Raw genomic sequence first — 49,688 nt, 5'->3', positions numbered from 1 at the left:
TGCGTCTACTACCCCCCCCGGAAATCGCGATCCGGCAAACACGTGGGCCCGCCGGAGATACCCGGGGGGCCCACTCGTGGAAGGCGCTGACGCTCAGCTGGCGTATGCGCGCAGCCTGTCGGCGTTATCGCCCTGACGGAGCTTGGCCATCACGTCACGCTCGATCTGGCGGACCCGCTCACGGGACAGCCCGAACAGCTTGCCGATCTGGTCGAGCGTCCGCGGCTGGCCGTCGTCGAGGCCGAAGCGCAGTTGGATGACTTGCTTCTCCCGCTCGTCGAGGGTGGCCAGCACGCGCCGGATGTCGGTGTGCAGCAGTTCGGAGATCACCGCGTTCTCCGCCGACATCGCCTCGGAGTCTTCGATGAAGTCGCCCAGCGGAGCTTCCTCGTCCGCGCCCACCGGCATGTCGAGGCTGACCGGATCGCGGCTGTGGGCGAGCAGATCGGTGATCTTCTCCACCGGGATGCCCGACTCCTCGGCCAGTTCCTCATCGGTGGCCTCGCGGCCGAGGTTCTGGTGCATCTCCCGCTTGATCCGGGACAGCTTGTTGACCTGCTCGACAAGGTGGACAGGTAACCGGATGGTGCGGCTCTGGTCGGCCATGCCACGGGTGATCGCCTGACGGATCCACCAGGTCGCATAGGTGGAGAACTTGAAGCCCTTGGTGTAGTCGAACTTCTCCATCGCGCGGATCAGTCCCAGGTTGCCCTCCTGGATCAGATCCAGCAGTGGCATGCCGCGACCGGTGTAGCGCTTGGCCAGCGATACGACCAGGCGCAGGTTCGCCTCGAGCAGATGGCGCCGGGCAGCCTGGCCGTCGCGCACGATGACCGCGAGGTCCCGCTTGCGGGCCTCGCCGAGTCGCTTGCGGGTGTCCAGCAGGTGCTGGGCGTACAAGCCGGCCTCGATGCGCTTGGCGAGTTCAACCTCGTCCTCTGCGCTCAGCAGAGCGGTCTTACCGATCCCGTTCAGATACACGCGCACGAGGTCGGCAGCGGGACTCTGGCTGTCCAGATCGCTGTCAACCGCTTTGGTGGTGACGTTTGCCATGATGGCCTCCTGATCGGCTCCGACTGTCACAAGGTTCAACGACGGACGCGACAGGAGAGTTCCCGCGCTCCGCCGAACTCACACGTTCTGACGTGCACGAATGCCGAGCGTTTGTGAGAATCTATTAAGAAACCGGGCCGATGGGGCCTAGTTGAACCGTTCCTCGCCCTGATAGTCGGCGCGTGATTGCGGGGTCTCGGTGAAGGCGGCCTCCAGCGCGGGCGGCTGGCGATGCGGGAACAGCGCGGTCTGTCGGGGTGCGTCGGGGTAGCGGCGCGGTTCTTCGGCGCGGCGCGGCGGACGATCGTTGGCGATCAGCACGGCCATCCAGGGCAGTGGGATCGAGACGGCCAGGATCGCCAGGGAGAGCAGGCCGTTGTGCCAGATGCCGTAGGCGATGGCGGCGCCGAGGAATGCGGGGATCCGCCAGATCATCAGCTTCAGGTATTTCCGGACCCGGCGACGATGCTGTTCGTCATAGGAATAGGCGGCACGGGTGATGAGTACGGGACGGCCATCGTCGTCGAATCCCAGATCGTGCACCATGCCTTCACTTTTCCACACCGGGTCCGTTTCCAACGAGCCGGATTTCTTACATCCCGCTTACCGCTGCGGCGACTTTGCGGGCACAATGGCGACATGGACACTCAGACCATCGAGCGCCCCGACACCGACGAACGCGTCGACGACGGCAACGACAGCGACCGGCCCAAGGTCTTCCACTATGTGAAGAAGGACAAGATCGCCGAGAGTGCCGTCATGGGCAGCCACGTGGTGGCGCTGTGCGGCGAGGTGTTCCCGGTCACCCGCGCCGCCAAGCCCGGATCCCCGGTCTGCCCGGATTGCAAGCGCATCTACGAGAGTCTCAAGAAGGGCTGACGCGGGCCGGTTGGCGGTCGGGGGTTCCCGCGGCGTCGTCGCCGGCCGCGGCAGCGGCTGCTCGATCGGCCTCGTCGGTGATACCGGGATTGCGCCGGTTGCGCCACCGGGTCCGCCAGCGGTGCCAGTGCGGTTCGGGTGCAGGCCATTCGTCTTCGATTGCGGCGTTGAGTTCAGCCCCCATCATGATGGCGAAACCGAAGAAGAACGCGAACAGCAGGAACGCGATCGGGGTCGCCAACGCTCCGTAGGTGTATCCGGTGCGGGTGATGTACTGCAGGTAGACGCGGAGACCGCCGGTTGCGACCACGAATACCGCTGTCGCCAGGATCGCACCGACCACCAGGCGATGGGTCGGCAGCGGCTTCGGCAGCGACACCCGGTAGAGGACGGTGAAGGTAACCACCAGCGCCAAGAACAGCATCGGGTAGTACCCGAACTGCAGTATGTTCTGCCAACTCTCCGGGACGTACTCGCCGATCTTGCGTGGACCGAGTGCGAGCAGGGGAGCGGCCACCGTCACGAACACCAGCATCACCAGGTAGAGACCGAGGGCGAAGAAACGCTGCCGGACCGGATGGCGCAGAGCGGTCTGATCGTGGGCCTCGACCACGGAATCCACCAGCGCTGATATTGCCGAGGAACCTGCCCACAGGCTGATGACGAAACCCAACGAGACGACTTCGCCGCGGGCGCCCTGTGCGATGTCTCGGACCGTCGGCTCGATCAGTTCGGCGACGATGTTCTTGGAGAAGAAGGTGTTCGAGGTGCTGATCAACTGGCGCTGGATGGTCGGCAGGGTATCGGGGCCGAACAGCGGAGCGACGTAGGCGAGGCTGCCGAGCATCCCGAGCAGCAGGGGTGGCAGCGACAGCGCCGACCAGAAGCCGACTTGAGCAGACTCCGAGAAGATCGAATCATCCCAGCTTTTGGACAACGTCCGCTTGAAGATTCGCCACGCGTGGTGGCGGGTGGGCTTGGCCGGCTGGTCGCTCATCGCAGACCAGCATTCCCGATCACGGCCGCAGCAGGTGGCAACGTGGCCGTATCGGACCGTAGTTGGACCGATTAAGCGTCGGCAGCGCTGACTTCCAGCACGGCGGCCAGCTCGACGAGCTTGGCCTGGTGCTCATTGGCGTGGTGCTGGCAGAACAACAGTTCGGCACCTGAGGGCAGTTTGGCCCGGACCTGCGCCGCCGCACCGCAGCGGTCGCAGCGATCAGCCCTGGTCAACTCCGGACTGGTGATCGTTGCGTTCATGGCTCCTCCGTAGGTCCCGGTCTTCTGAGCGCTCTGGGCGGCAGCGTCAAGGTGTCACTGTCGTGTCTCTACTGTCTCAGACGTTCTGGCTGACGGGCTTGTTCCCGCGCCGAGCCGATTTGTCGTGTCTCACGCTCCCTTTTCCGCCTTATTCGTGCAGTGTGGCGGGGTGCATCCGAATCCGCAAATGCTGGTGCATCTGTGTGTCCGACAGCACTGGGAGACATTCCGCTCACAGGGTGAGATCCGGCCTGAACCTGATGTGGGTTTCATCCACCTGTCCACCCAGGCGCAGGTCCACCTCCCGGCCGGCCGGATCTTCGCCGGCCGTACCGACCTGGTGCTGCTCTATCTGGACCCGGACCGGCTCGGCTCGCCGCTGCGCTGGGAGCCGGGGGTACCGGGTGACCCGGAGGCGATGCTGTTCCCGCACCTGTACGGACCGCTTCCGGTCGATGCCGTCGTTGATGTCCGGGACTACCGCGAGGGTCCCGACGGGACGTTCCCGCCCCTTATCCACAACTAGCGACTATCCACAACTAGCGATCGAGGCGAATTCACGATCCGGTGGCCGCTGTTAGGTTTCGGCCGGGAACACCGTTCGTTGTCCATCCCCCGAGAACCGACGGGTTTCCGGTGACGGTGTCCGGGCGCGGCTGCCACGCGGGGTCCCCCCATTCCGCGATCGCCGTGCCCGGCCACCTCACCGCCACCTACAGTGCCCGGGTGGCCAAGCCTCCGAAACTGACGGTGCGTGACGTCGCCGACGTTCCGTTGCGGGAGGTCTCCGGCCTGACCCTGCACGGTGAAGATCTGCTCGCGGTCGGGGACCACGATCCGGTGGTGTTCAGCGCACCGTTGGGTCAGTGGCCGCCGCGGTGGCGGGGGATCGACCTGGCCGGCCTCAGCTTGCCCGACGGCGGTACCCAATTCGAGGCGGTGGCCTCCGCCGGCGAGCACATGGTCCTGGTGCTCCAGGAGCAACCGGCCAGGGTGCTGCACTTGGACCTGTCGGCACCGCGACTGCTCGGCCAGTTCGACCTCGACGTTCCGGATGGGCATCCGCTGCGGCAGTCCTGGCTCGGGGACCGCTCATCGCGCGGTGAGTCGCTGATTCTCACCGATCGCGGCCATCTGATCGTGATGAAGGAAAAGAACCCTGCGGCGATCCTGGAGTTCGGCCCGGCCGGGGATGCGCCGGTCGGTTGGAGACGGGGCGGTCGCCCGGTGGCGCCGGTGTCCGGCGACGCGTCGATGACAGTGTTGGCGACCTGGTGGCCGGGCGAGGGGTTGGCCACCTGGCTGCCCGATATCAGCGACGCCACCGTCGGCCCGGACGGGCGGCTCTACCTGATCTCGGATCAGGGGAATTCGATTGCGCGCCTTCCGGATTCGCTTGATGCCGCGGGCGGCACCGTTGAGGCGGACGCAATCTGGCGGATCGCCGGCAGCCCGGAGAACGCCGAGGGATTGGTGATCCTCGAGGACGGCACCCCGCTGGTCGGGCTGGATACCAAGTCGCCCAGACGCAACCTGCTGCGCCTGGAACCGCTACCGCTCGATTAGTCGAGGTAGTCGCGGAGTACCTGGGATCGGCTCGGGTGGCGCAGCTTCGACATGGTCTTGGATTCGATCTGGCGGATGCGTTCGCGGGTGACTCCGTACACCTGGCCGATCTCGTCAAGGGTGCGCGGTTGGCCGTCGGTCAGGCCGAACCGCAAACGCACCACGCCGGCTTCGCGCTCCGAGAGCGTCTCCAGCACCGACTGCAGCTGATCCTGCAGCAGGGTGAAGCTCACTGCGTCGACGGCGACCACGGCCTCGGAGTCCTCGATGAAGTCACCGAGCTGGCTGTCGCCCTCGTCGCCGATGGTCTGATCGAGTGAGATCGGTTCGCGGGCGTACTGCTGGATCTCCAGCACCTTCTCCGGCGTGATGTCCATTTCCTTGGCCAGCTCCTCCGGAGTGGCCTCGCGGCCCAGATCCTGGAGCAGCTCGCGCTGGATGCGGCCGAGCTTGTTGATCACCTCGACCATGTGCACCGGGATGCGGATGGTCCGCGCCTGGTCCGCCATCGCGCGGGTGATGGCCTGCCGGATCCACCATGTCGCGTATGTGGAGAACTTGTAACCCTTGGTGTAGTCGAACTTCTCCACTGCGCGAATCAGGCCGAGATTGCCCTCCTGGATGAGGTCCAGGAAGGCCATTCCGCGACCGGTGTAGCGCTTGGCAAGTGAGACCACCAGACGCAGGTTCGCTTCCAGCAGATGGTTTTTCGCGCGATCGCCGTCGCGGCAGATCCACGTCATATCGCGGCGCTGCTGGACCGGCAGCTTCGCGCCGCCCTCGGTCAGTTCGGTCATCTTCTGGGTGGCGTAAAGCCCGGCCTCGATGCGCTTGGCCAGTTCAACCTCTTCCTCTGCGTTGAGGAGGGCGACCTTGCCGATCTGCTTGAGGTAGGCCCGTACCGAGTCGGCGGAGGCGGTGAGCTCGGCGTCCTTGCGGGCCTGCCGGAGTGCCTCGGACTCCTCCTCATCCCAGACGAAGTCGCCGGAAGCCTTGTCCTTGTCGGTCGGCTCGGGCAGCTCCTCGTCTTCGGCGGTTTCGGTGGCCGGGGCGCTCGCCACCGCCGCCACCTCCTCGGCGACCTCCTCGAGGTCAGCGAGGTCGATCACCTCACCGTCCAGCTCCGGCTCGACGGTCAGATCGGTGTCGAGTTCGTCGATGACTACGTCGTCGTCCTTGACGGCGGTGGCCGCCGCTGCGGTGGCCTTCTTGGCCCGTCCGCGCGCCGCTTTCGCCGGCTCAGGCGCTGTCGCCTTCGCCGCAGACGCCTTGGTTGCCTTCGCCGGTGCTGCCTTCGCCGGAGCCGGCTTGGCGGCCGCCTTCGTGGGTGCGGCCTTGGCCGGTGCAACCTTTGCGGCCTTGGCAGCCTTGGCGGGTGCTGCCTTGGCGGGTTTGGCGGCTGTCTTCGGGGCTGCGGCCTTGGCCGGTGCCGCCTTGGTCGCTTTCGCCGGTGCCGCCTTGGCGGGCTTGGTGGGTGCTGGTTTTGCGGCCTTGGTTGCCTTCACAGGCGCTGCCTTCGCGGCGCCTTTAGTGGCTTTGGCGGGTGCGGATTTGGCAGCGGCCTTGGCCGGAGCTGCCTTCGCGGCCTTGGCGGGAGCTGCTTTTGCGGCAGCCTTGACGGGGGCTGCCTTGACTGTCCGCTTAGTCGGCGCCGACCGATTGGCGGCCTTGGCCACGGCCTTCTTCGCGGCCTTCTTCGCGGGGGTCTGGGTGGCGGTGCGCTTCACCGGCTTCTCGGTTGCCGGGCTGGCTTTGGTCGCTGCCACGTACGCCCTTTCGGTCATGCAGGCTCTCGGCGTGGGCGCGGACGTGCCTCGCCGAGAGCGTTAGCTATGGGAAATGTCAGCGTGATCTGCAGAGATACTCACCGCTGTCATTTGCGGCCGCCGCGGTCCATTGTAACGACTCGTTGGAGGTCCGCTGAGCACTGCGGCCCGCCTCAGTGCTCTGACTGTGCTTCGGCGGCCGCCATCGCGGCGCCGACGATGCCTGCCGTGTTGAGCAATTCGGCCGCCACGACGGGGGTTCGGTTGGTCAGCAGTGGGATCCATTTCTCGGCTTTCCTGCTGATTCCGCCGCCTGCGATGAACAGGTCTGGCCAGATCGCGTTCTCCACGGCGACCAGTACCTTGGTGACCTCTTTGGCCCACCGCTGGTAGGACCAATCCTTGCGCTCCTTGACCGATGATGCCGCGCGGTGCTCGGCCTCTTTTCCGCCGACCTCGATATGGCCGAACTCGGTGTTGGGCAACAACATTCCGTTGTGGATCACCGCCGAACCGATCCCGGTTCCGAAGGTCAGCAGGACGACGACGCCCTTGCGATTGCGCCCGGCTCCGTAGTGCTGTTCGGCGAGGCCGGCGGCGTCGGCGTCGTTGAGGACGGTCACCGGGCGGCCGTCCAGGGCCCGGCTGTACTGCTCGGCCGCGTTGGTGCCGATCCAGGACCGGTCGACGTTCGCCGCGGTGTGCACCACACCGTCGACCACCACGCCGGGGTAGGTGACGCCCAGGGGCCCGGAGAAGTTGAAGTGCCGGACCACCTCGGCAACCGTCGCGGTCACCGCCTCCGGTGTGGCCGGCTGGGGTGTCTCGAGCCGGAATCGCTCACCGACGATCTGGCCGGTGGCCAGGTCGATGACGGCGCCCTTGACCCCGCTGCCGCCGACGTCGACCCCGAGGGCCTGGCCGGTGAAGGTGTTTCCGGTCATTGCTGGTCTCCCTGGGCTGCTGGCGGGACGGCTCCGACGAAACCCGACACTAGTGGGTGCGCGGTCCGGTGAGGTGCCGATTGTGTTGCGATGGCGCGGTGAACCACAACCCGCCCACCGAACTTCGCGACGTGGCCGAACGAGTCGCCGCCGAGGCCGCCGACTATGTGCGGCGCAGGCGCCCGGATCTCTTCGGGACCGGCGATGCCGACTCGCGGCACGCCTCGCCGAACACGATGACCGTTCGCGCCAAAAGTGGCCCCACCGACCCCGTCACGATCGCCGACACCGAGACCGAGCAACTCGTCCGGGACCGGCTCGCCGAGCTGCGGCCGGGCGAACTGATACTCGGCGAGGAGGGTGGCGGCGAAGACGCCGCACCCGGCTCTGTGCGCTGGGTGGTCGACCCCATCGACGGCACGGTGAACTTCGTCTACGGCATTCCGGCCTATGCCGTCTCAGTGGCCGCCCAGGTCGACGGGGTATCGGTGGCAGGGGCCGTCGCGGATGTGTGCAGCGGCGAGGTGTATTCCGCGTCGGTCGGTGGGGGAGCCCGTGTCCGGGCCGGTGACCGGCGCCGCGCGCTGCGCTGCAGTGCGGCGACGGAGCTCTCGATGACCCTGCTGGGCACTGGATTCGGGTATGACCCGCGTCGGCGCGCCGCGCAGGCCGCGTTGGCCGCGAGGGTGATCGCGGAGGTGCGCGACATCCGCCGGATCGGTTCGGCGGCGCTGGATTTGTGCTCGGTGGCCGCCGGTCGCCTCGATGCCCACTATGAACACGGCCTCAATGTCTGGGACTGGGCGGCGGGGGCGTTGATCGCCGCGGAGGCCGGGGCGGTGGTCGTATTGCCCGCCGAGGTGGCCGGAGCGGGTCTGCTGGTGGCTGCGGCGCCCGGTGTCGCCGCCGCGCTGATCGCAGCCTTGGAGAAACACGGAGGGCTGGACCCGCTGCCCTGAGCGGCCGGGCTCAGCAGGTGCCGTTGTGAATCTTGGCCACCAGGGCCGAGTCGGCCGGCTCATTGGCGCCGGGCCGCAGGCCGGACAGCACCGCGGCGATATCGTCGCTGTTGGCCAGTGAGTTGAAGTCGGTGCCGATCACCAGGTCCACCGAGTCGTCTTTGCGGTCGTCCTGATACAGCTCCACGCACGGCGCCACCAGCCAGGTCGCTGCGGCTCCCGACTTACCGCTCTGGCCGAATCTGATCTGGCCCTGGCAGGACAGCCGTGCACCCGCGTAGATCGGGTCATTGGCGGCGGTCGGAGCGGCGAAGCCCAGGTCGCGCAGCGCCCCGGCGACCTCCCCGGCCTGACCGCCCTGACCGCTGGCGTTGAGCACCCGGACCTTGGTGTCGGCCAGCTTCGCCGGGGCGACATCGACCAGGGTCGAACCGGACACCCGTTCGCCCAGCCGCGGTGCTGAGGAATCGGCGGGTGTCGGCGGTGCCGGGCAGGCGGCAGCTTCGCGGACGTCGACCGGACGGGTCAGCACCAGGGCCCACACCAAAAGCGTCAGTGCGAACAGCGCCGCCACCGCGATGATCCCGGGCCGGTAGTTGCGCCGACGGAACGGCTGCCCGTCTTTGTCGTAGGATGACCCTGCGGTGATGTGAGCGACCACGAGAGCACTGTAGTGGCCGCGCCGCGAGGCTGATAGAACACGTCGATCAGCCGGATTCAACGAATGTGATGAAAATCATACTCAAACTCGCCGATTCCCGGGCAGGAATGGTTTTGCGCAGGCGTTCCACGCTGGTACAAAGCTGTGCGCAGGTTTGACGCTCACGGGTACGACGAAAGGGAGTGACGATGGCTACTGACTACGACGCCCCACGGCGGACCGAGACCGACGAGGTGGCCGAGGACTCCCTTGAGGAGCTCACCGCGCGCCGAAATGAGGCGCAGTCCGCCGTCGTCGACGTCGACGAGTCCGAGTCTGCCGAATCCTTCGAACTGCCCGGTGCCGACTTGTCCGGCGAGGAGCTCTCGGTCCGGGTCATCCCGAAGCAGGCCGACGAGTTCACCTGCTCCAGCTGCTTCCTGGTGCATCACCGCAGCCGCCTCGCCAGCGAGAAGAACGGCGAGATGATCTGCACCGACTGTGCCGCGTAGGGCCGCCGCTCAACGGCTCAGGAACGCAGCGCTGACAGCACCCGGTCTGGGTGCCGGGAGCTGACCAGCCAGTACGGCGTCGGATCGTCCGGATCGTTGAGCACCACCAGCACCATGGGGCCCACCCAGGTGCGGTGTAAAACGAAGGCGGCGGGATCGAGCTGCCGGCCCATTGCAGCGGACTTCGCCGACTTGGGGACCTCGGCTGAGCGCTCGATCACCGAGGCGGGCAGGTGTGCCGGCCCGGCCCACAGCTCGATATCGGTTCCGTCACTGACCACCCGCAACTCCGTGCGGCTGAGGCTCACCAGCACAACCACCGCGATGACACCGAGCACCGCGTACGGAACCCAGACCGGTGGCTGCAGAACGCTCATGTTGACTTCCGCGGCGAGCAGCGCCGCGAATCCCAGGCCGACCGGCCACCACCACCACGGCACCCACAACCTCTCGCGGTACCGCAGGGTTTGCGAGGTCACACGCGAGTCGGACACTCGGCCAAGGGTAGTCTTTCCCCCCGTGCCCACCAGTCTTGCGGTGGTTCGTCTGGACCGCGATCTCCCGATGCCCAGCCGTGCCCATGACGGCGATGCCGGTGTTGATCTCTACAGCGCCGAGGATGTCGAACTGGCACCCGGAGAACGCAGCCTGGTTCCCACCGGTATCGCCGTAGCCATCCCGCACGGCATGGTGGGCCTGATCCACCCGCGTTCAGGTCTGGCTGCGCGCGTGGGTCTTTCGATCGTCAATAGCCCGGGCACGGTTGACGCCGGCTATCGCGGTGAGATCAAGGTGTCACTGATCAACCTGGATCCGGCGGCGCCGATCACCATCCGGCGCGGTGACCGTATCGCCCAGTTACTGGTTCAGCAGATCGAGTTGCCGGAACTGGTCGAGGTGACCTCGTTTGAGGATGCCGGACTCGATGACACAACCCGTGGCCAAGGTGGCCACGGTTCCTCCGGCGGACATGCGAGTTTGTGATGGCATTCGGCAGACGTAAGCGCGATCAGGATCAGGACGAGGCCGCCGCGAAGGCTGCCGGGAACGTCGCTGGGAACGTCGACGTGGCGGTCGACGAGAGCGCTGAGGTGACGGTCGCCGAGGTGGCCGTGCGGATCGCCGGGGACGGGGCCGGTGACGACGATCGCGGACCCTTCGAAATCGAGGACTTCGACAACCCCGAGGACGCCGCACTGGCGCGTCTGGACCTCGGATCTGTGCTCATCCCGATGCCGCCGGGCGGCCAGGTCCAGGTCGAGATGCAGCCCAACGGCCTGCCGAACGCGATCTGGGTGGTCACTCCGAACGGACGCTTCACCATTGCCGCCTATGCGGCCCCGAAGTCGCCAGGCCTGTGGCGTGAGGTGGCCGGCGAACTGGCCGAGGCGCTGCGCAACGACAACGCGTCGGTGACCATCGAGGACGGTCCATGGGGTCGCGAGGTGGTCGGTACCGGCACCGGCGTGGTCCGCTTCATCGGTGTCGACGGTTACCGGTGGATGATTCGCTGCGTTGCCAACGGTACCGCCGAGTCGATTGACGCGGTGGCCGCGGAGGCGCGGGAAGCCTTGGCGGACACCGTGGTTCGTCGTGGTGAGACTCCGCTCCCGGTGCGTACCCCGCTGCAGGTGCAGCTGCCCGAAGAGATGGCCGCCCAGTTGCGGGCGGCCGCCGCTCAGCAGGCCGCGATGGCCGCCCAGCAGGCGATGATGCACCAGCAGCAGATTCAGCAGCAGATGCTCGCGCAGCAGGAGGCGGCGCGCCGGGCAGCCGAGGACGCGGCCATGCAGCAGTCCGGCGGCGTCGAAAGCTGAAAGCTCAGCACTCCCGGAGCGTGGCCAGGCAGGCCGTGCCGAGGGATTGCGGGTCCGGACCGAATTGCTCGAGGGTCACCGTGCCCAGCGCCGCCCGCGGAGCAGTCTGGGCCCAGTGCCGGGCCACCGCCAGCGGGTGGACCGCATCATCGGGCGCGCCCACCACCGCCATCGGGACCGACAGCCGCCGCAGGGCCGCGGTGTCCGGCGCCGGGTATCCGGCGGCCGCCTCCATCGCCCCGGGCAGCCCCGGCCATTGCCGCCGCCAGGAGCGTGCCAGCTCGTCGGCCAGCCAGACCGGGCTTGATGCCCGCATCGCAGCCGTCACCGCGTCCAGGCCGTCGTTACGCAGCATCGTGGCGGTGTGCCGGGCGGAGCACGCGGCCGGAGCGTCCCCTGGCGCCCCCGTCCAGGGCGGGAGAACGGCCAGCACCGCGATGGTCCGGTCGGGGTGCGCCAGAGCCCAGGAGGCCGCCACGGCGGCCCCCAGCGACACGCCGCCGACCGCGATCGGGCCGCCGGCGGCGGCTGACTCCAGCGCGGCGAGATATCCCCCCAGCAGGTCGTCGGGGTTGGGTCGTACGGCCACCAGGGTTGCACCTGCCCGCTCCAGTGGGCCCGCGAACACTCTGCGCAGGTAATCGTCATCGGAGCCGGTCCCGGGCAGCAGGACCGTCAGCACCCCGCGCATGTCGACCGCCATGCCACGATCGTGCCCGGTGCACAATGGGGGTGGCAGCCTGGGTAGGCCTCGTGGCGCCGGGGCAGCGCAAGGTCTACGGTTGCGGTGGCAACGAGAACGAGCATGCAGGAGAGACCATGGCTGCGGCCGAAGGTTTTGTACGTCGCCTTACCCGTCGTATGGCGGAGACCCCCCAGCGGCGTGACGTCGCAGAACCCATCGGTGACGCCGACACCTCCGGCGCCCAGCGCGCGGTCGATTGCCAGCGCGGTCAGGAAGTCACCATGGTCGGCGAGTTGCGCACCGTCGAGGCAAATGCCAAGGGCTGCGCCGGCGGCGTGCGGGCAGAGTTGTTCGACGGCACCGACACCGTGACACTGGTCTGGCTGGGTCAGCGGCGGATCCCCGGCATCGACTGCGGTCGGACCCTGCGCGTGCACGGCCGGCTGGGCATGCTGGAGAACGGCAGCAAGGCGATTTACAACCCGCACTACGAAATTCAGCGTTGACCCCGGCTGAAACCGCGGGGCCCGACGACGCAGTCGACACCACAGCGAAGGCCGACACCACAGCGAAGCGCACGCCCGGTCAGGCGCTGCTGGACCAGATGGGTGGCCTCAGCGGCCTGATCTATTCGGCACTCCCGGTTGCGGTCCTGGTTCCGGTTTCCACCGCCTTCGGGCTACTTCCCGCGATCGGCGCGGCAGTCGGCGTCGCGCTGGCGATTTTGATCTGGCGGTTGATCCGGCGCGATTCCGTGCAGCCGGCGCTGGCCGGATTCTTCGGGGTCGGTGTCAGCGCGCTGATCGCCTGGCTCGTCGGCGCGTCGAAGGGCTACTTCCTGCTGGGGATCTGGACCTCACTGATCTGGGCGGCGGTATTCGCGCTGTCCGTGCTGATCCGCCGGCCGATCGTCGGCTATATCTGGAGTTGGGTCAACGGCCATGACCGAGCCTGGCGCAAAACCCGCCGGGCAGTACTGGCATTCGATCTGGCGACGCTGACCTGGGTCGCAGTCTTCGCGGCCCGGTTTCTGGTGCAGCACCACCTCTACGACGCCGATAAGACCGGTTGGCTGGGAGTCACCCGCATCGCGATGGGCTGGCCGCTGACGGCGATAGCAGCGATTGCCACCTACCTGGCGATCCGGGCGGCGCAGCGAGCGATCCACGCCGCGCACGCCGGCAGCCATCCGCAGACCTGAGGCGGTTACTCGCCCGTTCCACCAAGCAGGGTGCGCAGTTCGCCCTCGACGTCCGGTGAGGTGACGAACAGCAGTTCGTCACCGCCTTCGAGTGGTTCGTCGGCATCGGGCACGATGACCCGCTGACCGCGCAGGATGGTGACCAGCGCGGCATCTCGGGGCAGGGTCAGCTTGCGCACCGGACGGCCGCCCCAGGGAGTGTCCTCGGGCAGCGTGATCTCGACGAGATTGGCATTACCTTTGCGAAACTCCATGAGCCGCACCAGATCTCCGACAGCGAAGGCCTCCTCCACCAGTGAGGCAAGCATCCGCGGGGTCGACACGGCGACGTCCACGCCCCAGGCGTTGTCGAACAGCCACTCGTTGCGCGGATCGTTGACCCGGGCCACCACGCGCGGTGCGGCGAACTCGGTTTTGGCGAGCAGCGAGAGCACAACGTTTGCTTTGTCGTCGCCGGTCGCGGCGATCACCACGTCGTATTCCTCGAGGTGCATCGACTCCAGCAGGCTCAGCTCGCAGGCATCGCCGAGCAGCCATTCCACCGCAGGGATCGCTTCCGGGTCGATGTGCTTGGAGTTGCGATCGATGAGGGTGACGGCATGGCCGTTCTCGACCAGTTCGCGGGCGATCGAGCGGCCCACCGCACCTGCTCCGGCGATGGCGACCTTCATTCCCCGACTCCTTCCGCCGGCGGCCGTGCGGCGATGGCCAGGGCCTCGGCGGCGTGTCCGGAGACCGCGGCGAGGTAGATCTGGTCGCCGGCCTGAATGACGGTCTTCGGTTCGGGCAGCAGTCCGGTGCCGAAGCGGATCAGGAAGGCGATCCGGGCGCCCGTTGTCTCCTCCAGGGTGGTCGCGAGGTGGCCGACCCAGGCCTCGTGCAACTCGGCTTCGCAGACCGCGACGGTGCCGGTGGGGTCACGCCACTTTGTGGTCTCCGTCTCATGGGTCAGGGTGTGGAGCAGACGGTCGGTGGTCCACGGGACGGTCGCGACCGTGGGGATGCCGAGCCGCTCGTAGACCGCCGCACGTTTGGCGTCGTAGATACGGGCCACCACCCGTTGCACGCCGAACATCTCCCGGGCCACCCGTGCCGAGATGATGTTCGAATTGTCGCCGGAGGAGACCGCGGCGAAGGCGTCAGCACGCTCGATTCCGGCCCGCAGCAGCACTTCCCGATCGAAACCCATGCCCAGGATCTTCTCGCCGGAGAACTCCGGGGAGAGCCGGTTGAACGCGGTCGGATCACGATCGATGATCGCCACCTCGTGCCCGATTCGGCTCAGCGCGTCACCCAGCGAGGCGCCGACGCGGCCGCACCCCATCACCACAACCCGCACCCCAGGTTCCTTTCGGCTGAGTATCGGTCACGTGCCCGTCGGCCCGCCGGAGGGCCGCCACGGCAAGGGGAACGCTACCGGCTCCGCGATGAAGGCCTACCCTTGGCTCTCGTGTCCAAGCTTTCCAGCGGTCTGCGCCGGGTGTTGATCGGGCAGCCGTTCCGCAGCGACAAGCTGGCCCACACCCTGCTACCCAAGCGCATCGCCCTGCCGGTGTTCGCCTCCGACGCCATGTCGTCGGTGGCGTATGCCCCTGAGGAGATTTTCCTGGTCCTGTCGGTGGCGGGACTCTCGGCCTATGCGATGGCGCCCTGGATCGGTGTGGCGGTGGCCCTGGTCATGCTGGTCGTGGTCGCCTCCTACCGGCAGAACGTGCATGCCTACCCCTCCGGTGGCGGTGATTACGAGGTGGTCACCACCAACCTGGGTCCCACCGCCGGGCTGACAGTGGCCAGTGCGCTGCTGGTCGACTATGTGCTCACGGTTGCGGTGTCGATGGCCTCGGCGATGTCCAATATCGGCTCGGCGGTGCCGTTCATCGCCCAGCACAAGGTGATCTTCGCGGTAACCGCGATCGTGTTGCTCACGGCGATGAACCTGCGTGGCATCCGGGAGTCCGGCACTGCGTTCGCCATCCCCACCTATGCGTTCATCGGCGGCATGTTCTTGATGCTGATCTGGGGTTTCTTTCAGATCTACGTGCTGGGTCACGACCTGAAAGCGGAGTCGGCCGGCTTCGAACTGCATTCCGAACACGGCGACGTCATGGGGTTCGCGCTGATCTTCCTGGTGGCCAGGGCATTCTCATCCGGGTGTGCGGCACTGACCGGCGTCGAGGCCATCAGCAACGGGGTGCCGGCCTTCCGCAAGCCGAAGTCCCGCAACGCTGCGACCACGCTGGCGCTCCTCGGCGGACTTGCCATCACCATGTTCCTGGGCATGATCGTCCTGGCGATCGAAACCGGGGCCAAACTCGCCGAGAGTCCCGAGCAGTTGATCGGTGCGCCGCCCGGCTACCACCAGAAGACGCTCGTCGCGCAATTGGCCGCCAGCGTCTTCCACGACTTCCCGCTCGGGCTTTACCTGATCACCGGCGTCACCGCGTTAATCCTGGTGCTGGCCGCCAACACGGCGTTCAACGGGTTCCCGGTACTCGGCTCGATCCTGGCCCAGGACCGTTTCCTGCCCCGCCAGTTGCACACCCGCGGCGACCGGCTGGCCTTTTCCAACGGCATCCTGTTCCTGGCGTTCGCGGCGATCGCCTTCATCGTTGCCTTCAACGCCGAGGTGACCCAACTGATCCAGCTCTACATCGTCGGAGTGTTCGTATCGTTCACCCTCAGCCAGATCGGCATGGTGCGGCATTGGAACCGCCATCTGCGCACCGAGGATGACCCTCAGGAACGCCGTCGGATGATGCGCTCCCGGTTGATCAACATCATCGGATTGCTCTCCACCGGAGCGGTGCTGATCGTGGTGCTGGTCACCAAGTTCATGGCGGGGGCCTGGATCGCGATCGTGGCGATGACGGCACTCTTCCTTCTGATGAAGGGCATCAACCGGCACTACGCGGCCGTGTCGCGTGAGCTCACCCCGAATGAGGAGGAAGCCGGCTCGGTCGTACTGCCCAGTCGCAACCACGCCGTGGTGCTGGTCTCCAACATGCAACTGCCCACTCTGCGAGCGCTGGCATACGCCCGGGCGACCAAGCCCGACAAGCTGGAGGCGCTCACGGTCAACGTTGATGACGCCGAGACTCGCAAGCTGGTGCACCAGTGGGAGGACAGCGACATCACGGTTCCGCTGAAGACGCTGGCGTCTCCGTACCGGGAAGTGACCGGACCGGTGGTCGACTACATCAAGCGGATCACCAAGGAATCGGCCCGGACCGTGGTCACCGTGTTCATCCCGGAGTACGTCGTGGGCCACTGGTGGGAGAGTCTGCTGCACAACCAGAGCGCGCTGCGGCTCAAGGCGCGGCTGCTGTTCATCCCCAACGTGATGATGACCTCGGTTCCGTGGCAATTGAATTCATCGGAGCGTGTCAGGCAGCCTGAAGGACAGAGCGCCGCCGGTGACGTGCGCCGGGGCTTCACGGAGTGACGGCGGCGGCGCAGACAGAGCTGGTACTGACCACCGGCCCCGCGGCCAACGGCGGTAGTTGCGTGGCCCGCCACGACGGCCGCGTGGTGTTCGTCCGCTATGCCCTGCCGGGGGAGCAGGTGCGGGTCCGGGTCACCTCCGAGAAGGGGTCATACTGGCATGCCGAGGCGATCGAGATCCTCGAGGCCTCGCCGGATCGGGTGCAGCCGCTGTGCCCGATCGCCGGTCCGGATGCTGCGGGATGCTGTGACCTTGCCTTCGCCGATCCGGCTGCCGTCCGGGCGCTCAAGGGCGGCGTCGTCGCCAATCAGCTTGCGCGCCTAGGGGATTACCTCTGGGAGGGTGCTGCCGAGCCGATCGGAACGGGCGGCGCAATGGGCTGGCGAACCCGGGTCCGGCTGGCTGTCGGTCCCGACGGCAGTGCGGGCTTCCACCGCTTTCACAGCACCGAGGTCATCACCGATCTGCGATGCGGGCAACTACCGGAAGGGATGCTGGCCGGCCTCGGCGGGCCGCGCTGGCGACCCGGCGATGAGATCCACGTGGTGCTCGACGACGACGGCAACCGCCATGTGGCCGCCACCACCAAGGGGGAGCGTGGCATGACGGTGGCCGAGGGTGGCCGCGAGTGCATACAGCGGGTCGGCGGGCGGCAGTGGCATTTACCCGTGACCGCGTTCTGGCAGTCCCACCGGGACGCACCGCAGGTCTACAGCGATCTGATCGCTCAGTGGGCCGCAGGTATCGACGGGCTGCGCGCCTGGGACCTCTACGGCGGGGCCGGACTGTTCGCCGCAACATTGGCCGACGCGGTCGGTGAGCGGGGACTGGTGCTGACCGTGGACACCTCACGTCCGGCGACCGATGCGGCACGGGCGGCACTGGCCGACCTGAGCCAGGTACATGTCGTGACCGAGTCGGCACGACGTTTCCTGGCCTCGCACAACGATGGCGCCGATATCGCGGTGCTGGACCCGCCGCGAGCCGGCGCGGGTAAGGACGTCATCGAGATCCTGGCGAAGACGGGTGTGCCCCGGGTGATCCACATCGGTTGCGAGGCAGCGGCCTTCGCCCGCGATATCGGGCTGTATCAGCGCAACGGATACCGCGTCGATCACCTGCGAGTGTTCGACGCCTTCCCGCTGACCCACCACGTGGAGTGCGTCGCCCTGCTGAGCCGATAGATTTCTCACCATGCCCGCTCGGTTGTTCACCCGTGGCTCATGGTCGGAGACCCGCCGTGTCATCGACATCCTGCACAAGGAGACCGTCGGCGGCGCGATCCTGCTGGCCGCCGCAACGATCGCACTCGTGTGGGCCAACTCGCCGTGGTCGGAGTCCTATCACGCACTGACCCGTTTCCGGGTCGGCACCGATGATCTGGGCCTGCATCTGAACCTGTCGCTGGCCGGCTGGGCCGCCGACGGGCTGCTGGCGATCTTCTTCTTCGTCGTCGGCCTGGAGCTCAAGCGCGAGTTCGTCGCCGGGGACCTTCGTGAGCCGTCCCGGGCCGCGCTGCCGATCGCCGCCGCCATCGGCGGAATGGTCGCACCGGCGCTGATCTTCGTCGCCTTCGCCGCCGGCACCGGTGAGGGGGCCCTCAGCGGCTGGGCCATCCCGACGGCGACCGACATCGCATTCGCGGTCGCGGTGCTCGCCGTCATCTCCACCCATCTGCCGACCGCATTACGCACCTTTCTGCTGACCCTGGCGGTGGTCGACGATCTGCTGGCCATCACCGTCATCGCGGTCTTCTACACCGACCGCATCAACCTCGGCGCGCTGCTGCTGGCGCTGATCCCGCTGACGCTGTTCGCCGTCCTGGTTCAACGTCGGGTCCGGACATGGTGGCTGCTGATCCCGCTGGCAGCACTGACGTGGGCGTTCGTCCACGAGTCCGGAATTCACGCCACTGTCGCCGGCGTGCTGCTGGGATTCACCGTCCCGGTGCTGCGCAGTGACAGAGATACCGGGGATCACGCCGGCGACACCGACGGGCCGGGTCTGGCCGAGCGTTTCGAGCACCAGATGCGGCCGATTTCGTCGGGATTCGCGATCCCGGTCTTCGCCTTCTTCGCCGCCGGTGTGACCATCGGGGGCTATGACGGTTTGGTGACAGCGCTCCGCGATCCCATCGCGCTGGGGGTCGTCGGCGGGCTCGTGATCGGCAAGACCCTCGGGATTTTCGGCACCACTCGGGCGCTGGCCGCGTTCACTCACGCCAGCCTGGATTCCTCGCTGCGATGGATCGACGTGTTCGGCGTCGCGATCCTGGCCGGCATCGGATTCACGGTATCGCTGCTGATAGGAGAGCTGGCCTATGCCGGGGACCTGCCCCGCCAGGGGGTGGTCAAGGTGGCCGTGCTCACCGGTTCGCTGCTGGCGGCGTTGCTGGCCGCGGTGGTGCTGCGGATCCGCAACCGTCACTACCGGGCGGTGTTCGAGCTGGAGACCGCCGATCCGGACCAGGACGGGGTGCCTGATGTCTATCTCGCCGGGCGGGACCCCGCCGGTCCGGATGCGTAGACTGATCGGATGCTCGAACAGGTCCGCGGCCCCGCTGATCTGCAACGCCTATCCCAAGCTCAGCTGACCGAACTGGCCGACGAGATCCGTCAGTTCCTCATCCACAAGGTCGCTGCCACGGGAGGTCACCTGGGGCCAAACCTCGGTGTGGTGGAACTCACCCTGGCGCTGCACCGCGTATTCGACTCACCGCACGACCCGATCATCTTCGACACCGGCCATCAGGCGTACGTGCACAAGATGCTGACCGGGCGCAGCGCAGACTTCGACACCCTGCGAATGAAGGGCGGCCTCTCGGGGTATCCGTCCCGGGCCGAGAGTGACCATGACTGGGTCGAATCGAGTCACGCTTCAGCCGCGCTGTCCTATGCCGACGGCCTGTCCAAGGCGTTCGAGTTGTCCGGACAACGCAACCGGCATGTGGTGGCCGTCGTCGGCGACGGGGCGCTGACCGGCGGCATGTGCTGGGAGGCGCTCAACAACATCGCATCGGCGAAGCGACCGGTGGTCATCGTCGTCAATGACAACGGCCGCAGCTACGCGCCCACCATCGGCGGGCTGGCCGAACATCTGGCCGGGCTTCGGCTGCAACCCGCCTATGAGCGGATGCTGGAACGCGGCCGCAATGCGGTGCGGGCCATCCCGGTCATCGGCGAGGTCTGCTTCCAAGCCATGCACAGCGTGAAGGTCGGCATCAAGGACGCGGTGTCCCCGCAGGCGATGTTCACCGATCTGGGGCTGAAGTACGTCGGCCCGATCGACGGCCATGACGAGCACGCCGTGGAGAATGCGTTGCGGCACGCCCGCGGCTATAACCGACCGGTGATCGTGCACGTGGTCACCCAGAAGGGGATGGGTTACCCGCCGGCCGAGAACGACGAGGCCGAGCAGATGCACTCCACCGGAGTCATCGACCCCAAGACCGGCTTGGCCACCAGGGTCGCCGCGCCGGGCTGGACCTCGGTGTTCTCCGACTCGCTGATCGCCTACGCCGGGGCACGGCGCGACATCGTGGCCATCACCGCGGCCATGCCGGGTCCGACCGGGTTGGCGGAGTTCGGTGAGCAATTCCCCGACCGGCTCTTCGACGTCGGCATCGCCGAGCAGCATGCGATGACATCGGCGGCCGGCTTGGCGATGGGCGGCATGCATCCGGTGGTAGCGATCTACTCGACGTTCCTCAACCGGGCTTTCGACCAGATCATGATGGATGTGGCGCTGCACAGGTTGCCGGTCACCATGGTGCTCGACCGGGCCGGCGTGACGGGCAATGACGGCGCAAGCCATAACGGCATCTGGGATCTATCGATCCTGAATGTGGTGCCCGGCATCCGGGTGGCCGCGCCGCGGGACGGTGCCCGACTGCGCGAGGAACTCGGCGAGGCCCTCGAGGTCCACGACGGCCCGACCGCGATCCGCTTCCCGAAAGGCGAAGTGGGCCAGGATATTCCGGCCCTGGAGCGGATCTCCGGAGTCGATATCCTGGCCCGTCCGGCCGACGGCCTCGGCGACGATGTACTGCTGGTCGCGGTGGGGGCGTTTGCGCCGATGGCGCTGAAGGTCGCGCAGCGATTGCGCGTGCAGGGCATCGGGGTGACGGTTGCCGATCCGCGCTGGGTACTTCCGGTACCGGCCGCATTGGCGCCGCTCGCCAGTGCCCACAAGCTCGTTGTCACCTGCGAGGACAACGGCCTGGCCGGCGGTGTGGGATCGGCGGTCTCAGCTGCCCTCCGCGCGATGGAGATCGACGTGCCGTGCCGCGATCTGGGCGTGCCGCAGCGATTCCTGGAACATGCGTCCCGTGGCGAGGTCCTCGAAGAGGTCGGGCTGACCGAGCAGAACATCGCCCGTCAGGTGACCGGTTGGGTCGCCGCACTGGGCGCTGCCGACGATTCAGTGACCGAACGCGTCGACTAGTCCTAATTGTCTGCCGGGCCGGTGGCCAGCGTTCGGGCCAGCACCGGCACCACCAGTTCGCGCTGCCAGTTGCGCGCGCCCCAGGTCTGCAGCACGGCGTCCACCGCATCGGGGTCCTGAACCGCCGAGTCCAGCCAGTCCCAGCACAGCCGACGCACCGACTCCGGTGACACCAGGTTCTCGGTCGGTACTCCCACCTGTCCGGACAACTCCGTCAGCGCGGATCTGACCGCTTCCAGACGGGCCGCCGCCTCCGGCTTGCGCTTGCTCCACCGCACCGGTGGAGGCGGTCCGCTGTTGGGTTCGTTGGCCTCCAGCGGTTCGGTGCTCGAGCGCGCGGCCTCCAGTGCGTCGAGCCACACCCGGGCGGACTTGCGTTGTTTCTGGCCGCCGAACACCGGCAGCGCGATCAGTTCCTCGGCGGTTTTCGGGTCGGTCATGGCGGCGGCGATGATCGCCGCGTCGGGCAAGATCCTGCCCGGCGCGATATCGCGACGGCGGGCGATCTGGTCACGCGCGGTCCACAGCTCGCGCACCGCCGCAAGGGCAGGACCGGTGCGGACCTTGTGAATCCCGGAGGTCCGGCGCCAGCGATCGCGCCGGGTGGGGGAGCTCTCGGCGCAGCGCAGGTAGTCGAATTCCTCAGCGGCCCAACTGTTTTTGCCCTGTTCGACCAGGATGTCGCCGATCGCGGAGCGCAACTCGATGAGCACTTCCACGTCCAGTGCCGCGTAATTCAGCCAGTCCGCCGGCAGCGGTCGCTTGGACCAATCGGCTGCGCCGTGGCCTTTGGCCAGGCCCAGGCCCAGCAGTCGCTGCACCATGGCCGCCAGGTTTACCCGCTCGAACCCGGCCAGCCGGCCGGCAAGTTCGGTGTCGTAGAGGGCCGGAGGGCGTAGCCCCACCTCGGCCAGGCAGGGGAGGTCCTGGTCCGCGGCGTGCAGGATCCATTCGTCGGAGGCCAGCACGTCGGCCAGTGGTTTGAGGGTGTCGATGGGGCTGCCGCCGTGGTTGACCGGGTCGATCAGGACCGTTCCGGCCCCGCTGCGCCGGATCTGGATCAGGTAGGCGCGGTTGGAGTAGCGGAATCCGGAGGCGCGTTCGGCGTCGACGGCGAACGGCCCGGTGCCCGAGGCCAGCGTGGCGGCGGCGTCGGCGATCTCATCGGCACTGACCGACAACGGCGGCACACCCTCGGCCGGGCACAGTAGCGGTACGGCCTCGGGGCCCGCGGGATCGTCCGGAGTGTCGGTCGACATCAGGCGCGTGAGCGCGAGCTCAGGTCGGTGACTCCCGACGGAGGCAATCCGGCCGCATGCTCGAGGACCTCACAGAACGCCTGCACATGGGTGCCGAGATCCAACGTGGTGGCGGTCCAGGACGCCCGCATCTCCAACTGGTGCGCTCGCGGCGGCCCGGAGATGTCCCCGTACCGCACCGAGGTGGTGGCGGTTACGGTTCCGCCCAGAGCGGTCACCTGATCACCGCGGGAGTCCAGCGCCTCGACCAGCCAGCTCCAGGCGACTTCGGGCAGCAGCGGGTCGACGGCCTCGCTCGGGTCCAGGTCGGCCTGGATGAAGGCGACCAAGCGCATGGTGCCGTCCCAGGCGTCGGCGCCCTCGGGATCGTGCAGCAGGATCAGCCGGCCGAACGCATCGCCATCGGAGTTCTCCGGGAGCGGCACAGCTTCCTCGCGCTTGACTTCGGCACCGAGCGCGTAGCTGTACGGCGCAAGTCGCTGAGGTGGACGAATCGGCCCGAGTTCGATCTCCGGCCGCACCCGGGCGGCATTCATTGCGGCCACGGCTTCGCTGAACTGCGCCGGTTCCGCACTAGTCACGACGGTTGACGCTAGCCGCATCCTGCAGGCCGTGCAGGCAGGCGCGCCGTGCCCCCGGCACGGCCGTGGCAGCATGGGCCGGTGAGCAATCGTCGCCAGCTTCTCCAGTCGCCGTATCTGGCGGCCGCCAGCGGCCGCACGCCCAGCCGGAGCCCGGTCTGGTTCATGCGGCAGGCCGGCCGGTCGTTGCCGGAGTACCGCGCGTTGCGTGCCCAGAACACCATGATGGAGGCTTGTTTCGACGCCGAGCTGATTTGCGAGATCACCCTGCAGCCGGTCCGCCGGCACGGAGTCGACGCGGCGATCCTGTTCTCCGACATCGTGGTCCCGCTGCGCGGGGCCGGCGTCGACCTCGACATCGTCCCCGACGTCGGGCCGGTGATCGCCCATCCGGTGCGCACCGCCGCCGATGTGCGGGTTCTGCAGGGCCTGCAGTTACAGCGAGTCAGCGCGGTGGCCGATGCCGTCGGACTGCTCGTCTCAGAGCTGGGCGAGGTGCCGCTGATCGGATTCGCCGGAGCGCCGTTCACCCTGGCGTCGTATCTGGTGGAAGGCGGCCCGAGCAAGCTGCACGAGCGGACCAAGGCGATGATGCTGGCCGAGCCGTCGACCTGGCACGCGTTGATGACCGCGCTGACCGACCTCACCATCGACTTCCTGCGGCTGCAACTCGATGCCGGAGTGGATGCTGTGCAACTGTTCGATTCGTGGGCGGGGACGCTGTCGCTGGCCGACTACCGGACCTACGTGCTGCCGCACAGCGCACGGGTTTTCGCTGCCGTCGCCGGCTATGGCGTGCCGATGACGCACTTCGGTGTGGGCACCTCCGAACTACTGGGCGCGATGTCGGAGGCCGGCCCCACGGTGGTGGGGGTGGACTGGCGGACGTCACTGGCAGACGCCGCTACCCGGGTCGATCCGGGAAAGACGTTGCAGGGCAATCTCGATCCGGTGGTGCTGCTGGCTGGGTGGCCGGTTGTCGAGACGGCCGCCCGGAGGGTGATTGAGGACGGCCGGCGGGCCATCGCCGCGGGTGCCGGCGGGCATGTCTTCAACCTGGGCCACGGTGTGCTGCCCGCTACCGATCCGGACCTGCTGACTGAGCTTGTGGAGCTGGTGCATTCGTTGTGAATCGCGTGTATTGCGTTGTCGGCGGCGGCATTTCGGGTCTTGTCGCCGCTTACCGCATCCGTGCGCTGGCCGGACCGTCGGCCACCATCCGGGTTTTCGACCCGGCTGATCGGCTCGGCGGCGTGTTGCGCACCGAGACGCTGGCCGGCCAGGTGATGGACATCGGCGCCGAGGCCTTCATCGCCCGCCGCCCCGAGGTGCCCGCCCTGCTGGCGGAACTGGGTCTGGCCGACCGCCTGATCAGTCCCACCGGGGTGCGGACCACCGTCTACAGCCAGGGTCGGTTGCACCCGCTGCCCACCGGCACCGTCAACGGCATTCCCGGATCGGCGCAGGCGATGACAGGTCTGGTCGATCGCGCCACCGTCGACCGGATCGCCGCCGAACCGGACCGGCCGCTGCACTGGGAATCGGGCGGCGATCCCGCCGTCGGCGCCGTGGTCGCCGACCGGTTCGGTGAGCAGGTGGTGACCCGCTCTCTGGATCCCCTGCTCTCCGGGGTCTACGCCGGTTCGGCGGCCACCATCGGTATCCGCTCGGCGGTGCCCACCGTCGCAGCGGCACTGGACGCGGGGGCGTCGTCACTGACCGAGGCGGTGCGACGGGTCTCGCCGGGCAGCGGTATCGGCCCGGTGTTCGGCGCGATCGGGGGCGGTTATCGGGTCCTGCTCGACGAACTCGTCGCGCGGGCCCGGCTGGACTGGGTGCAGGCCGCCGTCACCGGGATCGTTGCCGATGGTGACGGCTGGACGCTGGCCGACGCCGCTGGCGCGCAGTGTCATGCCGACGCGGTGGTCGTCGCGGTTGCCGCCCCGCAGCTGCCCGGCCTGCTCCGGGAGATCGCGCCGGGCAGTGCCGCCGCGGCCGCCCGGGTGCCTATCGCCTCGGCGGCGATTCTGGCGCTGGCCCTGCCGGCCGGCACCCCGTTCCCGCCCCAATCGGGGGTGCTGGTGGCCACCGGAGAGGCACTGCACTGCAAGGCCATCACGCTGTCGACCCGCAAGTGGGGTGGCCAGTCCGCGGGGAAGGGGCAGCCCGAGCTGCTGCGGATGTCCTTCGGCAGGTTCGGCGACACCATTGCCCGCAGTGTCGGCGACGAGGACCTACTGGCCTGGGCGCTGGAGGATCTGAACACGGTGTTCGGTATCCGCGCCGAACCCGTTGACATGCTGGTGCACCGGTGGATCGACGCCCTGCCGCAGTACGGGCCGGGTCACGGGGCGCTGGCCGCGGACGTGCGCGCGGATCTGCCGCCGGGTGTGGCCATCGCCGGTAACTACCTCGACGGTGTCGGGGTGCCGGCATGTGTGGCCGCCGCAGACCGGGCCGCCGCCGCGGTCGTGGCACGATAGTTCCATGGCGAAGCTGAATTACGACGAGATCAACGCCACCGTGCGCTATGTGATGTTCTCGGTGTTCGCCGCGCGTCCCGGAGCGCTCGGCTACGACGAGGGGTCCCGCGCCGCGGTGATCGACGAGACCGCCACCTTCCTCAAACAGCAGGAGGAGAACGGCGTCGTCGTCCGCGGTATCTACGACATCGCCGGCACGCGCGCTGATTCCGATTTCATGATCTGGACCCACGCCGAAACCCTCGAGCAGTTGCAGCAGACCTACAGCGATTTCCGGCGCACCACGGCCCTGGGCCGGGCGACCGCGCCGTTCTGGAGCAGCGTGGCACTGCATCGCCCGGCCGAGTTCAACAAGAGTCACGTCCCGGCGTTCCTGGCGGGGGAGGACCCGGGCGCCTATGTCTGCGTCTACCCGTTCGTTCGTTCGCTGGAGTGGTACCTGCTGCCCGATGACGAGCGCCGCAAGATGCTGGCCGACCACGGGATGGCCGCCCGCAGCTACAAGGACGTGCGGGCCAACACCGTGCCCGCCTTCGCGCTCGGTGACTACGAGTGGATCCTGGCCTTCGAAGCGCCGGAACTGCATCGGATCGTCGATCTCATGCGCGACCTGCGTGCCACCGAGGCCCGCCTTCATGTGCGCGAGGAGATCCCGTTCTTCACCGGCCCGCGAGTCGGTGTCGAGGAGTTGGTCAGTCGGCTGCCGTGAACTTCAACGAGATCGAGTTGATGCAGTAGCGCTGATCGGTTGGGGTCGGGTAGCCCTCACCGGAGAATACGTGGCCGAGGTGGCTGTGGCAGTTCGCGCAGATGACCTCGACCCGGCGCATGCCCATCGAGGTGTCGGTGCGCAGGATCACCGCATCGGAGTCGGCTGGATCGAAGAACGACGGCCACCCGCAGTGTGACTCGAATTTCTCTGTGCTGCGGAACAATTCGGATCCGCAGGCCCGGCACTGATAGGAGCCTTCGGTCTTGGTGTCGGTGTACTCGCCGGTGAACGGCCGCTCGGTGCCGGCCTCTCGGAGAACGTGGTACTCGGCCTTGTCGAGCCGCTGGCGCCACTCGGCGTCGCTGAGTTGCAGTTTCGGGGCGGGTTCGGAACTCATGAGCCCACGCTAGCGCGACCCGGCGGAGTCGTCATCCACGGCGGATCGATGCCCTGATCCAACCGACCGGCGGCACGCGCGTCCAGATAGCGGTAGTACAGCACGCAGAACACCACGACCAGCATCAGCGACCATCCGTAGGTGATCTTCATGTACTCCAGAAAGCGCCCTGTGGTGGGCCAACGCCACATCAGCCAGCGGTCCAGGGTCAGGAACCCGTAGGTCGCAAGCCAGGCCGGCCAGTTGCGCAGTACCGAGTTCGGCAGCACCACCGTCATCAGGAACGGGAACAGCATCATCGAGTAGTAGCCCTGTGCGAGTGAGAGGACCAACCACGACGTGATCAGCAGGACGCCCGAGGAGGTCAGCATCCAGAAGAACGTGTCGCGATCGCGGTAGTAGCGGTACAGCAGCCACAGGCTGCCGGCAGCCAAAACGATGAAGCCAAGTCGCAGAACGGTGATGAGCCACATCGGCAGCCCGTAGTACACCCCGTTGCCCAGTACCGAGGAGTTGAAGTAGTCGCGGGTGGAAAAGATGTAGGGCAGTGTCCGCTTCACGAAGTTCATCCGGTCCGCGACCAGCACAAAGCCCACGGCGTTGAATGCCACCGGCACCGCGATGGCGGCCGCCAGCGCGCGCCACTGCCGGTTCAGCAGCGGCAGCAGCAGCAACACTCCCAGCACGGGTTTGACGACCAACGAAAGCCCGATTGCGATGCCCGCCAACCACTGTCGGCTCGTCCCGTCCTGGCCCTCGGAAGGAAGCAACCACCGAAAGAACAACACCTCGGCGAGCAGGACACAGCCGTTGACATTGGTGAACACCAGGGTGTTGGTGACCGACTCGGTGACGAACATCGCCGCCAGCAGGGCCGGTAGTGCGACCGAACTGAGTGGGAACCTGAACAGCCGCACCAGCAGACAGGCGGCGAGGATCATCGCGACGGTGTTCAGGAGGATGAACCAGTTGCGGGCGGCGAACTCACTGTCGATGTACCCGAACGGCGCCATCAGCAGGGTGCCGCCGGGCGGATACAGGTAGTGCGGGTCCACCTGGTCGAAGTGCTCGTTATAGATGTCGACACCGGCCCGGAAGTTGCGCGCCGCCCGGTATACCGGTGCCCAGTCGTCGGTGATGTAGCCGTTGGAGGTCAGAACATAGCTGCGGTGGATGATCGACATGATCGCGATGGGCCACAGGGCCGAACGCAGGATCGCCTGCGCACCGGGTGGGCTTGAGCGCGGACGAAAGGCGTTGCGCACCCGGGAAACAACGGAGTCAACGGCTACCACGTCCGCACCGTACTACGGTCCGCGGCGTCAGCCGGTCAGGCTGGCCCTGCTGCCTGACCCGGTCAGGCGGGGCAGAAGGTGTCGGTTGGCGGCAGAGTGCCGGTGTTGAGGTATCCGAGCAGCGGAGGCAGGGCGCACGCGGTGTAGATGCTGGCGCCGTGACCGATGCCCTGCCACATCACCCGTTTACTGGTCGCCCCGGCGTTGATGATCATGGCGGCGGTGGCGGCCACTCCTCCGGGACCGGCGATCGGGTCGTTCTGCACGCCCAGCAGGAGGGTGTTCACCTTGAGGTTTTTGGGATCCTTGGGTGCGGAGCCGCTGGGCCAGCTCAGACACTTGGCCAGGTTGAGTGCCGCGACGGAGCCGAACTGCGGGTACTGCTTGCCCCAGGCGACGACGAGTTCGCGGACCCGGTCCGGGGTGGGCCGGCTCAGGGAGTCGCTGCAGCGGTTGACGAACTGTCCGTCGCTGTCGCGCATCGCCTCGGCGGCGTTGATCAGGTTGGTGAGCTGGTTGACATCGCCGCCGCGGGCCGCAGCCAGGGTGTTGGCCAGCTTGACGGTGGTGCCGATGCGGTCACCGCTGGGATAGCCCAGCGCGGTGGTGATGGCTGTCGCCAGCGCGGCAACCGAGGCCCCGCCCGGGCCCCTGCCGGCGCGGGCGGCGGCCAGCAGAGTGTCGACGGCCCCCTTCGGATCGGGTCCGAGCGCACAGTTGATCGCCACGCACTGACCCGCAAAGGCATCCAGGGCGGACTGCTGTCCCTTGGCCTGATCATCTGCGGCGGTTTCGGCGGCAACCCCGGGCGCGATGGGAGAGTCGAGCACCAGCCGCGCCACCTTATCCGGATGCGACCCTGCATAGGCCATGGCGACCTGAGCGCCGTTACCGATACCCATAAGCGCCAGGGCCGGCACATCCCAGGTGCTGCGCAGCCGGTCGAGATCCTCTGCGGCGCGGGCATTGTCGTAGGCGGAATCGCCCGGTGAGAGGGCGTCGGTGCACCCGGTTGTCGCCGTCGTGGTGACCGCGCCGAGGCTGGCAACCGGGTCATCGCCGGGCTGGAACTGGGCCTGTTCGCGCATCTGCTGACGGTCAACCGCGTCACGGCAGTCGATCGGGCTGGACATCCCCATCCCGCGCCGGTCCACCGCCACAATTGGACGGCTCTTGAGGACGTCGGCACCGGATCGGGACAGCCAGACCGGAAGTTGTAGCGAGGACGGCAGGTCCGATCCGGTGGTGAACACCAGAGGTCCCGCCGCCGGCGGGGTCTGCACGGACCTGGCCCGCATCGCGCCGATGTTCAACGTCCCGGTCGCACCGCTGATCGGATCGAGGTCGGCGTCGTACTCGGCGCATTCGAAGATCACCCCGGGCATCGGCGGAACACCGGCGTCGCCGGTCGCCTTGGCCGTGCAGTCACGCCACCCGAGGTCGTTCTTCGGTTCGGCGATCTCGGCCGGCCCGGCCGCCGAGGTGCTGGTGGCCGGGCCGCCAGCAGTATTACTGGCCCCGTCGGTGGCGAACTGCGGGTTGGCGGCCAGCCACGGGGCGCATCCGGTGATGCTCAAGGCGACCACGGCGCTCAGGCACACCGCAGCCCGAACCCGACCCAGCCGACGCATGGCCACCACAGTAGCGACCGGACCGGGACCGGCCTCTCGGCCGGTTCAGGCTCCGCGCGTGTAACGCAGGTAGAGATAGCCGTCGGTATCGGTGATGACGTGTGCGCGCCGCATCCGGGTCAGCACCGCACCATCGCCGGCGGCGACACGCGGGGCCGACCCGCCGACCAGCACCGGCGCCGTGGTCAGACACAGTTCATCGAGCAGATCGTCGGCGATGAATGCGCCCAGCAGGCTCGGGCCACCCTCGGCGAGCACCCGCAGCAGTCCGCGCTCGCCGAGGTGGGCCAGCGCGGTGCCGAGATCCACCGCGGTGGGGTCTGCGCCCGAGCAGTCGAGCACCTCGGCGGCAGAGCCGAGGCGGGCGCGCGCCCCATCGGCGGCCGCCGTGCAGGTCAGCAGCAGCGGCGGCACCTCGGTATCGGTGAGCACCGGCAGGCCGGGGTCCAGAACGCCGGAACGGCTGACCAGGGCTATCGGGGGCACCTCGAGCTGGCCGCGGGACTTCCGGCGCTGCCGTCGGTCCGCAGACATCTTGGCTCCGGCATAGGTTTCGGCGCGGGCGGTGCCGGCGCCCACGACGATCACATCGGCCAACTCACGCAACAGGCTGAACAATCGGCGATCACCGGATCCGCCGAGGCCGCCGGAAGTGCCCTCGGTGGCCGCGGCGCCGTCGAGGCTGGCGATGACGTTTCCGCGCACCACGGGACGGGTCAGCCCGGCGCGGTAGGAGTAGAGAACCTCGAGCCGCTCATCGTCCACCGGGCCACCGGCACCGAGCAGCGAGAAGTGCATCGGCTCGGTGTCTGGCATGCCACGATTGCAACATGCCCGGGCATCTCGCCGACCGTCACCCCATGGCGTCCCCGGAGCGGTTGATCGCTCAACTGGTGCCGCCGCCCACTTTCGCCGGGGTGAGCTTCGAGAGTTACCGGCCCGATCCGGCCGAACCCAGCCAGGCGGCGGCACTGGCGGCGTGCCAGGCGTTCTGTGATGAGGCGGTGCGACGGCGGGCCGGGCGCAAGAAAATGTTCGGCCGCCGCGAGCCGCTGCCCGGGGCGGGTATCTACCTCGACGGCGGATTCGGGGTGGGCAAGACCCACCTGCTCGCCTCGGCCTACCGCAGGCTGCCCGACTCCGCCGCGCACCCCACGGCGTTCGCCACCTTCGGCGAATTGACCCAACTGGCGGGTGTCTTCGGCTTCGTCGAATGTGTGGAGATGCTCGGCGAGTACACCGCGGTCTGCATCGACGAGTTCGAACTCGACGACCCCGGCAACACGACGCTGATCTCCCGGCTGCTGTCCCAGCTCGTCGAGCGCGGGGTGTCGATCGCAGCGACATCGAACACCCTGCCCGAGCAACTCGGCGAAGGGCGTTTCGCCGCGCAGGACTTTCTCCGCGAAATCAACACGCTGGCAAGCATTTTCACCACGGTCCGCATTGACGGACCGGACTACCGGCATCGCGGTCTGCCGGCTGCGCCCCAGCCGCTGTCCGAAGCCGAGGTCATCGCCGGCGCCGAGCGCACACCGGGCTGCACCCTCGATGACTTCGATGCGCTGTGCGCCCACCTGGCGACCATGCATCCGTCGCGCTACCTGACGCTGATCGAGGGGGTGACGGCGGTGCACATCACCGGCGTGCACCCTCTGGAGGACCAGAGCGTGGCCCTGCGCCTGGTGTCGCTGACCGACCGGCTCTATGACGCGGGAATCCCGGTCGTCGCATCCGGGGCGAAGCTGGACACCGTGTTCTCAGCGGAGATGCTGGCCGGCGGCTATCGCAAGAAGTACCTGCGCGCCACGTCGCGACTGCTGGCGCTTAGCCAGCTTTCCGGCGCTACAGCGGCCGAGACATGAGGAGGTCGTGCTCGGTGGCACCGCCCACGTCGAAGGTCCGAGTGCCGGTGACCTCGAAACCAAGTTTGCGATAGAACGCCTGCGCGCGTCCGTTGCCGCGGTTGACCCCGAGCCACATCGTCTGCGCCCCGGTCCCGCAGGCCCAGTCGAGGGCGGCGCGCATCAGCTGTGCCGCCGTGCCGGTGCCGTGGTGGCCGGGCAGCAGATAGAACTTGGAGAGCTCCGCCGCCGGTTCGCCGGCCGGGTGGATCAGCATGGCGTAGCCGACGATCCGGCTGCCGTCGCGGATGGCAAGCACCCGCTTGTCCGGATCGGCCAGATACTCCGCGAAGCGCGAAGCGCAGAGTTCGGCGCCGATGAACGCGGCGACGTCCTCGGCGGCTACCGATGACGGGCAGGCCAGTGGGAAGGTCGCGGCGGCGACGTCGGCCAGTCCGGTGGCATCAGCCGGAGTCGCGACGAGGATCTCCACCCCCATGTCACACCTCCTGCGCTCAATCATCACTGACGGTGGGGGCGAGATTTAGCCGTTCTGAAGCCCCCGAACCTGCGGCGGGAGCCGGTTTCGCCAATCCGCTGACCTGACCGTGCGGGGGTTTCATAGACTTCAACCATGGCAGGCCTGCATAAATCCCAAGAACGCGTCGACCTCGGCAAGATCGCCAACCGACCGCCGTCGGTACCGAAGATGTTCCTCAACCGTGTTGCGGCCACTCCGGCCGCCGAGGCATTCCGGTATCCGGCGGACGGCGGGTGGACCAGTGTCACCTGGAAGCAGATCGGTGACCAGGTAGAGCTTCTGGCCGCAGGTCTGATCTCCCTGGGTATTCAGCCTGAGGAACGCGTCGCGCTGGCGTCGGGCACCCGGTACGAGTGGGTGGTCGCCGACTTCGCCATCCTCGCGGCCGGCGGGGCCACCACCACGGTCTATCCGACCACCCATGCCGAGGATGTGGCCTTTATCGTCGCCAACTCGGGCAGCAAGATCGTCATCGCCGAGGACCAGAAGCAGGTTGACAAGCTCCTCGCCCACCGCGGCGAGCTGTCTGCTGTGGGGAAGGTCGTGGTCATCGACGGCAGCGGCGACGGCGATTGGGTGATCAGCCTTGCCGAGCTTGAGGAGCTCGGCAAGAAACTGCTGTCCGAGAATCCCACCGCGGTCACCGATCGCATCGACGCCATCCGGCCCGATCAGTTGGCCACCCTTATCTACACCTCCGGCACGACAGGTAAGCCCAAGGGCGTTCGGCTGACGCAGGACTCCTGGACCTACACCGCGGCGGCGATGGACTCCCTCGGGGTGCTGTCCGACAAGGATCTGAACTACCTGTGGCTGCCGCTCGCGCACGCCTTCGGCAAGGTGATGTTGGCACTGCCGCTCGCGATCGGGTTCCCGACCGTGATCGACGGCCGCGTCGACAAGATCGTCGAGAACCTCGCGATCATCCGGCCCACCATCATGGGTGCGGTCCCGCGAATCTTCGAGAAGGTGCACGGTCGTGTCACCGAGATGGCGGCCAAGGAGGGCGGGGTCAAGAAGACCCTGTTCGACTGGGCGGTCGGAGTCGGTCTGCAGGTGTCGCGGGCCAAGCAGGCCGGTCACGGGGTATCGCCCCTGCTGGCAGTCCAGCACAAGCTCGCCGACAGGCTGGTGCTCTCCACCATCCGCGATCGCTTCGGCGGACGGCTTCGGTTCTTCATCAGCGGCTCTGCCGCGCTGGACCGCGAGATCGCGCAGTTCTTTGACGCAATCGGCGTGGTGGTGCTCGAGGGCTACGGCCTGACTGAGACCTCAGCGGCCTCCTCGCTGAACCGGCCGCACGCCTACCGGTTCGGAACCGTCGGCTGGACCTTCCCCGAGACCGAGGTCAAGATCGCCGAGGACGGCGAGATCCTGCTCAAGGGCCCCGGCATCATGGATGGCTATCACGATCTTCCCGAGGCCACCACAGAAGCACTCGAGGCGGACGGCTGGTTCCACACCGGCGATATCGGCGAGCTGGACGCCGAGGGGTTCCTGCGGATCACCGATCGCAAGAAAGACATGTTCAAGACCTCGCAGGGCAAATATGTTGCGCCCTCGGCGATTTCGGCTCAGTTCAAGGGTATCTGCCCGTTCGCCAGCGAGATCATCGTGTACGGCGAGAGCAAGCCGTACTGTGTCGCGCTGGTGAGCCTGGACGCCGAAGGTCTCAAGGAATGGGCAGCCGGTAATGGCCTGGCCGGCAAGTCGTTCACCGAGATCGCCCGCGACGACAAGACGCGCGTCGCAGTCGAGGGCTACGTCGAGGAACTCAACAAGCACCTCAACCGGTGGGAGCAGGTCAAGAAGGTCGCGATCATCGACCGCGAGCTCACCGTGGAGAACGGCGATCTGACGCCGAGCCTCAAGCTCAAGCGCAAGGTCGTCGTCGACAACTTCCACGACAAGATCGACGAGCTGTACGGCTAGGCCGGCCCGGCGCCGGCGGGTTCCCACCATCGGGTGAAACGCTTGCGTGCGCGGGGACGATAAACCGACCGTGATGCGATACCCGACCGCTGCCGGCGCGGTCGCTGTAGTGCTGGCCGCGCTGACCTGCGGGTTGGCCCACGCCGACCCTCCGGCTCCCCAGACGGGCACGGAATGCCCCGCCGACTTGGACGGCACCATGACACTGCTGCCCGACGAAGTCACCTACGCCATGTGTCAGCAACAGCCCGCAGGGTTCGCCTGGGCGGCGGTGCAGACTCCGTTCGACCCGAATGACTCCTGGCTGAGCTACGGCCCGGCGATCACGCTGCACGGTCAGGGCATGCGCAATCCCAACGTCGCCAGCGGCAATTGGACCGCCACCCCGCTGGATCCACTGACCACCTGTCGGGCCGAGGAGCAGACCGTGGTGGAGGCCGGTGTGTTGTCGGCGCCGGAGATCTTCGAGTCCGGGCCCGGTGCGCCGCTCGCGCTGCCGATGCTGCCCAAGCTGTTCTACCTGAAACTTTCCGGCCACTGCTTGTGGACCAAAACCTGACCTGACGAATTCTGTCGGAGGCTCGCGCTACGTTGCGGTCATGGGGGATTTTTCCGATGGCGCGGGGTAATAGTTCGTCCGAGGGCGGCGGCGCCGCAGTCTTCGTGTTGTTTCTGGCGATCTGGTTCGTCGTCAAGTTCATCTGGTGGATCGTCGGTGCGCTGGCACTGACAGCTGGCTTCTATCTGGTGCGCGCGATCCTGCGCGCGGATCAGGCGCGCCGGGCTGCCTTCGCCGCCTACTGTGCCGAGATCGCGGCGCGCGCCGATGAGCAGCATGAGTGGGTGCTGCGCGGCGACGACCGAGGCACCTACGGTCCGATGGGTGCGGCGCTGATGCGCCAGATCGGCGCTACTGCGGGTGGCTTGCCAAGTACGCATCGACCGGAATCCGCGTCGACTCGGCGTAGCCGATTGGCAGCAGAACGTCACCGGCAGTGGTGAAGTAGTAGACATCCCAGCGATAGAAGTCACCGAAGGACGCGGGGTCCGCGGCCAGTGCGGCGGCGTAGTCGCTGACGGCTCGCACGTATTCGTTGGCATGGTTGTAGGCGAAGATCGCCCGGTCGGGGTTGGAACTGAATCCGCTGGCGGCCAGCAGTCGGCCGGCTGCCATGATCGAATCGCGCGGGGAGCGCACGTCGCCGCTTCCGTAGCTGGCGAAGGTTGAGGGTAGGAACTGCATCGGACCCTGCGCACCGGCCGTACTGTCGCCGACGATGCTGCCGAAACGGGTCTCGATGAGATTTATCGCGGCCAGGTAATTCCAGCCCACTCCCGAGGCGGCCTCGGAATCCCGGTAGTAGCCCAACAGTTCCTCAGCGGGCGCAGGAGGAACAATTCGCCACGCGGGCAACGTGTTTCGTACCGTCGCCATAGCGTTGAGCTGGCGGCGAGCGTCGATATTGCGGTCGTAAAAGGCCAGCATGGTCTGCGGGATCTTCGGCCGGACGATACCGTCCCATTCCGGGTGCCTGCCGATGAGGCGATAGGCCGCCTGCTGACGGTGCGCCGCGGCCACCATGGCCCCCTCGGGGGTCGACGGGTCGCGCAGTGCGAGTTGGTCAGTTACGATGTCCTCGGCCATCTTCGCCGGATCCGACGCCAGCCGGGGCTGGGCACCGCCGGGTGCGGCGGCGACGGCCTGTGTCGTCGGCGACGGCGGTTCGGCCGGTGCGGCGGTGGACTGGTTGCAGCCGACCAGGCCCATGACCATCATCGCGGCGACCAGTGGACCGACCAGTGGGGCGAGGTACCTGATGCTCATGATCTCCACTTCGTCAGTCGGGCGCGGCCAGGCTCTCGTCGAGCCATCGGCGCAGCGCCGCCACCGGTGCCGCACCGGCGCGCCGGGAAAGAATTTTGCCACCCCGGGTGATCAGCAGGGTCGGAACGGCCTGCGCTTCAAGGCGCTGTGAAGTCTGGGGTGCCTCATCGACGTTGATCTTCACCAACTTCAGGCGGCCTGCGTATTCGCTTGCCAACTGTTCGAGTGCGGGGGACACCATCCGGCACGGTCCGCACCACGGCGCCCACAGGTCGACGAGAACCGGTAGTGCCGCCTTGTCGACGACGGTGCCGTAATCGTCGTCGCCGGCATTGACGATCCACGGCAGCCAGGCCTGGCACTGCGCGCACCGCGGTTTACCGGCCGCGGACGCGGGCACCCGATTGCGGCGACCGCACTGCGCGCAGGCGACAACATCACTCATCGGGTCTTACTCCGGACCGAATGTTTAGCCCGGTGAACCCGGAACTGTGGTGGCGGGAGCACCGGGAGCGCCGTCGGCTCCGTCAGCGCCGTCGGCTCCGTCCTGACCGAAGATGCCGCCCTTGCCGCCCTGGCCACCTTTACCGCCCTGACCGGGCTGGCCGCCCTGTCCGCCCTGACCTCCGGCGCCACCCTGACCACCAGCACCGCCTTGTCCACCGGCACCGCCTTGTCCGCCCTGTCCGCCATTGCCTCCGGTCACGTCCTGCCCCTTCTCTGGCGCGGGTGTTGATGAGTAGTTCGGGGGAGTCGTCGTCACTTCGGCCGGCGTACCCGTCTTGGTGGTGGTGCAGGCCGAGGTGGCCAACGCCGTTCCGGCGACCATCGCCGCTGCTGCCAAGACCGCAGCCCAGCGAGGTGCGTCACTGAATTTCATGGGATTCCCTCCGGATCAAGGCCGCCCAGCGGCCGCGACCCCAGCATAGGCGCAGTCGTGACCGGCCAGGCCGGGCAGCTGTTTCACCTGCATATATCGCAGTTCGGTCGGCGTTGATGCCCTCGCGCGATGGCCCAGCCGACGCAGGCTCACAACGCTCCGGCGATCAGCTCGGCTTGGGGCCGTGACCATGGAGACGGCGACGATCGCGGCTACGGCGAACGCGAAGTGCGCTGAGTTGCACAGCGAATGGACGCTAGTTGTACTGCGTTGTCGGGGTGATGTTTCCTCTCACCCCTAAGTCACGCGCCTGGGTGACCAGCTGCTGATAGTCCTGCGGCGCAAGGCTTTTGCTCCGCGTCAAGATGTAGCCGCTGTATCCGCTGGGGTCGCTGACGATGACCCAGCTGTAGTCGGGCGCGTAAGCGAGGATTGTGTAATTGCCCGGCGGGGTTGGCGAGTTGACCGGCAAGAAACTCACGTTCAACGCAGTGTTCGTCGAATTCACCGGAACTGCGGATCCGACGATCGACGATTGCGGGCCGCCGTTGACGAAGTAATTGCCGGAATTCTGGACGCGAATCGTGCCGTCGGGGTTGAGGGTGTACACCGCCTTGGTGTTCACCAGACCTATCGAGAAGAACTGCTTGACGCTGCCCTGCTCGTAGTAGGTACCGGCGAATTGCGCAGGGTCAACAGGATCCGGCGAGGGCACCACCGGTTTCGGTGTGGGAGCTGGGCCTGCCAGCCGTCGGGATGGCCGGCCGGCACCGAGAGTCGACCGCGTCGCGGCTGCGGAGGCGGCCGGTTGGGCGACCGGCGATGTGCTGCCGGGGTTGATGGCCGCAGCCGGCCTCACGCTGCCGGCGGCCGCTGCGACGGGATGGGAATGACGCGCGCGCGGTGCGGGCTTCGCTGCGGTTGCGGCTCCGGGTGATGGAGTCGCGGCGTGTGCCGCGGACATGGCGGACCCCGTGTCAGTGCCGGTATCGGCGGCCGCCAGTCCCGCGCCGCACAGCATCGCGGTACCCACGCCTGCCATCAAAGTGCCGGAAGCCAGCCACATTCGGATCGAAGTCATTACGTGATGCCCCCTAGTCTCTGGCGCGCCACCGTTGGCGCCCCGCGTGTCGCCCTTCAATCGCCGCGTGGCGGGATTGGCAACCGGGGACAATTCGGAACGGCGGGAGTTTCGGATAGGTGAGTGTGACGGCGGTCACAACTGACCGCCGGATCGGCTGCGGCATCCGGGGTGGGCGGCCGCGAGAACGATGAGGGAGACCCCGATGCCTATGCTCGACAGACAAAGCATGCTCTGATCTGGTCAAACTATGGTGCGCGATACTGGGATTGAACCAGTGACCTCTTCCGTGTCAGGGAAGCGCTCTCCCGCTGAGCTAATCGCGCCGGGAAATCGAACAGAGGTGGAGACGGGAATCGAACCCGTGTGCACGGCTTTGCAGGCCGTTGCCTCACCACTCGGCCACTCCACCATTGGGCTCATGCCGTCCCCGAGCGGATGACGGGATTCGAACCCGCGACCCTCACCTTGGCAAGGTGATGCGCTACCAACTGCGCTACATCCGCAAGCCTCGGGCAAGTTAGCCCGCTGCGAAGATCGACAATAGTGCACCGAAGCGAGGGGGCACAAATCCCCTCGGTCCCTGTCGGGGTCAGCGGCACATTCAGGGGGTAGACCTGCGCGTGTTAGTCTTCCACGTCGGAATCGACGCCGTTTGCGGCGTGTCGGCACTCCGGTCCCGTGGCTCAGTGGGAGAGCGTCCGCTTCACACGCGGAAGGTCGCTGGTTCGATCCCAGCCGGGACCACGACAGGGAATCCCGCTGTGAGCCGCCGGTTGCTTCTGAATCCGGCTGACTCGGCGGCCACTGCTGGTGAGGTATCTGCTCAGGACAGTGGTTGATCTCCACCCCAATGCAGGCCGTGCAGTGGCATCCTGGGAACGACGAACGCGGAATTTCCGACCGGCGACGACAACCCGAGGATTGATGATGACTATCTATGCGGTAACCGACCCCGCCACCGGCGAACTGGTGCGCGAGTACCCGACCGCCTCTGACGCCGATATCGAACGCGCTATCGCGTCGGCTGACGCGGCCTTTCGGAACTGGTCGGTGAAATCCACCATCGCCGAACGTGCCGCCCTGACCCGCCGGGTCGGCGAATTGCACACCGAGCGACGTGATCACTTGGCCGAGATCATGCACCGCGAGATGGGCAAGCCGCTCGCCGAGGCGCTGGGCGAGGTCGACTTCAGCGCCGCGATCTACGAGTTTTACGCCGACAACGCCGAGAGGTTCCTGGCGGACGAACCGATCGAGTTGCTCGCCGGTGAGGGCAGTGCCGTTATCGTGCGCCGCCCGGTCGGAGTGATCCTGGGCATCATGCCCTGGAACTTCCCGGAATATCAGGTGGCCCGGTTCGCCGGACCCAACCTGACACTGGGCAACACCGTCGTGCTCAAGCACGCGCCGCAGTGTCCGGAATCGGCCGAAGCGCTGCAGAAGATCTTCCTTGACGCCGGCTACCCGGAGGGTGCCTACGTCAACGTCTACGCCACCAACGAGCAGATCGCTGCGGCCATCGCCGACCCCCGCATCCAGGGTGTCTCGCTGACCGGCTCGGAGCGCGCCGGCGCCGCGGTGGCCGAGATCGCCGGTCGAAACCTCAAGAAGGTGGTGCTGGAACTCGGCGGGTCGGATCCGTTCATCTTGTTCAGTACCGACGACCTTGACGCCACCGTCGATGCCGCGGTGGCCGCGCGGATGGGCAATACCGGTCAGGCCTGCAACGCTGCCAAGCGCATCATCGTCGATGCCAAGCTGCACGACGAGTTTCTGGAGAAGTTCACCGCGAAAGTGCTTGGGGCAGCTGACGATTTGTCACCGCTGTCGTCCGAGGCGGCTGCGCAGAACCTCGCCCGGCAGGTCGATGCCGCGGTCGCTGCGGGCGCGAAGCTGGCCACCAAGGGCGAACGCAACGGCGCGTGGTTCCCGCCCGGGGTCCTGACCGGTATCACCAAAGACTCACCGGCCTACCGCGAGGAGTTCTTCGGCCCGGTCGCCCAGGTCTACAAGGTCAACTCCGAGGACGAGGCGATCGCACTGGCCAACGACATTCCATTCGGGCTCGGTTCCTACCTCTTCACCACCGACCCGGAGCAGGCGCAACGGGTCGCCGAAGGGATCGACGCCGGCATGGTGTTCATCAACGTCGTCGAAGCCGACGGTGTTGAACTGCCGTTCGGCGGGGTCAAGCGGTCCGGCTTCGGCCGCGAACTCGGCCGCTACGGCATCGACGAATTCGTCAACAAGAAGCTGATCCGCAAAGGCTGAACACCGTCGGCAGAGGAGTTGACCGCCGCGGCCGGAATGCTCATCCCTGCGCCGGTGAGCTTCCAGGTCTCGACCGGAATCGATGTCGTGCGCGGTAGGGTCAGCGCATGCCTGAAGTCCCGCTGATGTCAGGGTTTCCGTCCGACCCTGGGCTGCGTGTCAACCTGGTCAACTGGCAGGACCCGCCGTTCAACCGCTGGTCTTTTCAGCACGTGCGAGAGCTCATTCCCACCCAGCGAATCCTGGCTGGCCGAGGATCGGTTCGGCCCCTGTCGCACCATGGTCCGGAGCTCGATCCGGCGGCAGTCACCTTCCGGCAGGTCGGTGAGCGGGAATCGAGTCTTGCTGCTGTGCTCGAGGAGACCTGGACCGATGCGGTGGTGATCGTCCACGAAGGACGGATCGTCCTGGAGCGCTATTACGACGGTATGGCTCCGGAGTCGGTGCATCTGCTGATGTCAGTCACCAAGTCGATCGTCGGGTGTGTCGCCGGGGTGCTGGTCGACCGCGGTCATCTCGATCCCGACCAACTGGTCGACTACTACGTGCCAGAGGTCACAGGTTCGGGATACGGCGGTGCACGGGTGCGCGACCTCCTCGACATGCGTACCGGGGTGCTCTTCAGTGAGGAGTACACCAATCCTGACGCCGAGGTTCGGGTGATGGAGCGTTACATGGGCTGGCGGCCCGGGGCGAGTCCCGGACAGATCGGCGGCATGTACCAATTTCTCGTGTCGATGGCCGCCGTCAGCTATCACGGCGGGCCGTTCGTCTATCGATCAGCCGATACCGACATGCTGGGATGGGTCTGCGAGCGCGCCGCCGGAGTGCGGATGGCCGACTTGATTTCTGCGCTCATCTGGCAGCCGATAGGCGCTGAGTCAGATGCTGAAATCACCTGCGACGGAGTGGGTTCGGCGATTCACGACGGCGGGATGTCGGCGACGGCGCGTGATATCGCCAGGTTCGGACAGATGCTTCTCGATGACGGTTTCGTGGGCGGTGTTCCGGTTGTGCCGAGCGGATGGCTGGTGCCGTCGCGCACACTTGACCCCGATATCCGGGGCGCTTTCGTAGCATCGTCCGCCGAGTCGTCGCTGACCGGGGGCTGGTACCGCAACCAGTTCTGGTACGTGCCGGGGTCGGTTGGCGATCTTCAGGTATGCCTGGGTATTCATGGGCAGATGGTCGTGGTCGATCGGGCGACCAGAACGGTGTCGGTGAAGATGTCGTCGTGGCCGACCGCCCAGTCTGCAGCTCATCTGGTCGGCACCATCCGCGCGTTCGACGCCGCGGGCCGCTACCTAGCCGGGCTATCCGGTCCCGGCCGCGACCGGACGATGCTGACCGGGCCGATCGGCGTGGTCGAGGGCCGTGAACGGGGCCACGGCTGAGGCGCTATTTCACGAAGCCGATCGGGTATACCGCAGGAGGAGCGGGCAGCGGTTCGCTGACATACATCCCCCGGATTCCGTCGATGTAGCTTCGGCATCGGCGGGTCAGTCCGTCCTCCGTCTGCATCCGGCCCTTGGTGACCAGGATGCCGAGATCGGCGCCTTTGAACCGGTAGTCACCAGGTCCGTAGACGCGCAGGAAGAAGCACTCGTCCTCGTGGGTCACGTCATGCCAGTCGTTGGTGACACCAATGAAGCGCAGCGAGCCGTCCTCGGTCAGTCGGTACCGACCGGTCTCCGGTGCGGCCAGAATCCGCTCCACTGAGTCATTGGGCTCCTTCATGATCAACTGGGCCCAGACGTCCACGGCGGCGAGTTCCCGCCAACGCTCGTTGATTTCGTCCACGTCGACCTCGTAGTCGACATCCATGAATTCGAGAAGATGGAACAGGAATAACGGAATGTCGGCATAGGCGCCCGCGGTGACATTGGTCATCGAGGACGCCCCCGAGATCCTCGGGTTCAATTCGCCGAGGTACACCTCATCGGAGTCCAGGTCCACCAGAACATCCACCTCGAAGAATCCGCGGTATCCCTCCTGGCGGAGCCGGTCTCCCAGGCGCCGCACGTGCTGGATCGCGGTATTGCGGTGCGCCTCGGAAAGGGCCTCGGGGTAGAGGTCGTTACCGCACCAGCCACCTCGGTAGGGGGTCAATTCCGGGTAGCCGGTCAGGTCCGTCATGAACGGCCCGACAACGGTCCCGTGCTCGGTGTTGACCGCCTCCACTGCCACGGCACGATTGTTGATCCGCTTCATGATCTTCAGGTCCTGGCCGATCATGTTGTCGGAGTCGCGGTCCCAGTCAGCCTCTTTGGTGATGAAGAACGTCGTCTTTCCCGAGTCGCCGTAGGGGGTTTGGACCACCAGATCCGAACCCAGTCCTGCCTCCGTGGACAGCCGATTCAGTTGCTCGTAACTGTCTGCGCGAGCAAGGATATTTGGCACCGATGGGGCGCCAGCCTCCTCGCCGAGTCGAGTGGTGACGATCTTGGAGTCAAGATGCCGACGCAGTGAGTCAGGCGGCAGAATCAAGTTGTAGTCGAGTTCGCGGCATATTTGTTCGGTCTCCTCATCGAAGAAAACCATCGCGATCATGGGGCGTAACTGACTTGCCGCACAGCGAGATTCGATGTGCTTCTGTACTTCAGGGTCCCGCAGAAGGTAGTTATTGATTTCTTCGGAACTGGTGAACTCGACATAGGGCTTGCTCGTTGGGGTGAAGACCCGGGGGTGCGCCCCCGCCCATGAGTCGTGGTAGACGATGTATTCGAAGCCGCGCACCCACCGGTCGATCCCCAGGAGATTGAATGCCGTGGGGCCGACGAAGAATATGGGTTGTTCGTTGGTCCGGAAGAAAGTCCGGATTTCAGGGATCCCGTTAAGTCCTCGGGATCGCAACACGCTGGATATCATCTGATGCGTCAGGTCCTCCCGGTCGTGCGGCTCTGCCGCGATCCTCTCACGCCGCTGGCCGTGTTGACCTGGAAACAGTGGGGGAGTGGATCCAACGAAGGAGACCTGAATGGCGCAGCATCCATTGGATTCGCTGTCAGCGGAGGAATTCCGGCGCACCGCCGAGATCATTCGTGCCGAAGGCCGGGTTAATGCGGGTTGGCGTTTTACTTCGATCGAACTCAAAGAACCGGAGAAGGCGTGGGTCAAGGCGTGGCGGCCCGGTGATCCGGTGCCGCGGACGTCCTTCGCGGTGTTGCTCGACCGGACGGAGAACAAAACCTACGAGGTCACCGTCGATCTGACCGGGGGCAAGATCGTTTCTTTCGAACACATACCTGGCGTCCAACCCAACTTCACCATCGACGAGTTCTACGAGATGGACGAGGCGATGCGCAAGCATCCCGACGTCATCGCCGCGCTTGCCGAGCGCGGCTATACCGACATGAGCCTGATCCTGATCGACACCTGGGCGTACGCCAAGGCTCTGATGCCGGCTTCGGTGGAACTCGCCCGGGCGGTTCTCCGCCGAACTGAGAAGTACCCGAACCGCAGGCTCGGGTGGTGCGACCTGTGGGCTCGGGCGACACCGGAGGGCAACCCCTACGGCCATCCGGTCTCCGGCCTGCAATTGGTCGTTGACATGAACACCCATGAATTGCTCGAAATCGACAATGACCACAGCTACGGACAGCCTGATGTGGACTGCGAGTACGTGCCCTCGGTTCGGGGCATCGAGCCACGGACAGACGTCAAACCGCTGCACATCACTCAGCCCGATGGTCCGTCGTTCACCCTCGACGGGTCAGAATTGAAATGGCTCAATTGGACCTGCAGATTAGGCTTCAACTACCGCGAAGGCCCAGTCATCTACCAGTTGACCTTCGATGACAACGGCACCAAACGTGATGTCGCCTATCGCAAGTCGCTTGCCGAGATGGTGGTTCCATATCGCGATCCCTCGTTCGACCACTACCGCCGCACAGCTTTCGATATCGGGGAGTGGGGCCTGGGTGTGATGACGACTTCGCTGGAGTTGGGCTGCGACTGTCTCGGCGAGATCGTCTACGTCGACGCCAATCTGGCAAATACCCGGGGCGAGCCCTACACCATCAAGAACGCGATTTGCCTGCACGAGGAGGACAACGCAGTTCTCTGGAAGCACGTCGACTACAAAACCGGAGCTGAAGTTCGCCGCCAGCGCCGGATGGTCATCTCCTGCCACGCGACGGTGGCCAACTACGAGTACCTGATCTACTGGCGCCTCTACCAGGACGGGAACATCGAGTGCGAGATCCGCGCCACCGGCATCATGGTGACCACTCCGTTCCCCCAGGGTTCTACCCCGCCGCCCTACGGAACGGTCGTCGACAAGAACACCTACGCCCCGTTCCATCAGCACTTCCTCGTCGCCCGGTTGGACCTGGATGTCGATGGTGAGGACAACACTGTGATGGAGATCGACTCAGTGGCGCCGCCGGTGTCCGGGGATAACCCCTACGGACTGGCTCTGGTGACCGAGTCGACCCCCGTCATGTCGGAGGCGGAGTCCGCCCGGGACTATGACTGGTCGACTCAGCGGAGCTGGAAAGTGGTCAATCCCAACAAGGTCAACAAGCACGGTACGAACGTCAGCTACAAACTGGTTCCCGGAGCGTGCTTCCCGCCGATGATGGACGAGCTGGCACCCCAGTATCTGCGCGCTCCAGTGATCGGCCACACCCTGTGGGTCACCAAGAACAGTCCGGAAGAGCGCTGGCCGGCGGGGGCTTACCCGGTCCAGTCCGAGTTCGACACTGGGATGACCGAGTGGATCAAGGACGACGCCTCCCTGGTTAACACCGACGTGGTGCTCTGGTACGTGTTCGGCATCCACCACATCACCCGGATGGAGGAGTGGCCGATCATGTCGGTCGACACGGTGTCGTTCTGGCTCAAGCCATCCAGCTTCTTCGACCGGAATCCGTCGATCGATGCGCCGCCGACCGCCAAGGGCGGTGGGGGAGCCTGCCACAACGGATGAGGGTCGGTGTGGCGTTCTAATCCACGACGACCGGCGTGTCCTTGTGGAGCGTTTCGCCTCGGAAGAACGTCGGTGACACCGAACGCCACACCATCATCAGCACCAACCCGAGCACGATCAGGCCCAGGCCGAGGACGAGCACCAGTCCGATACCGAAAATGCTTGCGCCGCTGCCGTATTCCGGGGATGCGCTGTCATGCAACGTGACGATCAGCACGGCGAATAAGCCGAGACCGCCCAGCAGTGGGAAGAGCAGTTTGAAGATCACGCTCTTGGCGTTGACGAACAACTCGCGCCGGAAGAACCAGATGCAGGCGAACGCCGTCAGACCGTAATAGAAGCAGATCATGATGCCCAGCGAGTAGATCGTGTCGGTCAGCGCATTTTCGCTCAGCAGGATCATTACCGAGTAGAAGACGCCGGCGAAGACGCCGGCCGCCACCGTGGCATAGGACGGAGTCAGATACCGCGGGTGGATCGCGCCGAATCGAGCGGGCAACGCCTTGTAGGTGGCCATACCGAGCATGGTGCGTGACGCGGGCAGGAAGGTGGTGATCAGGCTCGCCACGCTGGACGCCAGCACCGCCAGGTAGAGCATCAGGTGCCAGGGATTGCCCAGAACGGGTTCAGCGAGCGCCCCGAAGACGTTGTGCGCGATCTTCTCGTTACCCAGCCCGTAACCCTCGGTGCCGATGCCGGCGAACATCACCGCCGAGATCGACACCAGCAGATAGGTGATCAGGATCGACAGCACGGTCAGCAGGGCCGCGCGTCCGGGGGTCTTGTCGGAGCCCTTCGAATCCTCGTTGACGGTCAGGCAGGTGTCCCAGCCCCAGAAAGCGAAGATCGACCCGGACAGCCCGGCGATGAAGGCTGACAGCGTGAGCCCCGCCGGACTGAACAGCAGGCCGGCGAAGTGTTCGGGGGGCGCCGCCAGGTCCGGCGTCTCGACCATCGCCGTGCGCCAGTTGAAACTTCCACTGGAGTTGGCTTTGACGACCGCCACCACCGCGAACACGAACAACATGGCTAGCTGGAATCCGACCAGGATGAATTGAACCTTTTCGGTGGTGGTGATACCGCGGTAGGCGATGAAGGTGGCGATGCACAGGAAGGTGAGGCAGGTTGCGACATTGATCGCGTGGTTCTCCCACAGGCTCCCGAGGGTCGCACTGTGGAAGATGTCTCCGAGAAGTTGATAGAAGAACTCCACCGCGACTCCGGCCAGGTTGGACAGGACGATGGCGGTTGCCAGGATGGCCGCCCAACCCCCCAGCCAACCGATGTAGGGCCCGAAAGCTTTGCTGGTCCAGGTGAATGACGTCCCGCAGTCCGGCATGACTTTGTTGAGTTCGCGGTAGGCGTACGCGGCGAAGAACATGGGCAAGAAACCCGCGATGATCACTACCGCGGTCTTGTAGCCGGCCTGGGTTACCAGGATCCCGATCGTCGCCGAGAGCGTGTAGGCCGGTGCGACGCAGGAGATCCCGAGGACCACACTGCCGAATACTCCCAGCGAGTTGCGGGATAGGCCCTTTTGCTGAAGGTCGGTCTCGGGAGCGTGATGGATGTTGTGCGTCTCTTCCATGGCCCCCGCCCGGATACTTCTGAATTTGACAGCGCTGCCGTACTGTACCGCTGGCACCACACCACATGGCAGCGAATGAATTCACCTGATGATGTTTCATCGGACTTAGGGGGCCGACATGACTGAGGAAGTCGAGATTGCCGAGAACGGCGTGGTGGTCGGCACTGACGGGTCGGAGAACAGTAACGCCGCGCTGCAGTGGGCTGCGGACACCGCGATGGCCTACGGCCTGCCGTTGACGGTGCTCTACGCCCGTCCCGACGCGATGGCCGAGCCGATGTTTGTCTCGGATCCCGCCGGCGTGCTCGCCGCTGCGGTGGCGGTGGCCCGCGAACAGCAGCCCGAGTTGGAGATCTACGCGCTGCAGATGCCCGACGCCCCGGTGCAGTCGCTGCTGGCCGCAGGGGAGAACGCCGATGTCGTGGTGCTCGGTTCGCGCGGTGTGGAGGGCTTCCGGGGCCTGCTGCTGGGCTCGACGGCCATGCACGTTGCCCCTTACGCGCAGTGTCCCGTAGTGGTGGTGCACTCTGGTCTCGAGGGCGGCCTGCCATTCGAGGACACCGAGGGCTACCCGGGAAATCCGGGGCAGGTGGTCCTGGGCTACGACGGTTCGTCGGCCTCGAATCGCGCCGCCGCCTTCGCATTCCGGCACGCGGCGGCGATCGGGACCGCTGTGGTTGCGGTCAGTGTCGAAGCAGGTCGCGGTGAACCGGAGACCGAGGAGATCGACCCGGAGAACGCCACACCAGGTTCGGATACCAGCGCCTTCCATTCCCCCGTGATCGTCACCGCCGCCTCCTTCCCCGACGTGCCGGTGTCCTTCGTCGCGGGGACCGGGCGGCCTGCCGAGGTACTGCTCGCCGAGGCCGTCGGTGCGGCGCTGTTGGTGGTGGGCAGTCGCGGTTCCGGCGGGTTCTCCGGTCTGGTCATGGGTTCAGTCAGTCAGAAGGTGCTCGCACACGCGAGTTGTCCTGTGGCAGTCCTGCACGCGGGTATCTCCGCGGAAACCGCCGCCGGAATGGCTCCGGCTTGAAAGGGAGTCCAAACGCCGGGAGAAGGTCTGAGGCGCCCTGTGGCGCAGGACATCGGGTTCGACATAGACGGCCCGGTGCCTGCCGGAAGGCAGCCGCCTGATCCAGCCCCCAGCCGCGTTGGCCCTTGTTCCCTGCCATGAACTGCCCCCTCACCGTTGATCGCACACCCATGGCCGTGCTGTCCGGCGTGCTGTGTAGATGTCCAATCCCGTCGAATCTGTCCTTTTCTATCGCAGTCGACATGCCGTGTAACCGCAGCTCAGTGGGTTAAAAAACCTGGTGGGCCGGTAGTGGCGGAAAGCCATCCTCGCTGGTTCGATCCCGGCCGGGACCACCATCGAGCAGGACCACCGCCGATGGCCCTGGATCTTCACCGCGCACCCCTATCATCAGCCGATGAATACCTATCTCATCGCCGGCGGCAGTCGCGGTATCGGGCTTGAACTGGTTCGTCTCCTGGTACCTGCGGCTGACCGCGTCGACGTCTGGTCGCGGGAGGTCGGCGAACTGGCTGTTGGAGGGCCGGTTCGCCACCTCGCCTGCGATGTGACCGCGGCAGACCCGCTGCCCGAGCCGCCCGAATCGATCCAGGGGGCGGTGTACTGCCCCGGAACGGTCAATCTCAAGAGCTTCCGGGCGCTGTCCGAAGATGACTTCCGGCGCGACTGGGAAGTGAATCTGCTTGGTGCGGTCCGCTTTCTCAAAGCCTGCCAGCCCCGACTGCAGGGCGTTGACGGGCAACCGGCCAGCGTGGTGCTGTTCAGCACGGTCGCGGTTGGCCAGGGTATGCCGATGCATTCCTCGGTCGCCGCGGCCAAAGGAGCGGTCGAGGGGCTCGTGCGCTCACTGGCCGCGGAATGGGCCCCCAAGGTGCGCGTCAACGCAATCGCCCCGGCTCTGGTGGACACCCCGTTGGTCGAACGGATGCTCGGCACTCCGGATAAGCGCGAGGCCATGGCAGCGCGTTATCCACTGAAGCGGGTCGGAACCCCCGGCGACGCCGCAGCCCTGGCGCGGTTCCTGCTGTCCCCGGACAGCGGCTGGATCACCGGTCAGGTCATGGGCTTGGACGGCGGTATGTCCGCGGTGCGTGCCTGAGGCCAACCCGGACGTGTGGCGGAGCTATGGAATTGACGGGCGGGGATCGCCCTGTGCCGGCGACACGCTGTCAAATCCCGCGGACCGTGGCGTGAGTTTGGGCGCAACGGTCCACTCGGCACTCTGGCTTTGACCGGTGGCCTGGAAGATGATGCGCCGCGAGATCTCCACCGCATGATCGGCGAATCGCTCGTAGTAGCGGCTCAGTAGAGTCACATCCACCGCTGCGGTGGTCCCGTGGTGCCATTCCCGGTCCATCAGCACCGTGAACAGGTGGCGATGGATGTCATCCATCGCATCGTCGGCATCCCGGATGTATCTGGCCATGCCGAGGTCACTCGACTGGATGACATGGGAGGCCTTGCCGCCCAAATCGACAGCGGTTCGGCCCATCTCGGCAAAATAGCCGCTGACGTCATCGGGCAGGACGGGCTGCGGATGGCGCAGTCGGGTGATCTCGGCGACGTGGAGAGCGAGCGCGCTCATGCGTTCAAGATCGGCGACGATTTGAATCGAGGAGATGACCGCGCGCAGATCCCGCGCAACCAAGGTCTGTGCCGTCAGGAGATTGAGGCCGGCCTCTTCCACCCGGGCGCCGGCGGTGAAAATCTTCTCGTGACCGCCGATGACATCCTCTGCTCCGCTCAGATCGGCGTGCAGTAGGGCGTGCGTGGCGCGCTCCATTGCGGTGCCCACCAGTCGGCATACCTCTGCCAACTCGTCGGTGAGGGCCGCGAGTTGCGCACCATAGGCGGACCGCATGTCTCGATGCTAGGAAGGCGTTAGGCGCTATCGCAGAACCGGACGATGAACGCGACGTGAACGTCGGGTGCACATGTAGGCCGTGATCACCGTGATTGCGGCACGAATATTCCTATTCTGTAGTGATGGGCGGGGAGGATGGCGGCGAGAATCCACGACCCCGACCCGGCCTGATCGCAATCCTGCTGGAGTGGGGCCGCATCGGCTGCCTGGGGTTTGGGGGGCCTCCGACACACATCAGACTGCTTCGTGATCTGTGCGTCGGGCGCAGTAAATTGATATCGCCGGCGGAGTTCGAGGACGCCGTCGTGGCGTGCAACCTGCTGCCCGGACCCGCCTCGACCCAACTGGCGGTCCTATGCGCCTGGCGCGTG

At 66.5% G+C, this 49,688-nt stretch carries 51 protein-coding genes, 4 tRNA genes and 1 pseudogene; 27 read left to right on the top strand and 29 right to left on the bottom strand.

The window, feature by feature from the left end:
• Positions 1-93: 93 nt before the first annotated feature.
• Entirely contained in the window at positions 94-1,053 is a 960-nt protein-coding gene (locus tag ACR2JI_RS10190) for a sigma-70 family RNA polymerase sigma factor (protein WP_526389954.1), read from the bottom strand.
• A 147-nt stretch (positions 1,054-1,200) separates the two neighbouring features.
• Complete coding sequence (locus ACR2JI_RS10185; RefSeq protein WP_526389953.1) at positions 1,201-1,599, bottom strand: DUF3099 domain-containing protein; 399 nt, start codon at positions 1,597-1,599, stop codon at positions 1,201-1,203.
• Between the two features lie 93 nt (positions 1,600-1,692).
• On the opposite strand from ACR2JI_RS10185, the gene ACR2JI_RS10180 reads away from it, so the two are divergent.
• Entirely contained in the window at positions 1,693-1,932 is a 240-nt protein-coding gene (locus tag ACR2JI_RS10180; protein ID WP_526389952.1) for a DUF3039 domain-containing protein, read from the top strand.
• On the opposite strand, the gene ACR2JI_RS10175 is transcribed toward ACR2JI_RS10180, so the two are convergent.
• Both ACR2JI_RS10175 and ACR2JI_RS10170 read right to left on the bottom strand, forming a co-directional pair.
• Complete coding sequence (locus tag ACR2JI_RS10175) at positions 1,919-2,929, bottom strand: YhjD/YihY/BrkB family envelope integrity protein (protein ID WP_526389951.1); 1,011 nt, start codon at positions 2,927-2,929, stop codon at positions 1,919-1,921. The genes ACR2JI_RS10180 and ACR2JI_RS10175 overlap by 14 nt on opposite strands.
• A gap of 71 nt (positions 2,930-3,000) precedes the next feature.
• Positions 3,001-3,192 (bottom strand): DUF7455 domain-containing protein, encoded by a 192-nt coding sequence (locus ACR2JI_RS10170; RefSeq protein WP_526389950.1) that lies wholly within the window; start codon positions 3,190-3,192, stop codon positions 3,001-3,003.
• A 187-nt stretch (positions 3,193-3,379) separates the two neighbouring features.
• On the opposite strand from ACR2JI_RS10170, the gene ACR2JI_RS10165 reads away from it, so the two are divergent.
• Entirely contained in the window at positions 3,380-3,718 is a 339-nt protein-coding gene (locus tag ACR2JI_RS10165) for a DUF952 domain-containing protein (protein ID WP_526389949.1), read from the top strand.
• A 200-nt stretch (positions 3,719-3,918) separates the two neighbouring features.
• A complete protein-coding gene (locus ACR2JI_RS10160; RefSeq protein ID WP_526389948.1) occupies positions 3,919-4,758 on the top strand; it encodes a YjiK family protein in 840 nt (279 codons plus the stop codon).
• Here ACR2JI_RS10160 and ACR2JI_RS10155 read toward each other — a convergent pair.
• Both ACR2JI_RS10155 and ppgK read right to left on the bottom strand, forming a co-directional pair.
• Entirely contained in the window at positions 4,755-6,542 is a 1,788-nt protein-coding gene (locus ACR2JI_RS10155; protein ID WP_526389947.1) for an RNA polymerase sigma factor, read from the bottom strand. The genes ACR2JI_RS10160 and ACR2JI_RS10155 overlap by 4 nt on opposite strands.
• Before the next feature lie 155 nt (positions 6,543-6,697).
• Positions 6,698-7,468 (bottom strand): polyphosphate--glucose phosphotransferase, encoded by a 771-nt coding sequence (gene ppgK, locus ACR2JI_RS10150; RefSeq protein ID WP_526389946.1) that lies wholly within the window; start codon positions 7,466-7,468, stop codon positions 6,698-6,700.
• A gap of 98 nt (positions 7,469-7,566) precedes the next feature.
• On the opposite strand from ppgK, the gene ACR2JI_RS10145 reads away from it, so the two are divergent.
• Positions 7,567-8,427: an inositol monophosphatase family protein gene (locus ACR2JI_RS10145; RefSeq protein WP_526389945.1), complete on the top strand. Its 861-nt coding sequence runs from the start codon at positions 7,567-7,569 to the stop codon at positions 8,425-8,427.
• Positions 8,428-8,437: 10 nt separating this feature from the next.
• On the opposite strand, the gene cei is transcribed toward ACR2JI_RS10145, so the two are convergent.
• Positions 8,438-9,088 (bottom strand): envelope integrity protein Cei, encoded by a 651-nt coding sequence (gene cei, locus ACR2JI_RS10140; RefSeq protein ID WP_526389944.1) that lies wholly within the window; start codon positions 9,086-9,088, stop codon positions 8,438-8,440.
• A gap of 188 nt (positions 9,089-9,276) precedes the next feature.
• On the opposite strand from cei, the gene ACR2JI_RS10135 reads away from it, so the two are divergent.
• Positions 9,277-9,579, top strand: coding sequence for a DUF4193 family protein (locus ACR2JI_RS10135; RefSeq protein WP_526389943.1), 303 nt, complete (start codon positions 9,277-9,279; stop codon positions 9,577-9,579).
• 17 nt (positions 9,580-9,596) lie between these two features.
• On the opposite strand, the gene ACR2JI_RS10130 is transcribed toward ACR2JI_RS10135, so the two are convergent.
• Positions 9,597-10,073, bottom strand: a complete 477-nt coding sequence (locus tag ACR2JI_RS10130; protein ID WP_526389942.1) for a DUF3093 family protein — start codon at positions 10,071-10,073, stop codon at positions 9,597-9,599.
• A 25-nt stretch (positions 10,074-10,098) separates the two neighbouring features.
• On the opposite strand from ACR2JI_RS10130, the gene dut reads away from it, so the two are divergent.
• Entirely contained in the window at positions 10,099-10,563 is a 465-nt protein-coding gene (gene dut / locus ACR2JI_RS10125; RefSeq protein ID WP_526389941.1) for a dUTP diphosphatase, read from the top strand.
• Complete coding sequence (locus ACR2JI_RS10120) at positions 10,560-11,396, top strand: DUF3710 domain-containing protein (protein WP_526389940.1); 837 nt, start codon at positions 10,560-10,562, stop codon at positions 11,394-11,396. Before dut ends, ACR2JI_RS10120 begins: the two co-directional genes overlap by 4 nt.
• Before the next feature lie 4 nt (positions 11,397-11,400).
• Here ACR2JI_RS10120 and ACR2JI_RS10115 read toward each other — a convergent pair whose 3' ends face one another.
• A complete protein-coding gene (locus ACR2JI_RS10115; protein ID WP_526389939.1) occupies positions 11,401-12,099 on the bottom strand; it encodes an alpha/beta hydrolase in 699 nt (232 codons plus the stop codon).
• Between the two features lie 116 nt (positions 12,100-12,215).
• Here ACR2JI_RS10115 and ACR2JI_RS10110 point away from each other — a divergent pair, with 116 nt between their 5' ends.
• Entirely contained in the window at positions 12,216-12,587 is a 372-nt protein-coding gene (locus ACR2JI_RS10110) for an OB-fold nucleic acid binding domain-containing protein (RefSeq protein WP_526389956.1), read from the top strand.
• 98 nt (positions 12,588-12,685) lie between these two features.
• Positions 12,686-13,282 (top strand): DUF3159 domain-containing protein, encoded by a 597-nt coding sequence (locus ACR2JI_RS10105; RefSeq protein WP_526389955.1) that lies wholly within the window; start codon positions 12,686-12,688, stop codon positions 13,280-13,282.
• 5 nt (positions 13,283-13,287) lie between these two features.
• On the opposite strand, the gene ACR2JI_RS10100 is transcribed toward ACR2JI_RS10105, so the two are convergent.
• Positions 13,288-13,953, bottom strand: a complete 666-nt coding sequence (locus ACR2JI_RS10100; protein WP_526389938.1) for a potassium channel family protein — start codon at positions 13,951-13,953, stop codon at positions 13,288-13,290.
• On the bottom strand, positions 13,950-14,621 hold the full coding sequence (locus ACR2JI_RS10095; protein ID WP_526389937.1) for a potassium channel family protein: 672 nt from the start codon (positions 14,619-14,621) through the stop codon (positions 13,950-13,952). The genes ACR2JI_RS10100 and ACR2JI_RS10095 overlap by 4 nt, the downstream gene beginning before the upstream one ends.
• A gap of 102 nt (positions 14,622-14,723) precedes the next feature.
• On the opposite strand from ACR2JI_RS10095, the gene ACR2JI_RS10090 reads away from it, so the two are divergent.
• Genes ACR2JI_RS10090 through dxs form a run of 4 tightly spaced genes read left to right on the top strand, consistent with a single transcriptional unit; the run spans position 14,724 to position 21,167 of the window.
• Positions 14,724-16,724: an amino acid permease gene (locus ACR2JI_RS10090; RefSeq protein WP_526389936.1), complete on the top strand. Its 2,001-nt coding sequence runs from the start codon at positions 14,724-14,726 to the stop codon at positions 16,722-16,724.
• Complete coding sequence (locus ACR2JI_RS10085) at positions 16,721-17,908, top strand: class I SAM-dependent RNA methyltransferase (protein ID WP_526389935.1); 1,188 nt, start codon at positions 16,721-16,723, stop codon at positions 17,906-17,908. The genes ACR2JI_RS10090 and ACR2JI_RS10085 overlap by 4 nt, the downstream gene beginning before the upstream one ends.
• 10 nt (positions 17,909-17,918) lie before the next feature.
• On the top strand, positions 17,919-19,250 hold the full coding sequence (gene nhaA / locus ACR2JI_RS10080) for a Na+/H+ antiporter NhaA (protein WP_526389934.1): 1,332 nt from the start codon (positions 17,919-17,921) through the stop codon (positions 19,248-19,250).
• A 9-nt stretch (positions 19,251-19,259) separates the two neighbouring features.
• On the top strand, positions 19,260-21,167 hold the full coding sequence (gene dxs, locus ACR2JI_RS10075) for a 1-deoxy-D-xylulose-5-phosphate synthase (RefSeq protein WP_526389933.1): 1,908 nt from the start codon (positions 19,260-19,262) through the stop codon (positions 21,165-21,167).
• A gap of 2 nt (positions 21,168-21,169) precedes the next feature.
• Here dxs and ACR2JI_RS10070 read toward each other — a convergent pair whose 3' ends face one another.
• Both ACR2JI_RS10070 and ACR2JI_RS10065 read right to left on the bottom strand, forming a co-directional pair.
• Entirely contained in the window at positions 21,170-22,426 is a 1,257-nt protein-coding gene (locus tag ACR2JI_RS10070) for an HRDC domain-containing protein (protein ID WP_526389932.1), read from the bottom strand.
• The gene (locus ACR2JI_RS10065) at positions 22,426-23,028 is read right to left on the bottom strand and encodes a DUF3000 family protein (RefSeq protein ID WP_526389931.1); all 603 of its coding nucleotides are present in this window, start codon (positions 23,026-23,028) and stop codon (positions 22,426-22,428) included. Before ACR2JI_RS10065 ends, ACR2JI_RS10070 begins: the two co-directional genes overlap by 1 nt.
• 60 nt (positions 23,029-23,088) lie before the next feature.
• Here ACR2JI_RS10065 and hemE point away from each other — a divergent pair, with 60 nt between their 5' ends.
• From hemE to hemQ, 3 genes are read left to right on the top strand one after another with little or no spacing between them, the layout of a single operon-like run.
• Entirely contained in the window at positions 23,089-24,138 is a 1,050-nt protein-coding gene (gene hemE, locus ACR2JI_RS10060) for a uroporphyrinogen decarboxylase (RefSeq protein WP_526389930.1), read from the top strand.
• Positions 24,135-25,490 (top strand): protoporphyrinogen oxidase, encoded by a 1,356-nt coding sequence (locus ACR2JI_RS10055; RefSeq protein ID WP_526389929.1) that lies wholly within the window; start codon positions 24,135-24,137, stop codon positions 25,488-25,490. The genes hemE and ACR2JI_RS10055 overlap by 4 nt, the downstream gene beginning before the upstream one ends.
• A 4-nt stretch (positions 25,491-25,494) precedes the next feature.
• On the top strand, positions 25,495-26,199 hold the full coding sequence (gene hemQ, locus ACR2JI_RS10050; RefSeq protein ID WP_526389928.1) for a hydrogen peroxide-dependent heme synthase: 705 nt from the start codon (positions 25,495-25,497) through the stop codon (positions 26,197-26,199).
• On the opposite strand, the gene msrB is transcribed toward hemQ, so the two are convergent.
• The 4 genes from msrB to ACR2JI_RS10030 all read right to left on the bottom strand — a co-directional run bounded on the left by msrB (position 26,183) and on the right by ACR2JI_RS10030 (position 30,341).
• Positions 26,183-26,599 carry a peptide-methionine (R)-S-oxide reductase MsrB gene (msrB, locus tag ACR2JI_RS10045; RefSeq protein ID WP_526389927.1) on the bottom strand — a complete coding sequence of 139 codons (417 nt, stop codon included), beginning with the start codon at positions 26,597-26,599 and terminating at the stop codon, positions 26,183-26,185. The two genes, hemQ and msrB, sit on opposite strands and share 17 nt — an antisense overlap.
• The gene (locus ACR2JI_RS10040; protein ID WP_526389926.1) at positions 26,596-27,894 is read right to left on the bottom strand and encodes a glycosyltransferase 87 family protein; all 1,299 of its coding nucleotides are present in this window, start codon (positions 27,892-27,894) and stop codon (positions 26,596-26,598) included. Before ACR2JI_RS10040 ends, msrB begins: the two co-directional genes overlap by 4 nt.
• 62 nt (positions 27,895-27,956) lie before the next feature.
• Entirely contained in the window at positions 27,957-29,525 is a 1,569-nt protein-coding gene (locus tag ACR2JI_RS10035) for an alpha/beta fold hydrolase (RefSeq protein WP_526389925.1), read from the bottom strand.
• Positions 29,526-29,570: 45 nt separating this feature from the next.
• Complete coding sequence (locus ACR2JI_RS10030; protein WP_526389924.1) at positions 29,571-30,341, bottom strand: pyrimidine reductase family protein; 771 nt, start codon at positions 30,339-30,341, stop codon at positions 29,571-29,573.
• A gap of 14 nt (positions 30,342-30,355) precedes the next feature.
• Here ACR2JI_RS10030 and zapE point away from each other — a divergent pair, with 14 nt between their 5' ends.
• Complete coding sequence (gene zapE / locus ACR2JI_RS10025) at positions 30,356-31,390, top strand: cell division protein ZapE (protein ID WP_526389923.1); 1,035 nt, start codon at positions 30,356-30,358, stop codon at positions 31,388-31,390.
• Here zapE and ACR2JI_RS10020 read toward each other — a convergent pair.
• On the bottom strand, positions 31,371-31,868 hold the full coding sequence (locus ACR2JI_RS10020; protein ID WP_526389922.1) for a GNAT family N-acetyltransferase: 498 nt from the start codon (positions 31,866-31,868) through the stop codon (positions 31,371-31,373). The genes zapE and ACR2JI_RS10020 overlap by 20 nt on opposite strands.
• Before the next feature lie 135 nt (positions 31,869-32,003).
• Here ACR2JI_RS10020 and ACR2JI_RS10015 point away from each other — a divergent pair, with 135 nt between their 5' ends.
• The 3 genes from ACR2JI_RS10015 to ACR2JI_RS10005 all read left to right on the top strand — a co-directional run bounded on the left by ACR2JI_RS10015 (position 32,004) and on the right by ACR2JI_RS10005 (position 34,844).
• Positions 32,004-33,842 (top strand): AMP-dependent synthetase/ligase, encoded by a 1,839-nt coding sequence (locus tag ACR2JI_RS10015; RefSeq protein ID WP_526389921.1) that lies wholly within the window; start codon positions 32,004-32,006, stop codon positions 33,840-33,842.
• 73 nt (positions 33,843-33,915) lie between these two features.
• Positions 33,916-34,401, top strand: a complete 486-nt coding sequence (locus ACR2JI_RS10010; RefSeq protein ID WP_526389920.1) for a hypothetical protein — start codon at positions 33,916-33,918, stop codon at positions 34,399-34,401.
• A 56-nt stretch (positions 34,402-34,457) separates the two neighbouring features.
• Complete coding sequence (locus tag ACR2JI_RS10005) at positions 34,458-34,844, top strand: hypothetical protein (protein WP_526389919.1); 387 nt, start codon at positions 34,458-34,460, stop codon at positions 34,842-34,844.
• On the opposite strand, the gene ACR2JI_RS10000 is transcribed toward ACR2JI_RS10005, so the two are convergent.
• From ACR2JI_RS10000 to ACR2JI_RS09970, 7 genes are all read right to left on the bottom strand, one after another.
• A complete protein-coding gene (locus ACR2JI_RS10000; RefSeq protein WP_526389918.1) occupies positions 34,753-35,667 on the bottom strand; it encodes a lytic transglycosylase domain-containing protein in 915 nt (304 codons plus the stop codon). The genes ACR2JI_RS10005 and ACR2JI_RS10000 overlap by 92 nt on opposite strands.
• Before the next feature lie 13 nt (positions 35,668-35,680).
• Complete coding sequence (trxA, locus tag ACR2JI_RS09995; protein ID WP_526389917.1) at positions 35,681-36,112, bottom strand: thioredoxin; 432 nt, start codon at positions 36,110-36,112, stop codon at positions 35,681-35,683.
• 24 nt (positions 36,113-36,136) lie between these two features.
• The gene (locus ACR2JI_RS09990; RefSeq protein WP_526389916.1) at positions 36,137-36,547 is read right to left on the bottom strand and encodes a hypothetical protein; all 411 of its coding nucleotides are present in this window, start codon (positions 36,545-36,547) and stop codon (positions 36,137-36,139) included.
• A 256-nt stretch (positions 36,548-36,803) separates the two neighbouring features.
• A complete protein-coding gene (locus ACR2JI_RS09985) occupies positions 36,804-37,265 on the bottom strand; it encodes a lipocalin family protein (protein WP_526389915.1) in 462 nt (153 codons plus the stop codon).
• Between the two features lie 614 nt (positions 37,266-37,879).
• Positions 37,880-37,954, bottom strand: a tRNA-Val gene (locus tag ACR2JI_RS09980).
• Positions 37,955-37,969: 15 nt separating this feature from the next.
• A tRNA-Cys gene (locus ACR2JI_RS09975) sits at positions 37,970-38,040 on the bottom strand.
• Between the two features lie 21 nt (positions 38,041-38,061).
• A tRNA-Gly gene (locus ACR2JI_RS09970) sits at positions 38,062-38,134 on the bottom strand.
• A 169-nt stretch (positions 38,135-38,303) separates the two neighbouring features.
• Between ACR2JI_RS09970 and ACR2JI_RS09965 the strand changes: the two genes are divergently transcribed.
• The 3 genes from ACR2JI_RS09965 to ACR2JI_RS09955 all read left to right on the top strand — a co-directional run bounded on the left by ACR2JI_RS09965 (position 38,304) and on the right by ACR2JI_RS09955 (position 41,296).
• Positions 38,304-38,375 (top strand) — tRNA-Val (locus ACR2JI_RS09965).
• A 183-nt stretch (positions 38,376-38,558) separates the two neighbouring features.
• A complete protein-coding gene (locus ACR2JI_RS09960; protein WP_526389914.1) occupies positions 38,559-39,902 on the top strand; it encodes an NAD-dependent succinate-semialdehyde dehydrogenase in 1,344 nt (447 codons plus the stop codon).
• Between the two features lie 107 nt (positions 39,903-40,009).
• The gene (locus ACR2JI_RS09955; protein WP_526389913.1) at positions 40,010-41,296 is read left to right on the top strand and encodes a serine hydrolase domain-containing protein; all 1,287 of its coding nucleotides are present in this window, start codon (positions 40,010-40,012) and stop codon (positions 41,294-41,296) included.
• A gap of 4 nt (positions 41,297-41,300) precedes the next feature.
• Here the strand turns inward: ACR2JI_RS09955 and ACR2JI_RS09950 are convergent, their stop codons facing one another.
• Positions 41,301-42,758, bottom strand: a complete 1,458-nt coding sequence (locus ACR2JI_RS09950; RefSeq protein ID WP_526389912.1) for a biotin carboxylase — start codon at positions 42,756-42,758, stop codon at positions 41,301-41,303.
• A gap of 121 nt (positions 42,759-42,879) precedes the next feature.
• Between ACR2JI_RS09950 and ACR2JI_RS09945 the strand changes: the two genes are divergently transcribed.
• On the top strand, positions 42,880-44,832 hold the full coding sequence (locus ACR2JI_RS09945) for a primary-amine oxidase (RefSeq protein ID WP_526389911.1): 1,953 nt from the start codon (positions 42,880-42,882) through the stop codon (positions 44,830-44,832).
• A gap of 16 nt (positions 44,833-44,848) precedes the next feature.
• Here the strand turns inward: ACR2JI_RS09945 and ACR2JI_RS09940 are convergent, their stop codons facing one another.
• Complete coding sequence (locus ACR2JI_RS09940) at positions 44,849-46,420, bottom strand: amino acid permease (RefSeq protein ID WP_526389910.1); 1,572 nt, start codon at positions 46,418-46,420, stop codon at positions 44,849-44,851.
• Between the two features lie 118 nt (positions 46,421-46,538).
• Between ACR2JI_RS09940 and ACR2JI_RS09935 the strand changes: the two genes are divergently transcribed.
• Positions 46,539-47,453, top strand: a complete 915-nt coding sequence (locus tag ACR2JI_RS09935; protein WP_526389909.1) for a universal stress protein — start codon at positions 46,539-46,541, stop codon at positions 47,451-47,453.
• An 18-nt stretch (positions 47,454-47,471) separates the two neighbouring features.
• On the opposite strand, the pseudogene ACR2JI_RS09930 reads toward ACR2JI_RS09935, so the two are convergent.
• A pseudogene (locus ACR2JI_RS09930) lies at positions 47,472-47,555 on the bottom strand (hypothetical protein); the annotation flags it as partial.
• A 295-nt stretch (positions 47,556-47,850) separates the two neighbouring features.
• Here ACR2JI_RS09930 and ACR2JI_RS09925 point away from each other — a divergent pair.
• Complete coding sequence (locus ACR2JI_RS09925; RefSeq protein ID WP_526389908.1) at positions 47,851-48,552, top strand: SDR family NAD(P)-dependent oxidoreductase; 702 nt, start codon at positions 47,851-47,853, stop codon at positions 48,550-48,552.
• A 24-nt stretch (positions 48,553-48,576) separates the two neighbouring features.
• On the opposite strand, the gene phoU is transcribed toward ACR2JI_RS09925, so the two are convergent.
• On the bottom strand, positions 48,577-49,314 hold the full coding sequence (phoU, locus tag ACR2JI_RS09920; protein WP_526389907.1) for a phosphate signaling complex protein PhoU: 738 nt from the start codon (positions 49,312-49,314) through the stop codon (positions 48,577-48,579).
• Positions 49,315-49,439: 125 nt separating this feature from the next.
• Between phoU and ACR2JI_RS09915 the strand changes: the two genes are divergently transcribed.
• The coding region (locus tag ACR2JI_RS09915) for a chromate transporter (protein ID WP_526389906.1) at positions 49,440-49,688 on the top strand (249 nt) is incomplete at its 3' end.

Origin of the sequence: Mycobacterium sp. (assembly GCF_051006775.1) — a bacterium.
Taxonomy (GTDB): domain Bacteria; phylum Actinomycetota; class Actinomycetes; order Mycobacteriales; family Mycobacteriaceae; genus Mycobacterium.
This window is presented reverse-complemented; position numbering and strand designations above follow the sequence as displayed.

Coding starts and splice junctions, on each gene's coding strand:
- ACR2JI_RS10190 (WP_526389954.1), bottom strand. CDS start 1,053: ATGGCAAACGTCACCACCAAAGCGGTTGACAGCGATCTGGACAGCCAG.
- ACR2JI_RS10185 (WP_526389953.1), bottom strand. CDS start 1,599: ATGGTGCACGATCTGGGATTCGACGACGATGGCCGTCCCGTACTCATC.
- ACR2JI_RS10180 (WP_526389952.1), top strand. CDS start 1,693: ATGGACACTCAGACCATCGAGCGCCCCGACACCGACGAACGCGTCGAC.
- ACR2JI_RS10175 (WP_526389951.1), bottom strand. CDS start 2,929: ATGAGCGACCAGCCGGCCAAGCCCACCCGCCACCACGCGTGGCGAATC.
- ACR2JI_RS10170 (WP_526389950.1), bottom strand. CDS start 3,192: ATGAACGCAACGATCACCAGTCCGGAGTTGACCAGGGCTGATCGCTGC.
- ACR2JI_RS10165 (WP_526389949.1), top strand. CDS start 3,380: ATGCTGGTGCATCTGTGTGTCCGACAGCACTGGGAGACATTCCGCTCA.
- ACR2JI_RS10155 (WP_526389947.1), bottom strand. CDS start 6,542: ATGACCGAAAGGGCGTACGTGGCAGCGACCAAAGCCAGCCCGGCAACC.
- ppgK (WP_526389946.1), bottom strand. CDS start 7,468: ATGACCGGAAACACCTTCACCGGCCAGGCCCTCGGGGTCGACGTCGGC.
- ACR2JI_RS10135 (WP_526389943.1), top strand. CDS start 9,277: ATGGCTACTGACTACGACGCCCCACGGCGGACCGAGACCGACGAGGTG.
- ACR2JI_RS10115 (WP_526389939.1), bottom strand. CDS start 12,099: ATGGCGGTCGACATGCGCGGGGTGCTGACGGTCCTGCTGCCCGGGACC.
- ACR2JI_RS10110 (WP_526389956.1), top strand. CDS start 12,216: ATGGCTGCGGCCGAAGGTTTTGTACGTCGCCTTACCCGTCGTATGGCG.
- ACR2JI_RS10105 (WP_526389955.1), top strand. CDS start 12,686: ATGGGTGGCCTCAGCGGCCTGATCTATTCGGCACTCCCGGTTGCGGTC.
- ACR2JI_RS10100 (WP_526389938.1), bottom strand. CDS start 13,953: ATGAAGGTCGCCATCGCCGGAGCAGGTGCGGTGGGCCGCTCGATCGCC.
- nhaA (WP_526389934.1), top strand. CDS start 17,919: ATGCCCGCTCGGTTGTTCACCCGTGGCTCATGGTCGGAGACCCGCCGT.
- dxs (WP_526389933.1), top strand. CDS start 19,260: ATGCTCGAACAGGTCCGCGGCCCCGCTGATCTGCAACGCCTATCCCAA.
- ACR2JI_RS10070 (WP_526389932.1), bottom strand. CDS start 22,426: ATGTCGACCGACACTCCGGACGATCCCGCGGGCCCCGAGGCCGTACCG.
- ACR2JI_RS10065 (WP_526389931.1), bottom strand. CDS start 23,028: ATGCGGCTAGCGTCAACCGTCGTGACTAGTGCGGAACCGGCGCAGTTC.
- hemQ (WP_526389928.1), top strand. CDS start 25,495: ATGGCGAAGCTGAATTACGACGAGATCAACGCCACCGTGCGCTATGTG.
- msrB (WP_526389927.1), bottom strand. CDS start 26,599: ATGAGTTCCGAACCCGCCCCGAAACTGCAACTCAGCGACGCCGAGTGG.
- ACR2JI_RS10035 (WP_526389925.1), bottom strand. CDS start 29,525: ATGCGTCGGCTGGGTCGGGTTCGGGCTGCGGTGTGCCTGAGCGCCGTG.
- ACR2JI_RS10030 (WP_526389924.1), bottom strand. CDS start 30,341: ATGCCAGACACCGAGCCGATGCACTTCTCGCTGCTCGGTGCCGGTGGC.
- zapE (WP_526389923.1), top strand. CDS start 30,356: ATGCCCGGGCATCTCGCCGACCGTCACCCCATGGCGTCCCCGGAGCGG.
- ACR2JI_RS10020 (WP_526389922.1), bottom strand. CDS start 31,868: ATGGGGGTGGAGATCCTCGTCGCGACTCCGGCTGATGCCACCGGACTG.
- ACR2JI_RS10015 (WP_526389921.1), top strand. CDS start 32,004: ATGGCAGGCCTGCATAAATCCCAAGAACGCGTCGACCTCGGCAAGATC.
- ACR2JI_RS10010 (WP_526389920.1), top strand. CDS start 33,916: ATGCGATACCCGACCGCTGCCGGCGCGGTCGCTGTAGTGCTGGCCGCG.
- ACR2JI_RS10005 (WP_526389919.1), top strand. CDS start 34,458: ATGGCGCGGGGTAATAGTTCGTCCGAGGGCGGCGGCGCCGCAGTCTTC.
- ACR2JI_RS10000 (WP_526389918.1), bottom strand. CDS start 35,667: ATGAGCATCAGGTACCTCGCCCCACTGGTCGGTCCACTGGTCGCCGCG.
- trxA (WP_526389917.1), bottom strand. CDS start 36,112: ATGAGTGATGTTGTCGCCTGCGCGCAGTGCGGTCGCCGCAATCGGGTG.
- ACR2JI_RS09990 (WP_526389916.1), bottom strand. CDS start 36,547: ATGAAATTCAGTGACGCACCTCGCTGGGCTGCGGTCTTGGCAGCAGCG.
- ACR2JI_RS09960 (WP_526389914.1), top strand. CDS start 38,559: ATGACTATCTATGCGGTAACCGACCCCGCCACCGGCGAACTGGTGCGC.
- ACR2JI_RS09955 (WP_526389913.1), top strand. CDS start 40,010: ATGCCTGAAGTCCCGCTGATGTCAGGGTTTCCGTCCGACCCTGGGCTG.
- ACR2JI_RS09945 (WP_526389911.1), top strand. CDS start 42,880: ATGGCGCAGCATCCATTGGATTCGCTGTCAGCGGAGGAATTCCGGCGC.
- ACR2JI_RS09940 (WP_526389910.1), bottom strand. CDS start 46,420: ATGGAAGAGACGCACAACATCCATCACGCTCCCGAGACCGACCTTCAG.
- ACR2JI_RS09935 (WP_526389909.1), top strand. CDS start 46,539: ATGACTGAGGAAGTCGAGATTGCCGAGAACGGCGTGGTGGTCGGCACT.
- ACR2JI_RS09925 (WP_526389908.1), top strand. CDS start 47,851: ATGAATACCTATCTCATCGCCGGCGGCAGTCGCGGTATCGGGCTTGAA.
- phoU (WP_526389907.1), bottom strand. CDS start 49,314: ATGCGGTCCGCCTATGGTGCGCAACTCGCGGCCCTCACCGACGAGTTG.